The organism is Streptococcus toyakuensis (genome assembly GCF_024346585.1).
Taxonomy (GTDB): domain Bacteria; phylum Bacillota; class Bacilli; order Lactobacillales; family Streptococcaceae; genus Streptococcus; species Streptococcus toyakuensis.
Map to the genome: position 1 here is coordinate 770,083 of NZ_AP024523.1, position 57,671 is coordinate 827,753.

Genomic DNA, 57,671 nt, shown 5'->3' on the forward strand with positions numbered 1-57,671 from the left:
TGTGATATCTGCTACATCATATTTGATCTTTGACGACCAAACTTTTATTGATTCTTTTGAAACCTCAGTTAAGCAAAATAAAAAAGACACACTTGAGAGTATGTCTGCTTTTATAAGTAATAAGTTTTCAGAGCAAAAATTGGAATGGTTTGCTTCTGCTATTATAGAAACAATCTGTAATGATGAAACAATTGATATTTCGGAACGATTTAAGATTTCTGTTAATAATACTGTATCTAAGTCAGAATTATTAAGTATTACAACAGTAGAAATTGAGCCATTCTTGTTAGATGTGATGAGATATATATTTGTAAATAAAATTGATAATACACTCGGTAAAGAAACATTTGAGGAATGGTATTCTCAAAATGGAGAAAATACGCCATGGAAATTCAGAAACTCAGAACTGGGAAAGTCTTTGCCTAATTTAGAAATAACTCGTTATAACCCAAGTGTGGAAGAGTTGAATGAACAAACTGCTGGAATAGTGGAACAAGAGCATGTTGAAGAATCAGATACTGAGAACGAAGAAGAGAAAAAATTTAATACTGAAGGTGAAGAATCTATGAAACAACAAGTATTGAATAATCCAAAAATCATAACTCAGTATGCTAACAAAATTTATAACATAGAACATGTAGAAAATTTAAATTAAGGAGAATACATTGACAAACTCACTAAAAAGGCAGGATAATTTGCCCTCAGAATTTCCCCAACAACCACTACAACAAAATGCGGACAGAATTTATAATATTGAGCAAGCAAACAGTGTAAATCATATCGTTAATGTTACACCTATACGGCAGATACTCTCTTCCAATGAATATTATAACCTATTTATAATTTACAATGAGAAGTATGAAGAGAACTCGTTTAGTTTAAACAATGATAGGGTTTTTCAATACACAAATTCAGCAATTAGTCAAAAGTTCAATCAATTCACTTTAGAAGATATTGATGAAATAATGAGTTTGCCAGCTTTATTCCTTCCAGAATATAGTGAGGCGAAACAAGAGATAAAAACTGGATTTTTTGGAAAATTAGTAGATATAGATAAAAGAGCTGGATATATAAAATTTGATTTTCAGAAAGAATGTGAAATTGATTTAAATCTGATCGAACTTCATCAATCAGAATTAAAAATAGAAGATTGGGAATTAAGTAGGACTCACTGGGCAATTAAAAGAGCCAATTTAAAGAACATTTTAAAAGGCTTTGGTAATGGCAACGAAACAGAGTAAAGAAGTAAAAATTCAACGTGAAGTTGAAGAGTGGCAACGTCTTACGGCATGGAGTTTGTGACACAAAATGAAAGTGTCAATCCAAAGATTGACAAAGCCTTATCAAAAGCTAGAACGAACTTATAAGATGTCAATAATGCGGTAGGACGTTATGAAGAGGTCGTCAATCTCGTCAAATTTGGTAAAGACGAAATGAAATTAGATGGATTATTTATTGAGGTAATAGCGATACCTGCATTTAACATCATAGAAGCGTGTGTGTGGCGGAATAAGTGAAAACTATAGTCTGGTAGTCCTAAAGCAGATAGACGCTTTTTAAGAGTTGCTCTTTCATTTCTATCGCACATATAATTCCCGTATATGGTTGGGAATATGAGTGAAGATTTTCTGTTTCGTTCGCTTTTTTGTCTAATCTATCGATTTTAAAAATTTATAATAAAGAATTACTGAAATCAAAATCTTTTTGTCCCAGTCTCTTATGTTGTTTAATAGAGTTGCTATTGCATCAATTATATCTGTTTTTTGTGGTTCTGGTATTTGTTCAAGTTGAGTGATAATATAGCGAATTGAATTTCGAGAGTTTTTACTCAGTTAATTTTTCTTGACTTAAAATTTAAAAATGATATACTATGTTTATGGAGAGATAACAATTTATAAAATGTACTACTCTATTCTACTAGATAATGCTTGAATAAAACTTTTTATAACAACGGCTAGCAAAGTTATAGTTTTATATCTATTAGAAAATAAATATGTAAGGAAATTTATATGAAAAAAGAACAGTATTATCATTAACTACAGCTGCGGTTATATTAGCAGCATATGTCCCTAATGAACCAATTCTAGCAAATACACCTAGTTCGGAAGTGATCAAAGAGACTAAAGTTGGAAGTATTATTAAACAAAATAATATCAAATATAAGGTTCTAACTGTAGAAGGCAACATAGGAACTGTTCAAGTGGGTAATGGAGTGACTCCTGTACAGTTTGAAGCTGGTCAAGATGGAAAATCATTCACGATTCCTACAAAAATCACAGTAGGTGATAAAGTATTTACCGTTACTGAAGTAGCTAGTGAAGCTTTTAGTTATTATCCAGATGAAACAGGTAGAATTATCTACTATCCTAGCTCTATTACTATTCCATCAAGCATAAAAAAAATACAAAAAAACGGCTTCCTTGGAAGTAAAGCTAAAACTATTATTTTTGAGAATGGCAGTCAGCTGGAGAAAATTGAAGATAAAGCTTTTAATTTTTCTGAATTAGAAGAGATTGAATTGCCTGCATCTCTAGAATATATTGGGACAAGTGCATTTTCTTTTAGTCAAAAATTGAAAAAGCTAACCTTTTCCTCAAGTTCAAAATTAGAATTAATATCACATGAGGCTTTTGCTAATTTATCAAATTTAGAGAAACTAACATTACCAAAATCGGTTAAAACATTAGGAAGTAATCTATTTAAAAATACTACTAGCTTAAAACATGTTGATGTTGAAGAAGGAAATGAATCGTTTGCCTCAATTGATGGTGTTTTGTTTTCAAAAGATAAAACCAAATTAATTTGTTATCCAAGTAAAAAAAATGACGAAAGTTATAAAACACCTAAGGAGACAAAAGAACTTACATCATATTCGTTTGATAAAAATTCTTATTTGAAAAGACTCGAATTGAACGATGGTTTAGAAAAAATCGGTACTTTTGCATTTGAAGATGCGATTAAACTTGAAGAAATTAGCTTACCAAATAGTTTAGAAACTATTGAACGTTTAGCATTTTATCGTAATTTAGAATTAAAAGAACTTATATTACCAGATAATGTTAAAAATTTTGGTAAACATGTCATGAACGGTTTACCAAAATTAAAAAGATTAACAATTGGTAATAATATCAACTCATTGCCGTCCTTCTTCCTAAGTGGCAGCTTAGATTCATTAAAGGAAATTCATATTAAGAATAAAAGTACAGAGTTTTCTGTGAAAAAAGATACATTTGCAATTCCTGAAACTGTTAAGTTCTATGTAACATCAGAACATATAAAAGATGTTCTTAAATCAAATTTATCTACTAGTAATGATATCATCGTTGAAAAAGTAGATAATATAAAACAAGAAACTAACGTAGATAAACCTAAAGAAGGAACAGGTAAAACTGAAACTGACGTAGCTAAACCTAAAGAAGGAACAGGTAAAACTGAAACTGATGTAGCTAAACCTAAAGAAGGAACAGGTAAAACTGAAACTGATGTAGCTAAACCTAAAGAAGGGACAGATAAAACTGAAACTGACGTAGCTAAACCTAAAGAAGGGACAGGTAAAACTGAAACTGACGTAGCTAAACCTAAAGAAGGAACAGATAAAACTGAAACTGACGTAGCTAAACCTAAAGAAGGGACAGGTAAAACTGAAACTGATGTAGCTAAACCTAAAGAAGGAACAGGTAAAACTGAAACTGATGTAGCTAAACCTAAAAAGAATTCTAATCAGGGAGTAGTTGGTTGGGTTAAAGACAAAGGCTTATGGTATTATTTAAACGAATCAGGTTCAATGGCTACTGGTTGGGTTAAAGATAAAGGCTTATGGTATTACTTAAACGAATCAGGTTCAATGGCTACTGGTTGGGTTAAAGATAAAGGCTTATGGTATTACTTAAACGAATCAGGTTCAATGGCTACTGGTTGGGTTAAAGATAAAGGATTATGGTATTACTTAAACGAATCAGGTTCAATGGCTACTGGTTGGGTTAAAGACAAAGGCTTATGGTATTACTTAAACGAATCAGGTTCAATGGCTACTGGTTGGGTTAAAGACAAAGGATCATGGTATTATCTTGATACTGCTGGAGCTATGAAGACAGGTTGGTTTACAGTTTCTGGTAAATGGTACTATACCTATAATTCAGGAGATTTATTAGTAAACACCACTACACCCGATGGCTATCGAGTCAATGCTAACGGTGAGTGGGTAGGATAGGTATCCATTAGCTAAATCTAATCATTCTGAACTAAAAAATCTTCTTACATATGTAGGAAGATTTTTTAGATTCTCAAAACTAGTTTAAAAGACTACGCTATTTAAACCAATTTTGAGAATGGATATATAAGGATATTCAGAAATCTAGTTGGTCAACTTTTGTATTTTGAATATACCTTAGATGGTGACGATGTCTTGGTATATCTGATACTCACTTACATATTCTAACTTATTTTAACTAAGATAAAACTGTAGTGGTGAATTTGCTACAAATAGTGTAGAGGCGTTATTTGAAAAATATACAAAAAAGGAACTCCAATTTACATTTGAGTTCCTCTTACTTTTAATTGTCCGAATCAATATTCTTATTTCAAAAAAAGGTAGTGATTCGGCTGATTTTTATTGCAATGTAGTGAAATTTGAAATTTCAAGAATCGCTTTAAATCAAGGTTTCTACCGTATATTGACGTGTAGTGAATCCCTATTTCACTTCTGTAAAACTAAATAAGGGAAACTTTTGATATTCTGGTTCGATTTTTGCTTATTTTTTATGAAAGTTTACCTTATTTTGATGAAATTGATTAAAATTAGTTGAAATTTTATGTTTTGAAAACTTATGAAAACGTTGATTTTAAAGCACTTTGAAATTAGATGAAATAAGTGGTGCCCCAACCAGATTTTAAGAAAGCTCGTAAAGCATCACAATTAGTAAACGTTAATTCGAAAGAATTACTATATTTTAAAAGAGCACATTTTCAAAGAATTTTTTCTTTTGGATTCAATTCCTAATTAATCAATGAACTTAATACTAGGTCTCGAAAAGAATTATGCTTCCTCTTTCTGTCTGAGTTCAAAGAGGTCTTCTACTTTCAGATTAAAAACTTGAGCAATTTTAAGAGCCATTTCCAGCGAAGGGTTGTAACGATTATTTTCCAAGTGCAGAATTGTCTCGCGTCGCATGCCGATGAGGTCGGCTAACTCCTGCTGGGTCATGCCTGTGGACTCACGAACAGATTTGAGATTAGTAATAATCTTGCTTTCTTTGGCCATGCTTATCCTCTCCGTTCCAAGATAAAATAGACAACCGCAAAGATGCAAATCAAGACAGCTATGCTAAAAAATATCTGTCCCATGTAAAGAGTGAGAGACCCCATATACCCAATGATAACTGCTAGGATCATCAGTGCACCTAGTATAAAAACAAACATCAAGCTAGCTGCCTTTGCTAAATTAGCATAAAAGCGTTCGTCCGGAGTTTCCTTGACATTTTTCAAACAGAAAAAACCAAATACAATCACTTCAATAACGATGCCAATTCCCAAAATCCATTCTTTAATACCAGAACTTTCGCTAGGGGTCGCAACCCAAATTCCTACTGTATAAAAAATGCTTGCTGCAAACACAAGTATCGTGTAAAGCTTAGCAGACAAGTCAAAAATAATCTTTCCCTTACCTTTCTGACTCTTATGTAGCCAGCTCCAAATAGCTACAATTTGACCTGACACTGAAATACCAGTAATAACTAACTTGGGTTCCCAACTAAGATTAGAACCAAATAAAACAATAAAATCAATAAAGAGAGCTACGGCAATCATTGCAATGAGGCCACGCATTTTTTGACTTTTTTTCATGATAGCCTCCTTTTTTGTGTTATAAATATATAACACTTAAATTTTATGTTATAAATATATCACATTTAAATTTAGAAAGCAAGAATTTATGTGCCAAGGTGGCAATTATTTGAAAAATTTTTTTAATAAAAGCCCTCGATAGTCAAACAACTAAAGAATTCTTTGAAGCAATGCATCGGATTTGGTTTGGATAGTTTCGTTAATAATATTTGATGATAAAGAATTTTTGAAAAACCTAGATACTGTATGAATCTCTACTTTTTTTCTTAGACTGTTATAAAGTCTGTCAGAATAAGCTTTGTAGGTGTAGAAGTTAATTTTTACAGAACTAAATTATTCCCCTATTTAGAATCTATTAATTCATATTTTATAAATTAATTAGTAGATATCATTCTTAAAATCCTTGATATTTCGTTTGGGAACGGGCTTGGAATTTAGAAGCCAAGCATCCAAATCACGTTCAGGAGAGATGAAGGGTTTGAGTTGATGGTCTTTATAAAATGTTTCTAATACTCTTCGAAAATCAAATTCAAACTACGTCAGCTTTGCCTTGCCGTACTCCAGTACAGCCTGCGGCTAGCTTCCTAGTTTGCTCTTTGATTTTCATTGAGTATAAAATAGTATTCACGGCTAGCTTCTTTCAAACATTTATTTCCTACTTCTAACAAATTTCTAAATGGTTTAAAAATTTTATAGTCTGTCAAGTTTTTTTCTTGACACCTGCTAGAAATCTGCTATAATAGAACATGTGCTAAATAGCTCAGCTATTTCACCGAAATAAAAAAATAAGAAAAGAGAATTTAAAAATGGCAGTTAAAATCCGTTTGACTCGTATGGGTTCTAAGAAAAAACCTTTCTACCGTATCAACGTAGCAGATTCACGTTCACCACGTGACGGACGTTTCATCGAAACAGTTGGAACTTACAACCCACTTGTTGCTGAAAACCAAGTAACTTTGAAAGAAGACCGCGTTCTTGCATGGTTGGCTGATGGAGCTCAACCTTCAGATACAGTTCGCAACATCCTTTCAAAAGAAGGTGTATTGAAGAAATTCCACGATTCTAAATTCTCAAAATAAGTTTAAAGTAGGTTGACAGATGGATACGATTGAAAATCTCATTATTGCGATTGTGAAACCCTTGATTTCACAACCAGATGCCTTAACTATCAAGATTGAAGATACACCAGAGTTTTTGGAATATCATTTGGATCTTGATCAAAGTGATGTGGGTCGTGTAATCGGTCGTAAGGGTCGCACTATTTCTGCGATAAGAACGATTGTCTACTCTGTCCCAACTGAAGACAAAAAAGTAAGAATCGTTATTGACGAAAAATAAGAAGAGCGGGACGAATGTCTCGCTTTTTTTGTGTGGAGAAGTGTAAAATAGCATCCATCAAGTAACAGCATAATCGGGATTTGAAGGATTTTTGAAGGAGGACATCTAAGACGATAAGAAATCAATTTTTTACTAATAAAGAAGATATTAGTAAATATAAGAAAGATAAAGCAAGGAAACTGGCAGTTTATATTATCAAAGTAAGGAATCTCCAAGAGGCAGACAAGTTAGAACTTGTGAGACAAGAACGAGAAAGGCAGACTAGACTCGTAGAGTCCTTTTTAGTTAATGAACTAGATAAAGGGTGATAGCAGGTATAAAATACTAATCCTAGAAATAGCATCTAGAATTCTACTATGCTACAATGGAAAGATAGTCTCAAAGAATTCTAGTTGATCTATCTTGAGAATAGCTACTTTTAAAGGGAGTAACAATCTATGAAAGAGAAAACAAAAGCTTACCTAGCAGCCTTATCCTTTTCAGCAATCATTGGATTTTCTTTTTTATTTACTAAGATTGCTTTAGGCTATGCCAGTCCTCTTACAAACTTAGCGCATCGCTATACAATCGCATCTTTAGTAATGGTCGTTCTTCATCAAACCAAACTTATCAAAGTGAGTTTAAGTAGAAAAGATATTCTTTCTATTCTTCCTATGAGTCTTTTCTATCCGCTTTTCTTTTTTATTTTTCAATCCTTTGCTTTACAGTATATATCGTCTTCTGAAGCTGGAATTTTACAGGCTCTTGTCCCGATTTTTACGCTCCTTTTAGCATCGGCCTTTCTCAAGGAAAAGACAAGCTTGCTTCAAAAGTTCTTTTTATTTTTATCCGTAGCAGGAGTAGTTTTCATCTTCCTTAGTAAAGGAGCTAACTTTGGTACTGAGACTGCTAGCTTGGGCTTTCTCTTGATGTTGGGATCTGTTCTCGCCAATGCAATAAACAATATACTCAGCAAGTCCAAAGGAGGACGCTATCGGGCTATGGATATGACAGCTGTTGTGATATTTGTTGGCTTCGTCGCCTTTAATACGCTGAGTCTGACCTCGCACTATCTAGAGGGGAACATATTAGCTTACTTTGCACCGCTCGGACAGCTTCCTTATCTGCTTTCAATTCTCTATTTGGGAATTTTAGCCTCTATCGTTACTGGTAGTCTCTCTATCTATGCTATTGTTTGACTTGGAGCATCAACCGTCAGTGTCTTTGGTAATCTTGGAACAGTTTTGACTATTCTAGCCGGAGCCCTTATCCTCCGCGAACCAATTTATAGCTACCATGTAATCGGAGCAACTTTGATTATTGCTGGAATTTTAGGCATGAATCTGATGAGAAAAAAAGTAAAGATTGCTTAGCAGTCTTTTTCTTAATCCAAATGATACAGAAAATTCAAAATTTTTAATGGACTTAAGTTTAGAAAATGATGATTTTAATATGGCATGATAAAATAGATAAAAAGAATAATACTAGGATAAAGAAGAGAGAGTGTAGTAATGAAGCAAAATGATGTAGCTGAAGCTATTGCTTTTTATAACAGAAAACCTGAGACTTTGGTACGTCACATTATACCAGTCTTAGATTGTGATTTGGTTGTTTATCATCGTCCTAGCAACACAAATAAAGGCCACATTATTTTTTATCATGGAGCTTGTGGACGTAGTCAGATGTGGGCCTACCAGTATGATGCCTTTGAAGGATTTGACCTCTACTTTGTCAATGTTAGAGGACAGGGTGAATCACCTATGAAAGTTGGCTTACCCGACTTAGAAGGCGCTGTTCAAGATGTAGATGCTATTTTGTCCTATTTCCAGTTGGATAAGGTGATATTGGTCGGACATTCTTGGGGAGGAAATCCACTTCAAGAGTACACCTATCGCCATCCAGAAAGAGTTCTAGCCTTGGTCATGGTAGATAGTTGGGGACAGCATCGTTATCTATCAGATAAAGAGAGAAATCGCATAAAATATAGTTCTCTTATGTATAAAGCGATTCCTTGGAAGGTGATTGCAGATAAGAACTCAAAAATGTGTACAGACAATCCTATCACAAGAGAATTAGTCAAGACGGCCATTATAGAAACTGGGCGAGATGTTTTTTTGAACCTTGGAATCACAGGTTTTTTGGCTGTCCATGAGATAGAAGGTTATCATGGAAATCCTCCTATGCTATTAATAAGGGGCGAAAACGATTTTCCCAAACACCTAAAAATGATCTACGATGGTATCATTGCCTTAAATCCCAATGCGCGTCAAGTAACGATTTCAGATAGCAAACACCAACCTATGAATGACCATCCTGAAGAGTTTAATCAGATAATTGGTGAATTCTTTGAAGAAGTAGTAGCTCTGTAAGATGAGATTTCTCCAACTTGAGAAAATCCTTGGAACGTGATAAAATAAAGGATAAGGATTTTTTATAATTCATTATACAGAATGAGTGGATTTCTTTATGAAGAGGATTGAAGTATCTACAGAAATTGGTTGTCTCTCTGTTACTTATCAAAAGCAAAAGAAAATGCTAGTTTGTTTAAGTGGTGCAGGTTTGCTACCAAGTTATGAAAATTTTTCACTTATACTCGAAAAACTTCCTCCCACAATTGGTTATTTGACAATTGATTTTCCAAACACAGGTAGAAGTCCGATTCATGACCAAGCTGGAAAAAATCTGGATAATCTTGCAGATGCGGTTTATGAAGTACTTGAAGAATTGGCGATTTCTGAATATATACTTTGTGCACATAGTTTGAGTGGAATTTTAGCTTGCAAGTTGCTCAAGAAACCAATTAAGTGTCAGGCTTTAGTAGCAATTGAACCGACAACTAAAAACGTCATGTTTGCTGATTTTTCAGAAAATCCTTATCCAGAAATGGAAGAGCAGATGAGGCTGATTGAGGAGTGTGGTCCTGAACTTTATTTTAAGAACTTAACTCAAGCCACATTTAGCCCTGAAATTAATAAAGAAATTTGGGAAATAATGCAAGAAAAAGGCTTAGAGTTGGAAAATCAAGATCCAGAATTTCAGATATCTGGAGAGATTACTGAGGAAGATTTTGAGAATGTCTCGATAGAATCTCAAGTCCCTGTATTTATTTTTTGTCAGCCTTATAGAGAAAAAGAGTACAGAGAATCAGAATATTGGACTTCCAATACTAAACTCATTTTAGGAGGGAATCACCATTATTTACAATGGTCAGAATCAGAAAAAATTGTGACTATTATTCGAGAATTGTCCGAATAAGATGGAAAGAAATAGACTACAGGAGACAAGATGAACTACTTTAATGTTGGGAAAATCGTCAATACGCAGGGGTTACAGGGTGAGATGCGAGTTTTGTCTGTGACGGATTTTGCAGAAGAACGGTTTAAAAAAGGGGCTGAGCTGGCCTTGTTTGATGAAAAAGATCAGTTTGTTCAAACAGTGATCATCGCTAGCCACCGTAAACAGAAGAACTTTGACATTATTAAATTCAAAGATATGTACCATATCAACGCTATCGAAAAGTACAAAGGATACAGTCTCAAGGTTGCTGAGGAAGATTTGGACGATCTAGATGATGGTGAATTCTACTATCACGAGATTATCGGTTTGGAAGTCTACGAGGGTGATAACTTGGTCGGAACCATCAAGGAAATCCTGCAACCAGGCGCCAACGATGTCTGGGTGGTCAAGCGAAAAGGCAAACGTGATTTGCTTTTACCATATATCCCACCAGTGGTTCTCAATGTTGATATTCCAAATAACCGCGTCGATGTGGAAGTCTTAGAAGGGTTAGACGATGAAGATTGATATTTTAACCCTCTTTCCAGAGATGTTCTCTCCACTGGAGCACTCAATTGTTGGAAAGGCTCGTGAAAAAGGGCTCTTGGATATCCAGTATCATAATTTTCGAGAATATGCTGAAAAGGCCCGTCACGTCGATGATGAACCATATGGAGGCGGTCAGGGGATGCTGCTCCGAGCCCAACCCATTTTCGATGCCTTTGATGCTATTGAAAAGAAAAATCCGCGCGTGATTCTCCTTGATCCAGCTGGAAAGCAGTTTGATCAGGCTTATGCTGAGGATTTGGCTCAAGAGGAAGAGTTAATCTTTATCTGTGGCCACTATGAGGGTTATGATGAGCGGATTAAGACCTTGGTGACAGATGAGATTTCTCTAGGTGATTATGTCTTAACTGGAGGAGAATTGGCGGCCATGACTATGATTGATGCTACAGTACGCCTGATTCCAGAAGTGATTGGCAAGGAGTCTAGCCACCAAGATGATAGTTTTTCTTCTGGCCTTCTTGAATATCCTCAGTACACACGTCCCTATGATTATCGAGGCATGGTTGTCCCAGATGTTCTGATGAGCGGGCACCATGAAAAGATTCGTCAGTGGCGCCTGTATGAGAGTTTAAAGAAAACCTACGAGCGCAGACCGGATTTGCTTGAACATTATCAACTGACAGCAGAAGAAGAAAAAATTCTGGCAGAAATCAAAGAAAACAAAGAATAAAGGAGAAACCTATGCAAGTAATCAAACGTGATGGAGAAATTGCTGAATTTAATCCAGATAAGATTTACCAAGCTATCTTAAAGGCAGCCCAGACTGTCTATGTATTGACAGATGATTTGCGTCAAAACCTTGCAAAAGTCACTAAGAAAGTTGTTTTGGATTTGGAAGAAGCAAAAGTAGAACGTGCTACCATCAGCATGATTCAGTCTATGGTTGAGCATCGTTTACTGGGTGCAGGTTACATTACTATTGCAGAACACTACATTTCCTATCGTTTACAACGTGACTTGGAAAGAAGTGGTTATGGGGATCATATCGCGGTTCATTTACATTTTGAACAAATTCGCTAAGAAAAAAGAGTGGGATGAAGCAACTACATCTCACTCTTTCTTAAATCTATTTTTTTGGGCTGTTTGGACGGTTGAAGGGACAAATCGCAGGCGTTGAATATCGCTTATACGGATAATACGGGTCACATTTTTGGCAAAATTTTTCACGATAATTTGCTGGCGTTGCTGATCGTATTTGATGATGTCACCTGTAAAGCTTGTCTCAGACAAGATAAGGTGAACAGCGGTTTGTTTCTGGATAGCCTCTTCAATAGTGGCTGTAAGGGAGTTGCTTTCAGTCTGGTCAGGTTGGTCATGTCCATTTAAAAAGTCATGTATTTTATCTAAAACTTGCTGGAATTTATGTCTCATATTGGCCTCCCTTCTTTTATATCAATATTATATAAAATTTTCCTAAAATCTACAAGATTTTACGAATAAACTAATGAAAGCTAAAAAAGGAGAAGAAAATGGCAGAATTTACATTTGAAATCGAAGAGCACTTGTTGACTCTTTCTGAAAACGAAAAAGGTTGGACCAAGGAAATCAACCGTGTGAGCTTTAATGGTGCTCCTGCAAAGTTTGATATTCGTGCTTGGAGCCCAGATCATACTAAAATGGGCAAAGGAATTACTCTCTCAAATGAAGAATTTCAAACAATGGTGGATGCCTTAAAAATCAACTAAGTTTTCAAAATGAAAGAAAAGGATACTGAGTCATGACAACTCGATATCCTTTTTTAGTTAGCAAAGTAAGACTGATTTTTAAGGCGTTGAAGTAGCGGACGGCTAATAAAACTAATAGCCAGAAGTTTACCAAGGTCTGGAATGATAAAGGGAATGACCCCCACAACAAGAGCTTTTTCAAATGCCATTCCAGCAAGAAAATGTAAACTGAGAATCCCACCGACAAAAACAAGGGCATCACCCAAGAGGTTTGCAAGAAAAATATTGACAATCCCACTCTTGCTGTTGGTTAGAGAGGAAGTAAGTCCAGAGTAAACGAGATAAAACCAAAGATAGCCTGCAGTGGGGCCAACTAAAGCCTGAAAACCAGCTCCACCTCCTGCAAAGACAGGAAGACCGATAGCACCTAGAAGAAGATAGAGTCCGACAGAAAGTACAGCCTCTCTCGGTCTAAAGACAGTAGCAATCAAGCCGATTGCAAAGTTCTGCAGAGTGAAGGGGACAGGCCCAATTGGAAGGCTGATTTGTGCCAATACCGCAATAAGAGCAGCCCCAATAGCAGGGATAGCATAAACGTGAGCTTTTTTCAAAATAGTTAACCTCTTTTCTAATGTATAGTAACAATTATACTCGTAGGAGAAATATTGTCAACCGATTTTTAAGAACAAGGTAACAAATACTGTAACAGCCGATTTGATTGACAAGAGAAATTTGATAATTGTTTTTTATCGATTTGTAAATCAGTTTTATATATAGATAATCCCATTTTATACATAAAAAATATACTATAAATACTTGACAAACTAAAAAATAAGTGCTACATTAATAAATGTAAACGGATACATTTATATGTGTTCAATTTTAAAAGGAGGGGTAGTTATGAGATATTTTAACGACTCTAGATACCATAACGGTGATTAAAAACCTAAATATAATCAATTCATATTAAAGTAATATGGATGGACTAAAAAGGGGACTGTTGCTTATTCTTTATCAAATATTTTAATTAAAGGAGAAGTAAAATGAAAAAAAGAATTAACAAGAAAGCATCTGTTTTTCTAGTCGCAAGTGTTTTAAGTTTTAGCTTTGCTACTGTAGCTAGTATTGTTAGTGCAACTACAGCACACCCTGCTCCAAGTCCCATTATTGATGTATGGGAATATGGTGTAAATGATAACTCTGGTTATTCGAATTACTTTGTTAGTTCTCCAGATAATATTGGTTCAAAATCTTCAGTAACGAATTTTTGGGGAACAGTTAAAGCTCAGGATAAACAAGATTATGGATGGGCATATTCAAGTGCTACAAAATCTTGGAGCGATGTTCGATTAAATGCATATTGGGATTATTATAGATTTTAAAAATAATTTATGAAAACAAGAGACCCAATTATAAAATAGGGTCTCTTGTAATATGGTAATTGCTTATGAAATTAAAATTATGTATCATTGGATTCTTCTTCTGTTTGATTGCTGCAATTGGTTGGGTCACTATTAGCGATACAGAAATGCCCATACCTTTACCAATTGATGGTGCTTTTTCTATTCAAGGAAAAAGCAATCTTTCAAATAACGAAATATACGAAATGGTTCGTGATTTATCAAAATCGGAAAAGGTTACCATTTACAAGCCCATCGTTCAGAGTTCGGGTCAGTTGAGGTATGTAAATTTTGATGATGTAAATAATGAACAATTAAAGTCAACACCAATAATAGGGATGTATTACACCCTTGGGAAAATGGATATAGATAGTTTGAAACCACTTACGATGACGGGGTTGCAAACAGTATATATGGCTTATCCTTGGTATATAGGAGGAATCTTACAATTTACTGGAACTTTAAGAATACTGTTAATGGGTTCAATTTACTTAACTTTATTAGTTGTGTTATTTGTTGTTAGAACGAAGCAGATTAAAGAAGGAGTGATACGACGTTCTTTGGGATTGCCTGTATACGATCTAAGAAGAGATTATGGTATTTCTCTTATTTTTGAACTGATTATGATGGCTTTATTGATGATTTCTTACAGTTCTTTTTTGGGTAATGGTTTCTTCACCTATAGTTCTAAGTTATTTTTCTCTCTGATTTTAACGAATTTTATACTATTTCAAATCATTGATCTCATCACCTTTGTTTTATTTTGGTTGACGATTCAGGTTGAAAAGCCTATTGAAATTATTAAAAACAAGGCAAAAAATAAACTTATTTTTGTCGTATGGCTTGCCATTATTTCGATTATTATCCTTATCTCAGGAGTTTTTTTACAAGAAACAAAGAGTAGTCAATCCAGTATTAACATTCAGATACAGAATTTAGTACCATGGGACACAGTAAAAGACTGGAGAAGGATTGAGTTCCTTGGAATTGAAAGTAACTCTACTAAAAATGGAGAAGTTAATGATTCGGATGGTCAGTATCTACAGATAGCTGCTTCCTTAAAAAACTTAGATTATTTATATATAGATCGATCCTCAGCATATGTTCCAGATTTCATGAAAACTTCACATGTTATGGAAAATTTTTCTAAACAATTAGAAAATGACGGAATAACGAATCCAGAAATAAATAAAGAGTTGATTTATATCAATCAAACAGGTGCTAACCTACAAAATAAAGTGAATGGAACAAACTATCATCTTTTAGATAATAAGATAGCAACCATTTATATTCCTGAGAAACGGAAAGAAAATCAGAAATCTATTGAGAATACAGTTGTAGCAGAACAATTTATTGGAACAAACTATACAAAAGAAGAAATTGCAGTACAAATAATTCCTGATGGTGATAAAATTTTTTATTTCAATGAAGATGCTGATGATAATCATAAAATGAAAGAGCTTTTACCAATGGCAAGTGTAGCAGATAGCACAGATAACATTGTTGTTGTGTTAGATACGGACAAAATGATTGAAAACAACAAGTTTTCTTTGGCTAGTAATATAACAACTAAGTCTCTTTTTAGTCCTGAGGCGGTAAATAAAATAAATGAAATGGCTACCCAGTTGAATGTTTCAATGAATCCAGTAGATGTTTACCAAATTGTGAAATTAAAGATCCAGTCCTTAGAGCACCAAATTCTACTTTCACAAATTTTGCAGAAGATAATTTACAGTATTGTCTTTATACTCATTTATCAATATGTCCAACTTTATATTACCCTAAAACAGAATGAATATGTGAAGAAAATCATTTTAGGTCTGTCAAAAACATATATAGCAATTTCAAGTCTCAAGTATTTTATGATGACTATTACAATCGTTATCCTATTTACATTTCTTATGACAGGTCAAATAGAGTTGCTATATATTGGTCTTGCTTCTCTGCTCGTTTTGATGTTGTCAATAATCATGAGTTTTAGAAAATTATCTGAAAGCTACACTAAAATTTTAAAAGGAGATGAAACATGACAATTGACCTTTTGAACGTTTCAAAAAGTTTCGGCTCAAAAAAGATCTTTACAGACTTAAATTTAAAATTTGAATCTGGAAAAAGTTATGCATTGATTGGAGGTTCTGGCTCTGGTAAAAGTACCCTTCTTAATATTATAGGAAGATTAGAAAAAATTGACAGTGGGAATGTTTTAGTTGATAAACAAGATATTTGGAAGATAAAAGAAAGAACTTTTTTTAAAAATACTGTTGGATATGTATTTCAGAATTATTCTTTAATAGATAACAAAACAGTATATGATAATTTGAAACTTATCACTAAAGACAAAAAAACAATAACTGATGTACTTGAAAAAGTAGGACTGTCAAGTGACTATTTACATCAAAAAATATATGAATTGTCTGGAGGGCAGGCTCAACGTGTAGCTATTGCCAGAATGTTAATGAAACCACGTAAAATTATCTTAGCAGATGAGCCTACAGGAGCTTTAGATGGTGAGATTGGAAAAGAAATTATTCGTTTATTATTGAATGAAAGAGATGAAGATAAATATGTCATTATAGCGACGCATGATCCAGCTGTCTATAACGAAGTTGATGTGATCATTGATATGAAAGATATAGGGGATAATGTATGAAAAAGATAATTTATATTGCTTTGATCTTTGTAGCTGGAATGCTTGCCATTTTCTTCTTTGGAAAACAAATGATTACAAAAGAAAATACCAATAAACCAACACTGGAGTTAATAGTCTATACGCTTTCTTCTAGTGATACAGAAAAATGGAATAAAGTGAGACAAGTAGAAACGGAAGAAGCTATATACTTCATAACTGTGAAAGAATTAGCATCTTCAGAAGAAGTATTTTCAAACATCATTGCAAATGGAGCTGCTGCGGGGGTCGGAGTTCGTGAAGAAGAAGTGAAGAAATTCAATAATGGTTTAGGAGACACTATAGAGGACTCTAAGCATAATAAACTCATTGGAATAGAATTTTTTACTTTTTCTAATGCTGACGAGGGATTTGTAGTAGCAAATTTTGACTACGGTAACGAAGAGTTGAATTCTAAGAAAAAAGAGATAAAAGACTTATATAAAAAAATATATGAATCTTTTAAAGAAAAGAATAAGTGATTGTATTATAATCCTTGTATTTTGCTATGGTTTGTTAATTGATTTTTGCATATCTTATTTCAACATACTATAAAATAAAACATAAGAAAACGAGTATCTCCAACTACGGCAATACTCGCTTTTTGATATTTAGAAGTGTTTTTTGCTCTGCTTCTTTTGTTTTGATTAACGCATGGTTACAAATTCTTCAGATGCAGTTGGGTGAATTGCCACAGTTGCATCAAAGTCTGCCTTGGTTGCTCCCATTTTGATAGCAACGGCAAATCCTTGAATCATTTCATCAACGCCGTAACCAATTCCATGAAGTCCGACAACTTTTTCTTCTGAACCAGCTGTGATCAATTTGAAACGTGTTTCTTGACGGTTGCAAGTGCAAGCAGAGTACATAGACGTAAAGCTTGATTTATAAACCTTGATTTGGTCTTGGCCGTATTCTTTAATAGCTTGCTCTTCTGTCAGCCCAACAGTTCCGATAGCAGGGTGTGAAAAGACAACAGTTGGAATAGTTGAGTAGTCCATTTTTGCAGTAGTTTTTTCGTTAAAGAGGCGTTCAGATAGGGTACGTCCTGCCTTGATAGCAACTGGAGTTAGTTCTTTTTCACCTGTTACATCACCTAGAGCATAGATTCCCTCAACAACCGTATTTTGGTATTCATCTACTTGGATAAAGCCACGTTCGTTCAGAGTAACACCAGCTTTTTCAAGTTGCAAGCCCTTAACGTTTGGACGGCGACCTGTAGCCCAGATAACTTGGCTAGCTGTGTGACTAGTACCATCTTCGAAATGAATGGTAATGCCTTCAGCAGTTTTTTCTAACTTGGCAGGAACTTTGTGAGTATGAAGCGGCAAGTTTGTTCTTTCCATTTCCTTGACTAAACCTTCAACGATGTAAGAATCAAAACCACGTAAAGGACGATCGCGACGAACAAAGAGGTCTGTCTTGACACCAAAAGTGTGGAGTACTCCAGCCAATTCAACGGCAATATAACCAGCACCTAGAATGGCAACTGACTCTGGCAATTCTTCCCAAGCAAATACATCATCAGAAGAGCCACCTAGTTCTGCACCAGGAATATTAGGAATACTTGGATGGGCACCAGTAGCAATCACGATATGTTTAGCACGAATGAGTTCACCATTTACGCTGACAGTATGAGAATCTACAAATTCAGCATGTCCTTCAATCAAGTCTACACCGTTGCGTTTAAAACTGCCATCATAAGAAGAACGAGCGCGATCAATGTAAGCTTCACGATTGCGACGTAGGGTTGCAAAGTCAAAGTTAAGATCAGTAGTTTTAAAACCGTAGTCTTCTCCAAATTGATGGAAAGTCTCAGCAATTTGTGCTCCGTACCACATGATTTTCTTAGGAACACAACCGACGTTGACACAGGTTCCACCTAATTTCTTTTCCTCAATAACGGCAGCTTTGGCTCCATGTTCACCAGCACGATTCATGGTAGCAATTCCTCCGCTACCTCCACCGATAGCAATGATATCATATTCTCTCATTGAAAACTCCTTTGTACTCTTTTAAATAGTAGAGTGTCATTTTTTGATAGTCATATTCTATCTTTTTTTTGATGTGATTGCAAAAATCTGCTACGTTCAAAAAAATTTAAAGAAAAGGCTTGCAAAAAGGAAAAATAAAGTGTATTATATAACTAGTACAATGACAAAAAATAAAATCCGAACAATAATTAAATCCTGAAATGTCATTATTTCGTTCTGAACTGTTATTGTTTTAAATTGATAATTTTTGTATAATATTGTTAAGAACTTTAAATCAAAAAGGAGTTTCATTATGAAGAAGAATGGTAAAGCTAAAAAGTGGCAATTGTATGCAGCAATCGGTGCTGCCAGTGTAGTTGTATTAGGTGCTGGGGGGATTTTGCTCTTTAGACAACCATCTCAGACCGCGGTAAAAGATGAGCCTACTCATCTTGTTGTTGCCAAGGAAGGAAGCGTGGCGTCCTCTGTTTTATTATCAGGGACAGTAACAGCAAAAAATGAACAATATGTTTATTTTGATGCTAGTAAGGGAGATTTAGATGAAATCCTTGTTTCTGTGGGTGATAAGGTTAGTGAAGGACAGGCTTTAGTCAAGTACAGTAGTTCAGAAGCCCAGGCGGCCTATGATTCAGCTAGCCGAGCAGTAGCTAAGGCAGATCGTCATATCAATGAACTCAATCAAGCACGAAATGAAGCCGCTTCAGCTCCGGCTCCACAGTTACCAGCACCAGCAGGAGGCGAAGGAGCTGCAGGGCAAACTCCAGCTCCAGTCTCAGGAAATGCAGTTTCCTCTATTGATGCTCAATTGGGTGATGCCCGTGATGCTCGTGCAGATGCAGAAGCGCAATTAAGTAAGGCTCAAAGTCAGTTGGATGCCACGACGGTTCTCAGTACCCTGGAGGGAACTGTGGTTGAAGTCAACCACAATGTTTCTAAATCTCCAACAGGAGCTAGTCAAGTAGTCGTTCATGTCGTAAGTAATGAAAACTTGCAAGTTAAGGGTGAACTATCTGAATATAACCTTGCCAACCTCTCTGTAGGACAAGAAGTAACCTTTACTTCTAAAGTTTACCAAGATAAGAGCTGGACAGGTAAGATTAGCTATATCTCTGACTATCCTAAAACTAGTGGTGAAGCGGCAAGTGCAGCTACTGCCGCAACAGGTGGTAATTCTGGTTCTAAATATCCATATACCATCGATGTTACAAGTGAAATCGGTGATTTGAAACAAGGATTCTCAGTAAGTGTTGAGGTTAAGAATAAGAGTAAAGCCATTTTGGTTCCTCTAACAAGTGTTGTGACTGAAAATGATAAGAACTATGTCTGGGTGCTTGACGAGCAGAAAAAGGCCAAGAAAGTGGAAGTTGGTTTGGGCAATGCTGATGCAGACAACCAAGAAATCACTTCAGGTCTGACAAATGGAGTCAAGGTCATCAGTAATCCAACGTCTTCTCTAGAGGAAGGAAAAGAGGTGAAGGCTGATGAAGCAACTAATTAGTCTAAAAAATATCTGCAGAAGTTACCGTAACGGTGACCAAGAACTGCAGGTTCTCAAAAATATCAACCTAGAAGTGAATGAGGGTGAGTTTGTTGCCATTATGGGACCATCCGGTTCTGGTAAGTCTACTCTCATGAATACGATTGGGATGTTGGATACACCAAGTAGTGGAGAGTATTATCTTGAAGGTCAAGAAGTGGCTGGATTGGGTGAAAAACAACTAGCTAAGGTTCGCAACCAACAAATCGGTTTTGTCTTTCAGCAGTTCTTTCTTCTATCCAAACTCAATGCTCTGCAAAATGTAGAATTGCCCTTGATTTACGCAGGAGTTTCGGCTTCAAAACGTCGCAAGTTGGCTGAGGAGTATTTAGACAAGGTTGAATTGACTGAGCGTAGTCACCATTTGCCTTCGGAATTATCTGGTGGTCAAAAACAACGTGTGGCTATTGCGCGTGCCTTGGTAAACAATCCTTCTATTATCCTAGCAGACGAACCGACAGGAGCCTTGGATACCAAAACAGGGAATCAAATTATGCAACTATTGGTTGACTTGAACAAAGAAGGAAAAACCATTATCATGGTAACGCATGAGCCTGAAATAGCTGCTTATGCCAAACGCCAGATTGTCATTCGAGATGGAGTTATTTCATCTGATAGTGCGCAGTTAGAAAAGGAGGAAAACTAAGATGCAGAATCTGAAATTTGCCTTTTCATCTATCATGGCACATAAGATGCGCTCTTTTCTTACTATGATTGGGATTATCATTGGTGTTTCATCAGTTGTTGTGATTATGGCTCTGGGGGATTCCATGTCTCGTCAGGTCAATAAAAACATGACCAAGTCACAGAAGAATATTCATGTCTTTTTCTCGCCTATTAAAAGTAAAGACGGTTCTTTTACCCAAAAACAATCGGCTTTGACAGTTTCTGGGAAAGAAGAGGAAGTTCCTGTTGAACCACCAAAACCACAAGAGTCTTGGGTCAGGGAGGCGGCTAAACTGAAGGGGGTAGATAGTTACTATGTAACCAACTCAACGAATACCACCTTATCTTATAAAGATAAAAAAGTGGAGCGCGCTAGCTTGACGGGTGGGAATATTACCTATATGAAGGCGGTTGAAAATGAAATTGTTGCAGGCCGAAGTCTTATAGCTCAGGATTATAAAGATGTGGCCAGTGTCATTTTACTAGACCAAGAACTTGCTAATAGTCTGTTTGGATCTGCTCAAGAAGCTGTTAACCAGGTTATAGATGTTGGTGGCTTTAGCTATCGTGTCATTGGTGTCTATACCAGCGATGAGGCCAAGACTGCCAAGACTTTTGGTATTGGTGGACTTCCGATTACGACTAATATTTCTCTTGCCAACAACTTCAATATGGATGAGATTTCTGATATTGTCTTCCGGGTTAATGATACCAGTTTGACACCAACTGTGGGACCAGAATTAGCTAGAAAATTGACCGAAATTGCTGGTCTTCAGCAAGGGGAGTATCAGGTGGCAGATGCGACTGCAGCCTTCCAAGAAGTACAACAATTGTTCGGCTTTATAACTACGATTATTAGTGCCATTGCAGGTATTTCCCTCTTTGTTGGAGGGACTGGTGTTATGAATATCATGCTGGTTTCGGTGACAGAGCGTACCCGTGAGATTGGTCTCCGTAAGGCTTTGGGTGCAACTCGTGCCAATATTTTAATCCAGTTTTTGATTGAATCCATGATTTTGACCTTGCTTGGTGGAGTTATTGGTCTAACCATTGCGACAGGCTTAACCGCTATAGCTGGTCTACTTTTACAAGGTTTGATTGCGGGTATAGAAGTTGGAGTATCAATCCCAGTTGCCCTATTTAGTCTTGCAGTTTCGGCTAGTGTGGGTATGATTTTTGGAGTCTTGCCAGCCAACAAGGCATCGAAACTTGATCCAATTGAAGCCCTTCGTTATGAATAAGATTAACAAGATGGACGCTTGTCTATCTTGTTTTTGTATGGATTTCCCTATCGAAAATCCTTAAAAATGTGATATAATGAAGTGTTAGAAAAACAGGTTTCATTTGCCTGGAAAGGAAAAATTATGTCTGAAAAGAATTTTTATATTACAACGCCGATTTACTATCCATCTGGGAAACTTCATATCGGATCTGCCTACACAACCATTGCTTGTGATGTCCTAGCACGTTACAAACGCCTGATGGGCTACGATGTCTTTTATTTGACAGGTCTTGATGAGCATGGTCAAAAGATTCAACAAAAAGCAGAAGAAGCTGGAATCACCCCTCAAGCCTATGTTGATGGGATGGCAGTTGGAGTCAAAGAACTCTGGCAATTACTAGATATCTCATACGATAAATTTATCCGTACAACGGATAACTACCATGAAAAAGTAGTGGCTCAAGTCTTTGAGCGCTTGCTTGCTCAAGATGATATTTACTTGGGTGAATACTCTGGTTGGTATTCAGTTTCAGATGAGGAATTCTTTACAGAAAGCCAGCTTGCGGAAGTGTTCCGTGATGAAGCTGGAAATGTGACTGGCGGTATTGCTCCATCAGGTCACGAGGTTGAATGGGTATCTGAAGAATCATATTTCCTTCGCCTTAGCAAATACCAAGATCGTTTGGTCGAATTTTTCAAGTCCCATCCTGAATTTATCACTCCAGATGGTCGTCTGAATGAAATGCTTCGCAACTTCATCGAGCCAGGTTTGGAAGATTTGGCTGTTTCTCGTACAACCTTTACATGGGGTGTGCCAGTGCCATCTAATCCAAAACACGTTGTCTATGTTTGGATTGATGCCCTTCTTAACTATGCGACAGCTCTTGGCTACGGTCAAGATGAACATGGTAACTTTGACAAATTCTGGAATGGAACAGTCTTCCACATGGTAGGAAAAGACATCCTTCGTTTCCACTCAATCTACTGGCCAATCCTTCTTATGATGTTGGATATCAAATTGCCAGATCGTTTGATTGCTCACGGTTGGTTCGTCATGAAAGACGGCAAAATGTCTAAATCTAAAGGGAATGTCGTTTACCCTGAAATGTTGGTAGAACGTTATGGTCTAGATCCACTTCGTTACTACCTCATGCGTAGCCTTCCAGTTGGTTCAGACGGAACCTTCACTCCTGAAGACTATGTAGGCCGTATCAACTACGAATTGGCCAATGACCTTGGAAACCTCCTCAACCGTACGGTTTCTATGATTAATAAGTACTTTGACGGGCAAGTCCCTGCCTATGTAGAAGGTGTAACAGAGTTTGACCATGCTCTTGCTGACGTTGCAGAACAATCAATCGCTGACTACCACACCTACATGGAAGCAGTTGACTACCCACGTGCACTTGAAGCAGTCTGGACCCTTATCTCTCGTACTAACAAATACATAGACGAGACAGCTCCATGGGTATTGGCAAAGGATGAAGCACTACGCGATCAATTGGCAAGTGTTATGAGTCACTTGGCAGCTAGCCTTCGTGTCGTAGCTCACTTGATTGAACCATTTATGATGGAAACCAGTCGTGCAGTTTTGACTCAACTTGGTTTAGCAGAAGTTGCTAGCCTTGAGAACTTGAACTTGGCTGACTTCCCAGCAGATGTGACTGTAGTTGCCAAAGGAACACCAATCTTCCCACGTCTGGATATGGAAGAAGAAATCGCCTATATCAAGGAACAAATGGAAGGCAATAAACCAGCAGTCGAAAAAGAGTGGAATCCAGACGAAGTTGAACTCAAACTAAACAAGGAAGAAATCAAGTTTGAAGACTTTGACAAGGTCGAAATCCGTGTCGCAGAAGTCAAAGAAGTGTCTAAAGTAGAAGGTTCAGATAAGTTGCTTCAATTCCGCTTGGATGCTGGTGATGGTGAAGATCGTCAAATCCTCTCAGGAATTGCAAAATACTATCCAAACGAACAAGAATTGGTCGGCAAGAAAGTTCAAATCGTTGCCAACCTCAAACCACGCAAGATGATGAAGAAATATGTCAGCCAAGGGATGATTCTCTCAGCTGAACATGATGGACAATTAACCCTTCTTACAGTTGATCCAGCTGTACCAAACGGTAGTGTGATTGGATAAAAAGAGACAGAACTAGTTCAGGCTAGTTCTGTTTTTTTATTTAACTATTATGCTTTACAAACTAGTGTGGAAGTGGTATATTATAGATGAAGCTACTAGTAGGTATTACAAAATAGATAGAAGGGGGAAAGGATGAAGGAAACTCAACTATTAAAAGGTGTTCTTGAAGGTTGTGTCTTGGATATGATTGGTCAAAAAGAGCGATATGGTTATGAGTTGGTTCAGACTTTACGAGAGGCTGGATTTGACACTATCGTTCCAGGAACTATTTATCCTTTGTTGCAAAAGTTAGAAAAAAATCAATGGATTAGAGGCGACATGCGTCCGTCGCCAGATGGTCCAGATCGGAAGTATTTTTCGTTAACCAAAGAAGGAGAAGAGCGTGTCTCGGTCTTTTGGCAACAATGGGACGATTTGAGTCAAAAAGTAGAAGGGATTAAGAATGGGGGTTAAACCATGAAGAAAATGAAGTATTATGAAGAAACAAGCGCTTTGCTACATGAGTTTTCTGAGGAGAATCAGCAGTATTTTGAGGAACTGTGGGATAGTTTTAATCTTGCTGGATTTCTCTATGATGAGGACTATCTCAGAGAGCAGATTTATTTGATGATGTTAGATTTCTCAGAAGCAGAACGAGATGGCATGAGTGCAGAAGATTATCTAGGTAAGAATCCTAAAAAAATAATGAAAGAGATGCTTAAGGAAGCACCACACAGTTCTATCAAGGAGTCCCTTTTGACGCCAATTCTTGTCCTAGCGGTATTACGTTATTATCAACTACTAAGTGATTTTTCTAAAGGTCCTCTCTTAACAGTCAATTTGCTTACTTTTTTAGGGCAACTTCTTCTTTTTCTGATTGGATTTGTTCTTGTGGCCACAATCTTACGTTGGGACTTAGTCCAAGATTCTCCTAAAATGAAAATTGGCACCTATATTGTTGTTGGGATTCTTGTTCTGCTAGTTGTTCTGGGATATGTAGGAATAGGAAGTTTTGTACAAGAAGGAGCATTTTATCTTCCTGCTCCCTGGGATAGTTTGTCTGTCTTTACGATTTCCCTGATCATCAGTATTTGGAATTGGAAAGAACCGATTTTTCGTCCCTTTAACAGTATGATTATTGCCCATTTTATTGTAGGTTCTCTGCTCCGTTACTATGAGTGGATGGGCATTTCAAATGTTTTTCTTACAAAAGCTATTCCTTTAGCTGTCCTCTTTATTGGAATCTTTGTCTTGTTCCGTGGGTTTAAGAAGATAAAATGGAATGAAATATAGTCAAAAAGCCGTTGAAAAGCGGTTTTTTGTTATAATTAAATGAAGAATGTAGAATCAAAGGAGAAAAATTTGATGAGATACATAACTCTTGGTCAAGATGACAAAGAATTATCAGAAATTGTTCTCGGAATGATGAGAATAAAAGATAAGTCTGTAAAAGAAGTTGAAGAGCTTGTAGAAACAGCACTTTCTGTTGGAATCAATGCTTTTGACTTGGCTGATATTTATGGTCGTGGTCGTTGTGAAGAACTGTTAGGTCTTATCCTAAAAAATCGTCCAGATTTAAGAGAAAAGATGTGGATTCAGTCCAAATGTGGCATTCGCATTGAAGAATTTACCTATTTTGATTTTTCTAAGGACTATATTATAAAATCAGTAGACGGAATTTTGCAAAGATTGAAGATTGATCATCTAGATAGCTTGCTTCTTCATCGACCAGATGCTTTGATGGAATCTGACCAAGTAGCAGAAGCCTTTGATCTCCTTTATAAACAAGGTAAAGTTCGAGATTTTGGAGTTTCTAATCAAAATCCTATGATGATGGAGTTGCTTAAAAAAGATGTCAAGCAGCCGTTAGCTGTTAATCAGCTACAATTGAGTGCGGCTTTTACTCCAGGATTCGAATCAGGTTTTCATGTTAATATGGAAGATAGTCAAGCAGCTATGCGAGATGGCAGCATTTTTGAATATTGCAAATTACATGATGTGGTCATTCAAGCATGGTCTGTCTTACAATTCGGGTATTTTAAAGGGAACTTTGTTGGAAATGAGAAATTTCTAGCTTTGAACCAAGTACTTGATCGTTTAGCTTTTAAATATGGAGTAACCTCTTCAACTATTGCCATTTCTTGGGTATTGCGTTATCCAGCAAAAATGCAGGCAGTTGTAGGTACCACAAATCCTAATCACTTGAGAGAAGTTAGCCAAGCGACAAACTTTAGCTTAACAAGAAAAGAATGGTATGAAATTTATCTTGCAGCAGGGAATAATTTACCGTAAGTAGAAGCAGATGTAAATAAATCACAGTCAAAAAGCCGTTTCAAAGCGGTTTTTTTGTTATAATGAAGGGGAGAATTATTGATATTAAAGGAGAAAAGCATGACATTTGAAGAAATTCTACCTGGGTTAAAGGCTAAGAAAAAATATGTACGAACTGGTTGGGGAGGTGCTGAAAACTATGTCCAACTTTTTGACACCATTGAACAAAACGGGGTTGCACTTGAAGTGACACCTTATTTCCTGATCAACGTTTCCGGGGAGGGAGAAGGTTTTTCCATGTGGAGCCCGACACCTTGTGATGTTTTGGCGACGGATTGGGTAGAAGTGCATGACTAAACGTGTACTCATTACAGGAGTGAGTTCAGGAATTGGCCTGGCTCAGGCTCGTCTTTTTTTAGAGAAGGATTATCAAGTTTATGGAGTTGACCAAGGTGAAGATCCACTCTTAGAGGGTGATTTCCACTTTTTACAGAGAGATTTGACCTTGGACTTAGAGCCTATTTTTGACTGGTGTCCTCAGGTGGATGTTTTGTGCAATACTGCGGGAATTTTGGACGATTATAAACCACTTTTGGAACAGACAGCGCAGGACATTCAAGAGATTTTTGAAATTAACTACGTGACTCCTGTTGAGTTGACTCGCTATTATTTGACTCAAATGTTGGAGAATAAAAAAGGGATTATTACCAACATGTGCTCTATTGCTTCGAGCCTGGCAGGTGGTGGTGGTCATGCCTATACTTCTTCGAAGCACGCCTTGGCTGGATTTACCAAGCAGTTGGCTCTAGACTATGCTGGAGCTGGGATTCAGATCTTTGGTATCGCTCCAGGAGCAGTCAAGACAGCTATGACTGCTGCGGACTTTGAGCCAGGTGGTTTAGCGGACTGGGTGGCTAGTGAAACACCAATCAAGCGCTGGATCGAACCAGAGGAAATAGCAGAGATTAGCCTTTTCTTAGCAAGTGGAAAAGCAAGCGTCATGCAAGGACAAATCTTGACAATAGATGGTGGCTGGTCTTTGAAGTAGGAGGAGTTGGATGGATATTCAAGAGATCACAGAAGAAAATGCATCGCCACTAGTCTTGAAGGTCAAAGCAGAGTTATTAGTATTTCCAGAACTGGGCAATACTTTTTACATGAATTGGAAGGTGAATGATGAGAAACCAACTAGCTCTTAGTGGCGAAAAAATTATTGAAAAAGTTTATCCTCAAGTATTTCACCACATTGGAATGATTCGTGGGGAATATTTGTTGAGAGAGCTTAATCAAAACATCATATTAGCAAGTTGTCAGCAATTTGTAAAAGATTATCTAGACACCATTTGCTCCTTGTATTCAGATGAAGAAGTCTGGTATCGTTTTTCAGAATTAACGAATACAGAAGCCAATTGTCTAAAGGGGACTAAAGAGTATTTTGATGAAAATCATCCCTTATTTGGATATAGAGGAACTAGGCGTTTGCTGGCGTGTCCGGATGAATTTCAGGCTGAAGCACATGTCGTTACAGAAGTTTATCAAAACAATCCCAATCTATCTGCTATCTTTCCTTTTGTCAATGATGCTGAGCAGTTAAAGCAAGCTATCACAGTATTGCGTCAGCAGGGTTTCACTGGAAAAATTGGAACGATGATTGAATTACCGTCAGCGTATTTTGACTTATCTAGTATACTGGAAACGGGCATTTCAAAGATTGTAGTTGGAATGAATGATTTGACTTCTTTTATTTTTGCCACTGTGAGAAACAGTCAATGGCATGATATGGAAAATCCAATAATGTTAGATATGCTAAGACAGATGCAGGATAAAGCAAGGATGAAAAAGATTGACTTTGCTGTAGCAGGCTATCTGAATGATTCTTTCATACAAAAAATGAATCAGTTGAGTATCAAGTGCATTATTCACTACAGTTCTATTCTAGAGATTTTTGATTTAGAAATTGACCATCCAGATCATCTTAAACACATAAAAGAAGAAAGTAAAAAATTACAAAGGAGCACCCATGACACCGCAAGAAATGTGGAATGACTACAAGAAAATTAACCCCTCTATAGGAGATGAAATCGATGCTTGGGCTTTTGGAGTGGAACCAGATCTTTTAGCAGATTTGGTTTTAAAAGGCGAAAAGACTGCAACAGCCTCAACCTACGACCTCTATGCACTAGAAGCCGAGTCTCTTCCTCAAGAAGGGACCTTTGATGTCATTTTAGACAGTCAAAATCAGGCTGTCTGTATTGTCAAAATTATAAAGGTTTCTGTCCAGCCCTACAATCAAGTTTCTGCTGACCATGCCTTTAAGGAAGGGGAAGGTGACAAATCCCTAGCCTATTGGCGTCAGGTTCATGAGGATTGTTTCGCCGAGTGGCTGAGAGAAGCAGGACTGATTTTTACACCTGAAAGCAAGGTTGTTCTAGAAGAATTTCACAAGGTCTACCCACTGTAGACTGTTAGACGGAAGAAAGTTTTGGAAATCACCGTCCAATCCTTTTTTCTCAAGCAAAACATGATATAATAAGTTTGTTTGAAGAAGAGCTCTAGCTCTTAAACTTAGATAGGAGAAAACTATGCAAGCAGTTGAACATTTTATTAAGCAATTTGTTCCTGAACATTATGATTTATTTTTAGATTTGAGTCGTGAGACTAAGACGTTTTCAGGGAAAGTGACCATCACTGGTCAAGCACAGAGTGACCGTATTTCCCTCCACCAAAAAGACTTGGAAATCGCCACTGTAGAAGTTGCAGGTCAAGCTCGCCCATTTACAGTTGACCATGACAATGAAGCCCTTCATATTGAACTTGCTGAAGCAGGTCAAGTTGAAGTGGTTATCGCTTTCTCAGGAAGAATTACAGACAACATGACAGGGATTTACCCATCTTACTACACAGTTGATGGAGTCAAGAAGGAAGTATTGTCTACTCAGTTCGAGAGCCATTTTGCGCGCGAAGCCTTCCCATGTGTGGATGAGCCAGAAGCCAAAGCAACTTTTGACCTCTCTCTACGTTTTGACCAAGCAGAAGGTGAATTGGCCTTGTCTAATATGCCAGAAATCGAAGTTGAAAACCGTAAGGAAACAGGTATCTGGAAGTTTGAGACAACACCTCGCATGTCTTCTTACTTGTTAGCCTTTGTTGCGGGTGATTTGCAAGGTGTGACGGCTAAAACTAAAAACGGTACTCTCGTAGGTGTCTACTCAACCAAAGCTCATCCACTATCTAACCTTGATTTCTCACTCGACATCGCCGTTCGCTCAATCGAGTTTTATGAAGATTACTACGGAGTTAAGTACCCAATTCCTCAATCTCTCCACATCGCCCTTCCTGACTTCTCAGCTGGAGCTATGGAAAACTGGGGTCTTGTGACCTACCGTGAAGTTTACTTGGTTGTGGATGAGAACTCTACCTTTGCCAGCCGTCAACAAGTTGCCCTTGTTGTGGCCCATGAATTGGCTCACCAATGGTTTGGTAACCTCGTAACTATGAAATGGTGGGATGACCTTTGGCTCAATGAAAGCTTTGCTAACATGATGGAGTACGTCTGTGTGGATGCTATTGAACCAAGCTGGAATATCTTTGAAGATTTCCAAACAGGTGGTGTTCCGTCTGCCTTGAAACGTGATGCGACTGATGGTGTTCAGTCTGTTCACGTCGAAGTGAAACATCCAGATGAAATCAATACGCTCTTTGACGGAGCTATCGTCTATGCCAAAGGAAGTCGCCTCATGCATATGCTTCGCCGTTGGCTAGGTGATGCCGATTTTGCCAAAGGTTTACATGCCTACTTTGAAAAACATCAATACAGCAATACAATTGGTCGTGACCTTTGGGATGCTCTTGGTCAAGCGTCTGGACGTGATGTCGCAGCCTTCATGGATTCTTGGTTGGAACAACCTGGTTATCCAGTTCTCACTGTCAAAGTTGAAAATGATGTCTTGAAGATTTCACAAAAACAATTCTTCATCGGTGAGCACGAAGATAAGAATCGCCTCTGGGTTGTACCACTCAACAGCAACTGGAAAGGCTTGCCAGATACACTTGAAACTGAAAGTATCGAAATCCCTGGCTACGCAGCTCTTCTTGCTGAAAACAAAGGAGCTCTTCGTCTCAACACTGAAAATACAGCCCACTACATTACCGACTATCAAGGAGACTTGTTGGATGCAGTTCTTGCTGACCTAGTTGAGCTTGATAACACAAGCAAACTGCAAATCGTCCAAGAACGTCGCTTGCTTGCTGAAGCAGGGCACATTTCTTATGCTGACTTGCTCCCAGTCCTTGATAAACTTGCTAAGGAAGAGTCTTACCTTGTGGTTTCAGCTGTTTCTCAAGTGATTTCTGCCCTTGAGCGCTTTATCGACGAAGAAACAGAAGCTGAAAAAGCATTCAAAGCACTAGTTGCTAAATTGGCTCGTCACAACTATGATCGTCTTGGTTTCGAAGCTAAAGAAGGGGAATCAGATGAGGATGAATTGGTTCGTCAGTTGGCCGTTTCTATGATGATTCGCTCAAATGATGCAGCAGCTAGTCAAGTCGCTAGCCAAATCTTCGCAGCTCACAAGGAGAATCTTGCAGGACTTCCAGCAGCCATTCGTTCACAAGTTCTGATCAATGAGATGAAACATCATGAAACTAAAGACTTGTTAGCAGTTTATCTTGATACTTATACGCACGCAACAGATGCGGTCTTTAAACGTCAGTTGGCAGCAGCTCTTGCATACAGTACAGATGCGGATAATATCCAAAACTTGATTACTTCTTGGAAGGACAAATTTGTAGTTAAACCACAGGATTTGTCTGCTTGGTACTTCCAGTTCTTAAGCCATCAGGCAACTCAGGAAACAGCATGGTCTTGGGCTCGTGAAAATTGGGCTTGGATTAAGGCAGCTCTTGGTGGAGATATGAGCTTTGATAGCTTTGTTATCCTTCCTGCTCACGTGTTTAAGACTCAGCAACTCTTGGCAGAGTACAAGGAATTCTTTGAACCGCAACTTTCTGACCTTGCTCTTAGCCGTAACATCGGTATGGGAATCAAGGAAATTGCAGCGCGTGTTGACTTGATTAACCGTGAAAAAGCTGCAGTGGAAGCAGTTGTTCTTCAGTATGGAACTAAATAATCAAGACTAAATAAAAGAAAACTCAGCTATCTCATGTAAAATGCAGAGAGTTGAGTTTTTTTAAGGCAAATTTGGTATAATGGTTTTAATAAGGAGGAGTTTCTCATGATAAAAATCTTATTAGTTGAGGATGACCTAGGCCTGTCAAATTCAGTATTTGACTTTTTAGACGATTTTGCGGATGTCATGCAGGTATTTGATGGAGAAGAAGGTCTCTACGAAGCTGAGAGTGGCGTCTATGACTTGATTTTGCTCGATTTGATGTTGCCAGAAAAAAATGGTTTCCAAGTCTTGAAAGAATTGCGTGAAAAGGGAATTACGACCCCGGTTCTGATCATGACTGCCAAGGAAAGTTTGGATGACAAGGGACATGGATTTGAACTAGGAGCGGATGATTATCTGACCAAACCTTTCTACCTAGAAGAACTCAAAATGCGGATTCAGGCCCTTCTCAAACGTTCAGGTAAGTTTAATGAGAACACCTTAACTTATGGAAATATTGTGGTTAATCTGTCTACAAATACCGTTAAAGTCGAAGATACTCCTGTCGAATTGCTGGGGAAAGAATTTGATTTACTAGTTTATTTCCTTCAAAATCAAAATGTTATTTTGCCGAAGACTCAGATTTTTGATCGTTTATGGGGATTTGATAGTGATACAACGATTTCGGTTGTTGAAGTCTATGTTTCAAAAGTCCGTAAGAAATTAAAAGGAACCACTTTTGCAGAGAATTTGCAAACCTTGCGCAGTGTTGGGTATATTTTAAAAGATGTTCAGTAAACTAAAAAAAACATGGTATGCGGATGACTTTAGTTACTTTATCCGCAACTTTGGTGTCTTTACCCTGATTTTCTCTACCATGACCTTGATTATTTTGCAGGTCATGCACTCGAGCCTTTATACTTCGGTGGATGATACACTCCATGGCTTGAGTAACAATCCTCAGGCAGTTATTCAGCTTGCGGTAAATAGGGCAACAGAAGAGATTAAAGATTTAGAGAATGCCGCTACAGATGCTAGCAAGACGGAGATAAAACCCAATGTTAGTTCAAATACAGAGGTCATTCTCTTTGATAAGAATTTTACCCAACTCCTTTCTGGAAACCGATTTTTGGGCTTGGATAAGATTAAGTTAGAGAAAAAAGAACTAGGCCATATCTATCAGATTCAGGTTTTTAATAGCTATGGACAGGAAGAAATCTATCGCATGATCTTGATGGAAACGAATATTAGTTCGGTTTCAACCAATATCAAGTATGCGGCTGTCTTGATTAATACCAGTCAGTTGGAGCAGGCCAGTCAAAAGCATGAGCAATTGATTGTGATTGTGATGGCAAGTTTCTGGATTTTGTCTTTACTTGCCAGTCTCTATCTAGCTAGGGTCAGTGTTAGGCCCCTGCTTGAGAGCATGCAGAAACAACAGTCCTTTGTGGAAAATGCTAGTCATGAGTTACGAACTCCACTTGCTGTTTTACAAAATCGTTTAGAGACCCTTTTCCGTAAGCCAGAAGCTACCATTATGGATGTGAGTGAAAGCATTGCATCGAGTTTGGAAGAGGTTCGAAATATGCGGTTTTTGACGACAAACTTGCTGAACTTAGCTCGGAGAGATGATGGTATTAAGCCGGAATTTGCTGAAGTTCCTACTAGCTTTTTTAACACGACTTTCACAAACTATGAGATGATTGCTTCTGAAAATGACCGTGTCTTCCGTTTTGAAAATCGCATCCATCGAACGATTGTCACAGATCAGCTTCTCTTGAAACAATTGATGACCATCCTATTTGATAATGCTATCAAATACACTGAGGAGGATGGTGAAATTGATTTTATGATTTCAGCGACTGATCGTAATCTTTATTTGCTAGTTTCCGATAATGGAGTCGGTATCTCAGCAGAAGATAAGAAGAAAATTTTTGATCGTTTTTATCGAGTGGATAAGGCTAGAACCCGTCAAAAAGGTGGTTTTGGTTTAGGATTATCCCTAGCCAAGCAAATTGTAGATGCCCTAAAAGGAACCATTACTGTTAAAGATAATAAACCAAAGGGAACAATTTTTGAAGTGAAGATTGCCATCCACACACCATCTAAAAAGAAAAAATAAAAATATCGCTCCGGATGGGGCGATATTTTGGATTTATCTTCTACGTTTTCGTTTGATAATAGACCGTTGAATTTTTAAAACAAGTAAGCTGGATCCGATTGCTGCGGCAAAGGCAAAAGCAGTTGATAATTTTAATGCTAAAAATATAAAACTAAAGATAGCAATACAGATACAAAAAACAGCGATATTAACAAAAAATAGGATTTCCTTGAGATTGGCATCAGATTGCGCTTCAGGTGTATAATCTTGATATCGAGGAACCTGTTGGCTTAATTCTTCTTGATAGTCTACCTCATAGGACTGTAATTTTCTTACGGGCATTATTCTCTCCTTAACAGTACATACCTATTTTATCATTTTTTCAGCAGAGAATTATTACAGAAAGGTTACAATAAGAATAAAGTCCCTTTTCATTTTTAAAGAATGGCTGATTTTCCAGAAATGTGGTATAATTTTTCTTATGGAAAAGATTATCATTACAGCAACTGCTGAAAGTATTGAACAAGTTAAACAACTGCTCGAAGCTGGCGTAGACCGTATCTATGTCGGTGAGAAAGATTTTGGCCTTCGTCTGCCGACAACCTTTAGTCATGACCAATTGCGTGAAATTGCTAAGCTGGTTCATGATGATGGTAAAGAATTGATCGTTGCGGTTAACGCCCTCATGCACCAAGATATGATGGATCGTATCAAGCCTTTCTTAGACTTTTTGGAAGAAATCAAGACAGACTACATTACGATTGGGGATGCAGGTGTCTTTTACGTAGTCAACCGCGATGGTTATTCCTTTAAGACCATCTACGATGCTTCAACCATGGTAACTAGCAGTCGCCAGATTAACTTCTGGGGACAAAAGGCTGGCGCATCTGAGGCTGTTTTGGCGCGTGAAATTCCATCTGCTGAACTCTTCAAAATGCCAGAGATTTTGGAAATTCCTGCTGAAGTTTTGGTTTACGGAGCTAGCGTTATTCACCATTCTAAGCGTCCTCTCTTACAAAACTATTATAACTTTACACATATCGATGACGAAAAGACTCGCAAGCGTGACCTCTTCTTGGCTGAGCCAAGTGACCCAGAGAGCCACTATTCCATTTTTGAAGACAATCATGGTACCCATATCTTTGCCAATAACGACCTTGATTTGATGACAAAATTGACAGAATTGGTAGAGCATGGTTTCACTCACTGGAAACTAGAAGGGCTCTACACTCCTGGTCAGAACTTTGTTGAGATTGCAAAACTCTTTATTCAAGCGCGTAGCTTGATTCAAGAGGGTAACTTTAGCCATGACCAAGCCTTCTTGCTGGATGAAGAAGTGCGTAAACTTCACCCTAAAAACCGTTTCCTTGATACAGGATTTTATGACTACGATCCTGACATGGTTAAATAAAGTAAATGGATAGTTGAGAGAAGGAAGATGCAAACATTTCTTCTCTCAATTTTTCTTATTTCTTCACTATTTTCAAAAAATTAGCAGGCTGGGATAATCTATTTGCTGGGATTTTTAAGAAAAGTGACCTTCTTGTGTTTGAAAATTATCCCATGTTTGCAGGTGCCAAATGGCCCTTTTTTTGGTATAATTTTTTATAATGAAAACGATTGGTAATCGCTATGTTGTGGTGGATTTAGAGGCAACTAGCACAGGTAGTAAGGCTAAAATTATCCAAGTGGGAATTGTTGTGATTGAGGATGGAAAAATCGTCGATCACTATACGACGGATGTCAATCCACATGAACCCTTGGATGCTCATATAAAAGAACTGACAGGATTGACAGACCAACGTCTGGCGCAAGCACCTGATTTTTCGCAAGTTGCTAGAAAAATCTTTGACTTGGTGGAGGATGGGATTTTTGTAGCCCATAATGTTCAGTTTGATGCCAATCTCTTGGCGGAAAATTTATTTTTTGAAGGCTATGAACTAAGAAATCCTCGTGTTGACACGGTCGAATTGGCTCAGGTCTTTTTCCCAGAACTGGAAAAATATAGTTTGCCGATATTGTGTCGAGAATTAGGAATTCCTCTTAAGCACGCTCACACAGCCCTTTCAGATGCACACGCTACCGCGGAATTACTCTTATTTCTACGGAAAAAGATGGCCCAGCTTCCTAAAGGACTCTTGGAACGCTTGCTGGAAATGGCTGACGCCCTCTTATATGAGTCCTACCTGGTTATTGAAGAAATTTATCGCGGCCAATCTATCCTTAGTTCTCCAGACTTGGTCGAAGTTCAAGGACTGTATTTCAAGAAAACTGGAGCTCCCCTGGAGCCACGAAAACTATCCCAAGATTTTTCTAAAAACATTTCTCTATTGAACCTTGAAGTGAGGGAGGAACAAGAAAGTTTTGCTAAAGAGGTTGGCTTGCTATTGAAAGATGAGCCTGTCTCTCTGATTCAAGCACCGACAGGGATTGGGAAAACCTATGGATATCTCTTACCTGCTTTGTCCCAAGTGGAAAATCGTCAGATTGTCCTTAGCGTTCCGACAAAGATTCTTCAAAATCAAATCATGGAAGAAGAAGGTAAACGTCTCAAGGAAGTGTTCCATATAGATATTCATAGTTTAAAGGGACCACAAAATTATCTGAAGCTGGATGCCTTTTATCGTTCCTTACAGGAAAATGGTGAAAATCGCTTATTTAGACGCTTTAAGATGCAACTCTTGGTCTGGCTGACAGAGACAGAAACAGGAGATCTGGATGAAATCGGGCAACTTTACCGTTACCAACATTTTCTAAGAGACCTTCGTCATGATGGGAATTTATCATCCCAGAGCTTATTTGTGACGGAAGATTTCTGGAAACGTAGTCAAGAAAGAGCACAAACATGCAAGCTTTTAGTGACCAATCATGCCTATCTTGTAACCAGACTTGAAGATAATCCTGAATTTGTCAGTGACCGTTTACTGATTATTGATGAAGTCCAAAAAGTTTTGTTGGCCCTAGAAAATCTGCTTCAAGAGACCCATGATATCCAGTCTATTATCGATTTGCTTGATAAGGCTTTACTGGACGAGCAAAATAAGGTCCAGCAACGAATACTAGAAAGTATTCGCTTTGAGTGTCTCTACTTGATCGAACAATTTCAGTCTGGAAAATCTAGGAAAAATATCTTAGATTCTCTTGCCAATCTATACCAGTATTTTTCAGAATTAGAAGTAGGAGGCTTTGGAGAGCTGGTTCGCTATTTTACAGCTGAAGGTGATTATTGGCTTGAAGCAACTGAAACGAGTCAAAAGAAAATTCAGATTTCTTCTACGAAATCTGGCCGTATTCTTCTGTCCTCTTTAATACCTGAGAGTTGCCAAGTCTTGGGAGTATCGGCTACTCTTGAGATTAGTCAGAGAGTTTCTTTGGCCGACCTTTTAGGCTATCCTGAAGCCAAATTTGTCAAGATTGAAGCTCGTAGAAAACAGGACCAAGAAGTGGTTTTGGTCAAAGATTTCCCTCTGGTGACAGAAACTTCCTTAGAAGTCTATGCCATAGAAGTAGCTGATTTACTAGTGGAAATTCAAGCTTTCCAGCAACCGATTTTGGTTCTCTTTACTGCTAAAGACATGCTTCTAGCAGTATCTGATTTACTTCCAGTTAGTCATTTGGCTCAGTATAAAAATGGGGATGTTCATCAGCTTAAGAAGCGCTTCGAAAAAGGTGAACAAAAAATCCTGCTTGGTGCAGCAAGTTTCTGGGAGGGAGTGGATTTTTCAAGCCATCCTTTTGTAATTCAAGTTGTACCAAAGCTTCCTTTCCAAAATCCTCAAGAGCCCTTGACGAAAAAGATTAATCAAGAACTGAATCAAGAAGGAAAAAATGCCTTTTATGATTATCAGTTGCCAATGGCTATTATTCGTTTAAAACAGGCTTTGGGAAGAAGTATGAGACGCGAACACCAACGTTCCTTAACTCTTATTTTGGATAGGAGAATTGTCGGAAAGAGATATGGCAAACAAATAGTTGCATCTCTAGCAAAAGAAGCTACTGTTAAAACCCTCTCTCGGTCTGAAGTTAATGAAGCTATTGATAAATTTTTAAATGAGCTTTGATAAATAGTATAGTATGAAAGTATAAGGTTAGTATATATGAAACGTTCTCTCGACTCTAGAGTCGATTATAGTTTGCTCTTGCCAGTATTTTTTCTACTGGTTATTGGCGTGGTGGCTATCTATATAGCTGTTAGTCATGATTATCCAAACAATATTCTGCCCATTTTAGGGCAGCAGGTCGCCTGGATCGCCTTGGGGCTTGTGATTGGTTTTATCGTCATGCTCTTTAATACAGAATTTCTTTGGAAAATGACCCCCTTTCTATATATTTTAGGCTTGGGACTTATGGTTTTGCCGATTGTCTTTTATAATCCAAGTTTAGTTGCATCCACGGGTGCCAAAAACTGGGTATCGGTAAATGGTATCACCTTGTTCCAGCCGTCAGAATTTATGAAGATATCCTATATCCTCATGTTGGCCCGTGTCATTGTCCAGTTCACAAAAAAACATAAGGAATGGAGACGCACAGTTCCACTGGACTTTTTATTAATTTTTTGGATGATTCTCTTTACCATTCCAGTCCTAGTTCTTTTGGCACTTCAAAGTGACTTGGGGACTGCCTTGGTTTTTGTGGCTATTTTCTCAGGAATCGTTTTATTATCAGGGGTTTCTTGGAAAATTATTATCCCAGTATTTGTGACTGCTGTAACAGGAATTGCTGGTTTTCTAGCCATCTTTATCAGTAAGGACGGTCGTGCTTTTCTTCATCAACTGGGAATGCCGACCTATCAAATCAACCGTATTTTGGCTTGGCTTAATCCATTTGACTTTGCCCAAACAACCACTTACCAGCAGGCTCAAGGGCAAATCGCGATTGGGAGTGGTGGCTTATTTGGTCAAGGGTTTAATGCTTCTAATTTGCTTATTCCAGTTAGAGAGTCGGATATGATTTTCACGGTCATTGCAGAAGATTTTGGCTTTATTGGCTCTGTTCTTGTTATTGCCCTTTATCTCATGCTGATTTACCGTATGTTGAAGATTACTCTTAAATCAAATAACCAGTTCTATACCTATATTTCCACAGGTTTGATTATGATGTTGCTCTTCCATATCTTTGAGAATATCGGTGCTGTTACTGGCTTGCTTCCCTTGACTGGGATTCCTTTGCCTTTCATTTCCCAAGGGGGATCAGCTATTATCAGTAATCTAATTGGTGTAGGCTTGCTTTTATCGATGAGTTACCAGACCAATCTAGCTGAAGAAAAGAGTGGAAAAGTCCGATTCAAGCGGAAAAAGGTTGTATTAAAACGAATCAAATAAGGAGAAAATCATGATTAAAGTAGCAGTTATATTGGCTCAGGGCTTTGAAGAAATTGAAGCTTTGACAGTTGTAGATGTCTTACGTCGTGCTAATATCACTTGTGATATGGTTGGTTTTGAAGAGCAAGTGACGGGTTCGCATGCTATCCAAGTAAGAGCAGATCGTGTCTTTGATGGTGATTTATCAGACTATGATATGATTGTCCTTCCTGGCGGGATGCCTGGTTCTGCACATTTGCGCGATAATCAGGCCTTGATTCAAGAGTTGCAAAGTTTCGAGCAAGAAGGGAAGAAATTAGCAGCCATTTGTGCGGCACCAATTGCCCTCAATCAAGCAGGAGTTCTGAAAAATAAGCAGTACACTTGCTATGATGGCGTTCAAGAGCAAATCCTTGATGGTCAATATGTCAAGGAAACAGTAGTGGTAGATGGACATTTGACAACCAGTCGAGGCCCCTCAACAGCCCTTGCCTTTGCCTACGAATTGGTGGAGCAATTAGGAGGAGACGCAGAGACTTTACGAACAGGAATGCTCTATCGAGATGTCTTTGGTAACAATCAGTAAAACGGGAGTCAAACTCTCGTTTTTTTATGTGGAAAACTCAGGGAAATCATCGCTTTTTTAAGGAAAAAATGGTATAATGAAAGCTATGAAATATCACGATTATATCTGGGATTTAGGTGGAACTTTACTAGATAATTATGAAACTTCAACAGCTGCCTTTGTTGAAACTTTGGCACTGTATGGTATCACACAAGACCATGACAGTGTCTATCAAGCTTTAAAGGTTTCTACTCCTTTTGCGATTGAGACATTCGCTCCCAACTTAGAGCATTTTTTAGAAAAGTACAAGGAAAATGAAGCCAGAGAGCTTGAACACCCGATTTTGTTTGAAGGAGTTTCTGACCTATTGGAAGACATTTCAAAACAAGGTGGACGTCATTTTTTGGTCTCTTATCGAAATAATCAGGTCTTAGAAATTTTAGAAAAAACTTCTATAGCAACCTATTTTACGGAAGTAGTGACTTCTAGCTCAGGTTTTAAGAGAAAGCCAAATCCTGAGTCCATGATTTATTTAAGAGAAAAGTATCAGATTAGCTCTGGTCTTGTAATTGGTGATCGTCCTATTGACATCGAAGCAGGTCAAGCTGCAGGACTAGCTACCCACTTGTTTACCAGTATCGTGAATTTAAGACAAGTATTAGACATATAAGAAAAAGGAATAAGATGACAGAAGAAATCAAAAATCTGCAGGCACAGGATTATGATGCCAGTCAAATTCAAGTTTTAGAGGGCTTAGAGGCTGTTCGGATGCGTCCAGGGATGTATATCGGATCAACCTCAAAAGAAGGTCTTCACCATCTAGTCTGGGAAATTGTTGATAACTCAATTGACGAGGCCTTGGCAGGATTTGCCAGCCATATTCAAGTCTTTATTGAGCCAGATGATTCGATTACTGTTGTCGATGATGGACGTGGGATCCCAGTCGATATTCAGGAAAAAACAGGTCGACCTGCCGTTGAGACTGTCTTTACTGTCCTTCACGCTGGAGGAAAATTTGGCGGTGGCGGATACAAGGTTTCAGGTGGTCTTCACGGAGTAGGGTCATCAGTAGTTAATGCCCTTTCCACTCAATTAGACGTTCATGTCCACAAAAACGGAAAAATTCATTACCAAGAATACCGTCGTGGTCATGTTGTTGCAGACCTTGAGGTGGTTGGGGATACAGATAGAACTGGAACAACGGTTCATTTTACTCCGGATCCAGAAATCTTCACTGAAACAACAACTTTTGATTTTGATAAATTAAATAAACGGATTCAAGAGTTGGCCTTTCTAAATCGCGGCCTTCAAATTTCAATTACAGATAAGCGCCAAGGTTTGGAACAAACCAAGCATTACCATTATGAGGGTGGGATTGCTAGTTATGTTGAATATATCAACGAGAACAAGGATGTAATCTTTGATACACCAATCTACACAGATGGTGAGATGGATGATATCACAGTTGAGGTAGCCATGCAGTACACAACAGGTTACCATGAAAATGTCATGAGTTTCGCCAATAATATTCATACCCATGAAGGTGGAACGCATGAACAAGGTTTCCGTACAGCCTTAACACGTGTCATCAACGATTATGCTCGTAAGAATAAGTTACTAAAAGACAATGAAGACAACCTAACAGGGGAAGATGTTCGTGAAGGATTAACTGCAGTTATCTCAGTTAAACACCCAAATCCACAGTTTGAAGGACAAACTAAGACCAAACTGGGGAATAGCGAAGTGGTCAAGATTACCAATCGCCTCTTCAGTGATGCCTTCTCCGATTTCCTCATGGAAAATCCACAGATTGCCAAACGTATCGTGGAAAAAGGGATTTTGGCTGCCAAGGCTCGTGTGGCTGCCAAGCGTGCGCGTGAAGTCACTCGTAAAAAATCTGGTTTGGAAATTTCCAACCTTCCAGGGAAACTAGCAGACTGTTCTTCTAACAATCCTGCTGAAACAGAACTCTTCATCGTCGAAGGAGACTCAGCTGGTGGATCAGCTAAATCTGGTCGTAATCGTGAGTTTCAGGCAATTCTTCCAATCCGCGGTAAGATTTTGAATGTTGAAAAAGCCAGCATGGATAAGATTCTAGCTAACGAAGAAATTCGTAGTCTTTTCACAGCCATGGGAACAGGATTTGGCGCAGAATTTGATGTTTCGAAAGCCCGTTACCAAAAACTCGTTTTGATGACTGATGCCGATGTCGATGGAGCCCACATTCGTACCCTTCTTTTGACCTTGATTTATCGTTATATGAAACCAATCCTAGAAGCTGGTTATGTTTATATTGCCCAACCACCAATCTATGGTGTCAAGGTTGGAAGCGAGATTAAAGAATATATTCAGCCAGGAGCAGATCAAGAAATTAAACTCCAAGAAGCCTTGGCTCGCCATAGTGAAGGACGTGCCAAACCAACCATTCAGCGTTATAAAGGTCTGGGTGAAATGGATGATCACCAATTATGGGAAACAACCATGGATCCCGAACATCGCTTGATGGCCAGAGTTTCTGTGGACGATGCGGCTGAAGCAGATAAAATCTTTGATATGTTGATGGGGGATCGAGTAGAACCTCGTCGTGAGTTTATCGAGGAAAATGCCGTTTATAGTACACTTGATGTCTAAAAAATCGGGAGAAGTAGTTCCCTTGGTCTAAAAAATATGATATAATCATTACGATTGTTTCAAGTAAAAAAGGAGTTTGATATGTCTAATGGACAACTAATTTATTTAATGGTTGCAATTGCAGTCATTTTAGTTCTGGCTTATGTAGTGGCAATCTTTCTACGTAAGCGAAACGAGGGAAGATTAGAAGCGCTAGAAGAAAGAAAAGAAGAACTATACAATCTTCCAGTAAATGATGAAGTAGAAGCTGTAAAAAATATGCACTTGATTGGACAAAGTCAAGTGGCTTTCCGTGAATGGAATCAAAAATGGGTCGATTTATCTCTCAACTCTTTTGCCGATATTGAAAATAATCTTTTTGAAGCAGAAGGCTATAACCATTCATTTCGTTTTCTCAAGGCCAGTCATCAAATTGACCAAATTGAGAGTCAAATTACTTTGATTGAAGAAGATATTGCTGAAATTCGCAATGCTTTGGCAGACTTAGAGAAGCAAGAATCTAAAAATAGTGGTCGTGTTCTTCATGCTTTGGATTTATTTGAGGAACTTCAGCATAGAGTTGCTGAAAATTCAGAACAGTATGGTCAAGCCTTGGATGAAATTGAAAAACAATTAGAAAATATCCAATCTGAATTTTCACAATTTGTAACCTTGAATTCATCGGGTGACCCGGTAGAAGCTGCTGTGATTTTGGATAATGCTGAAAATCATATCTTGGCTTTGACACATATTGTTGATCGTATACCAGCAATTGTAACAACATTATCTAAAGAGCTACCAGATCAACTAGAAGATTTAGAAGATGGTTATCGTAAACTAATTGATGCTAATTATCATTTTGTTGAAACGGATATTGAAGCACGTTTCCACTTGCTTTATGAAGCATTCAAGAAAAACCAAGAGAATATTCGCCAGTTGGAATTGGATAATGCCGAATATGAGAATGGACAGGCACAAGAGGAAATCAATGCCTTGTATGATATTTTTACTCGAGAAATTGCTGCTCAGAAAGTAGTGGAAAATTTACTTGCAACTCTTCCAACTTACCTTCAACATATGAAAGAGAATAATACTTTATTGGGAGAAGATATTGCACGTTTGAGCAAGACCTATTTACTTCCTGAGACAGCTGCAAGCCATGTTCGTCGTATTCAGACAGAATTAGAGAGTTTTGAGGCAGCTATTGCTGAGGTAACTTCAAATCAAGAAGAACCAACCCAAGCTTATTCAGTTCTTGAAGAAAATCTTGAGGATTTACAAACTCAACTAAAAGATATTGAAGATGAGCAAATTTCAGTTAGTGAGCGCCTGACACAGATTGAGAAAGATGATATCAATGCACGTCAAAAGGCCAATGTTTATGTCAATCGTCTCCATACTATCAAGCGATACATGGAAAAACGCAATCTGCCAGGTATTCCACAAGCTTTCTTGAAGTTATTCTTTACGGCAAGCAATAATACCGAGGATTTAATGGTTGAGTTAGAACAAAAAATGATTAACATTGAATCTGTTACCAGAGTTCTTGAAATTGCAACGAATGATATGGAAGCTTTAGAAACGGAAACTTATAATATTGTGCAGTATGCAACCTTGACAGAGCAACTATTGCAATATTCTAACCGCTACCGCTCATTTGATGAACGTATTCAAGAAGCATTTAACGAAGCTTTAGATATTTTTGAAAAAGAATTTGATTATCACGCTTCATTTGACAAGATTTCTCAAGCATTGGAAGTGGCAGAGCCTGGTGTAACCAACCGCTTTGTTACCTCATATGAAAAAACACGTGAAACGATTCGTTTCTAAAATAATAAAAAAGATTTGATTGTGTGAGAAGCAGAATCAAATCTTTTTTATTATTTGTCTATAAAATCTTGTATGATGAGATCTCAAGATAAAAAATTGGAGACGATTTAAAAAGCAAGTCAGAACCTATGTTTGGTCTAGAAGGTTCAATAGCTTTCTAATCTCTCCAAAATTTTATTTGATTGGAATCGAAATTCCAATCAATTTCTCTGAGTAGAGTGTCTTGATATTGGCTTCATCAATAGAGTCCTTATCAATTTTACGTTTCAAGAAAAATTCTTGAATGGTTTCGATTTCAGGCTCACGAATAGCACGGTGTTTGTTTGAGATGAGGATTTCATAGTGAAGCGGCGCTTGGGTAAAAATAACATCTGTATTCCCCGCAGAATAAACCTCAACAAGGGTTGCATCGGTACTTTCTAGCTGACTTTTTACAAGTTGCGAGTGTGAGTTTGTCGTATTGATAAGCTTCATAATATTTCCTCCGATTTTCTAATTCTATTATAGCACTTTTTGAATAAAGTCGCTTGATTTATACTCAATGAAAATCAAAGAGCAAACTAGGAAGCTAGCCGCAGGTTGCTCAAAACACAGTTTTGAGGTTGTAGATAAGACTGACAAAGTCAGTGACCATATCTACGGTAAGGCGATGCTGACGTGGTTTGAATTTTATTTTCGAAGAGTATTAGTCAATCTTATGCTGCTTTTTCCAAGATTGGATGGCCCATTTATGGCTACCACGTTTGAGATTTTCAATAGCTTCATCAATAGGGAACCAGGCAATATGATTAAAGTCTTCTAGTGGCTTTTGCACTTCTTTGAAAGAAGTTGCTTCATAGAGGTAGGCAGGATTGTAGTAGTAGGTGTCACGATGACGAGAGTAGAAATATTCGTCAGCTTGTCCGTAATAGGCACCAATTTCAGCTGTGAAGCCAAGCTCTTCAATCAATTCACGTTTTAGGGCTTCCTGATGGTTCTCACCAGCTTCAATTTCGCCACCTGGTAGGAACCAAGCGCCATTGGGTGCTTGAACAAGAACAATTTGTTTTTGTTCAGCATCAGGTATAACTGCATATACGCCATAGCGTGAAACATAGTCTGTATTCGCTTTTTTTTCTCCGAAAGTTGGGTTTGCCATTGCATTTTCCTCATTATCTATTATCTTTATTATTATCTTAATGGACAAAGGCCTAGCTGTCAAGAATTTATAGTTATTTTAGTAAAAAGGAGCAGAAAATTTTCATTTTCTACTCCTTTTCTATAGGATTTATACTTCTTTTTCAGAAGTCTTTACTTCAGCTTTTTTGGCAGATTTGATTTGAATGTTACCCTTGCTGGTCATCACTGCCTTGAGGTCTTTTTCGATTGGATTTTCAAGGTAGTAGTCAGTGATTGCGTCCTCAATATAGTCTTGAATAGTACGACGAAGTGGGCGTGCTCCCATTTTTGGATCATAACCAAGGTCAACCAATTTTTCCTTGACCTTGTCGGTTACATCCAAATGAATGTTGTTGCTAGAAAGACGTTTGTTAACATCTGCAAGCATAAGCTCGACAATCTGAAGGAGGTTATCTTTGCTGAGAGCCTTAAATTCGATAATACCATCAAAACGGTTCATAAACTCTGGGCTAAAGAAGTTACCGAGTTCACCAAGAACAGAGTTGGTACGTCCTTCTCTAGCAGCACCAAATCCAACGCTAGCTTCTGCCTTACCTGTACCTGCATTTGAAGTCATGATGATGATGGCGTCCTTGAAGCTAACGGTACGTCCTTGTCCATCTGTTAAACGACCATCGTCCAAGACCTGGAGGAACATATGCATGACATCTGGATGGGCTTTCTCTACTTCATCCAAGAGAATAAGAGAGTAGGGATTGCGGCGGACTTTTTCAGTTAATTGCCCAGCCTCGTCATAGCCGACATAACCTGGAGGGGCACCGACTAATTTCGCCACACTGTGTTTTTCCATATATTCACTCATATCAAAGCGAATCATGCTGTCAGCAGAACCAAAAAGTTCAATGGCTAGTTGTTTGGAAAGTTCTGTCTTACCGACACCAGTTGGTCCGACAAAGAGGAAGCTTCCAATTGGGCGGTTAGGGGTACCAAGTCCGACACGATTCCGGCGAATAGCCTTGGCAATCTTATCGACTGCATCATCCTGCCCAATAACATGAGACTTGAGATCTTCGGCTAGATGGATGAGTTGAGATTGTTCTTTCTCTTTCAAATCGCCAACAGGGATATTGGTTTTCTGCTCGATAATGTGCTCAATGGTTTTCTCACTGATGATAGGAGTATCCTGGTCTGTGACCTTTTTCTTTTGCATTTCCTTATATTTGGCAATCTGGTCGCGGAAGTAGGCAGCCTTTTCAAAATCTTCTTCTCGTGTAGCTTGAGACTTGAGATTTTCAGCCTCAATCAAGCGTTGATCAATCACTTTAGGATCGACAAAATTCAAGGTCAAGTTCATCTTAGAACCAGCTTCATCTAGGAGGTCAATGGCCTTGTCAGGCAAGAAGCGATCTTGGATGTAGCGATTGGAAAGAGTTGCAGCTGCTTCAATTGCAGCATCGGTATACTGAACGTGGTGGTAGTCTTCGTATTTCTTTTGAATCCCTTTGAGGATAGTGATTGTTTCTTCTACTGTTGGTTCATCGACCTTAACTGGTTGCATACGGCGCTCTAGGGCAGCATCTTTTTCAATGATACGGTATTCATTGAGGGTAGTGGCACCGACCAGTTGCAGTTCCCCACGAGCAAGGGCTGGCTTGAGGATATTTCCTGCATCCATATTGCCATCGCCCGCAGAACCAGCACCGACAATTTCATGGATTTCATCGATAAAGAGGATGATGTCCTCACGTTTGCGAATTTCTTCCATGAGTTTTTGCATGCGTTCTTCAAATTGTCCACGGATACCCGTTCCTTGAACTAGGCTAACCACATCCAGACGGATGACTTGTTTTCCTTGTAGTTTATGGGGAACATCTCCATCAACTATTTTCTGAGCTAGACCTTCGACAACGGCAGTTTTTCCGACACCTGGTTCACCGATAAGAACAGGATTATTCTTGGTTCTGCGATTGAGAATTTCTATGACACGGATAATCTCATCGTCGCGCCCAATAACGGGGTCAATATCTCCACGACGGGCAATTTCAGTTACGTTGATACCAAATTCTTCCAGTAGGCCTTTTTCTTGGCTTGGTGGAGGAGTTTGAGCAGGTCCACGATTTTGGGAACCATAGCCGCCATTTCCACCGTAACCTCCACCTGATTGGGTTGGGGGAGTCGGAGGAGTATTGTTAGAAGGCCTGAAATTGTTTAGGTCATTGAAGAAATCACCAAAGGGATCAAAGTCACGATTGTTCAGATCCGTAATACCTTTAAAGAGGGTATTGTTAGGATCTGTCTTGATAATCTTATAGCAGTTTTGACAGAGGTCAATTTGTTTTTGTTTTCCATTGAGATTGGTGTAAAGATGAATTGTTGAGTCATTGATTTTACAGTTTTGACAAAGCATACATCTACCTCATTTCTTTCTTTAGCCTGACCTGTTTAAAGGTCAAAAATAGTCAAATTTCTATACTCTCATTATAACAGGATTGGGGTGTAAAGCAAGTAAAAAGATTGCAGCTTTGAGAAGTTGTTACAATGAAAATTTTTGAGATTTTAGGGAATAAAAAAATCCTATTTGCGAGACAAAAAGGATTTTGGTTAGACATGCAGGGTGTAATCCCAGCTTGTTTTGTATTAGTAAAGGAGTTCGTAAATCTCCATTGCAATCAAGTCAATGCTGTCAAACGTATAAGTTTCGCGAGCTTCGACATCACGAAGGGTAAAGATTGAGCCGTTTTCTTCGTCGTGGCTGTATGCAACTTCTGCAACAACAACTCCTTCGCGTTCAAAATTACGTTTTAAATTTCCGCCGTCTTTTGCCATTGCTTCAAGGCGGTTGATGATTCTAACCAAATGTGATTCCATTTTGATTCTCCTTCATTTCTTATCGTTACTATTTTACCATAAAGGAGGGCAACTTGACTAGAAAAAACTAAGATTTCTCGCTAATTCTACCATCTTAAAGATTTTTTGAATAAATTAGACAAAAGATTTGAATTTTAATTCAGTGCATGTTATAATCATACAGTATTCTATTTTAGAAAGCAGTGTGACTATGAATTTTTCTTTTTTACCAAAGTATTTACCTTATTTTAACTACGGGGCTGTCGTGACGGTTCTCATTTCTATCTGTGTGGTCTTTTTAGGAACCATTCTGGGTGTTGTCTTGGCTTTTGGGCAACGTTCAAAGTTTAAACCGTTTGTTTGGCTCGCCAACTTGTACGTTTGGATTTTCCGTGGGACACCGATGATGGTTCAGATTATGATTGCCTTTGCCCTTATGCACATCAATGCTCCGACTATTCAGGTTGGAATTTTAGGTGTTGACCTTTCTCGTCTGATTCCAGGGATTTTGATTATCTCTATGAACAGTGGTGCTTATGTTTCTGAGACTGTTCGTGCCGGAATTAATGCGGTTCCTAAGGGTCAGTTAGAGGCGGCCTATTCTTTAGGGATTCGTCCTAAAAATGCGATGCGCTATGTGATTTTGCCACAAGCTATCAAAAATATTTTGCCAGCATTGGGAAACGAATTTATCACTATTATCAAGGATAGTTCCCTCTTATCAGCTATCGGTGTCATGGAGTTGTGGAATGGGGCTACAACAGTTTCTACAACAACCTATCTACCTTTAACACCACTTTTATTTGCAGCCTTTTATTACTTGATTATGACTTCTATTTTGACAGTAGCCTTGAAAGCTTTTGAAAAACGTATGGGACAAGGAGATAAAAAATAATGACAGAAACCTTGATAAAAATTGAAAATTTACATAAATCCTTTGGAAAGAATGAAGTATTGAAGGGCATCAACCTCGAGATTAAAAGAGGAGAGGTTGTCGTCATCATCGGTCCTTCAGGAAGCGGGAAATCTACCTTGCTTCGTTCTATGAATTTGTTAGAAGAAGCGACCAAGGGGAAGGTTATCTTTGAAGGAGTCGATATTACGGACAAGAAGAATGATCTGTTTGCTATGCGTGAGAAGATGGGGATGGTTTTCCAACAATTTAATCTCTTTCCTAATATGACTGTGATGGAAAATATCACTTTGTCTCCTATCAAGACCAAAGGTGAAAGTAAGGAAGTTGCAGAGAAGAGAGCTCAGGAACTTTTGGAAAAAGTTGGTTTACCAGATAAGGCAACTGCTTATCCACAGAGTTTGTCAGGTGGTCAGCAACAACGGATTGCCATTGCGCGTGGTTTGGCAATGGAACCAGATGTTTTACTCTTTGACGAGCCAACTTCAGCCTTGGACCCTGAAATGGTTGGTGAGGTTCTAGGTGTTATGCAAGATCTAGCCAAGTCAGGAATGACTATGGTTATCGTAACACATGAGATGGGATTTGCTCGTGAGGTGGCAGACCGTGTCATCTTTATGGCAGACGGTGTGGTTGTTGAAGACGGAACACCTGAACAGATTTTTGAACAAACTCAAGAACAACGGACTAAAGACTTCTTGAGTAAGGTTTTATAAGTTAGCTTTGTTTAGCTATTTGTAGCCAACTTTACATATAAAATATAGATTAATGAAAAGCTCGAACCGAGCTTTTTCTTATAGTTTGAAACTATAAGATAGCCTAGGAAAGAAGTGTTAGAGGGGATTAGCAGTTTTTGGTATAATGGAAGATATTTGAAAGAAAAGAGAAGTGATATGACACAGATTATTGATGGGAAGGCTCTGGCAGCTAAGTTACAAGGACAGTTGGCTGAAAAGACTGAAAAATTAAAGGAAGAGACAGGTTTAGTACCTGGTTTGGTAGTGATTTTGGTTGGGGATAATCCAGCAAGCCAAGTCTATGTTCGTAACAAGGAGAGGTCAGCCCTTGCGGCTGGTTTCCGTAGTGAAGTTGTGCGAGTTCCAGATACCATTACTCAAGAGGAATTGTTAGACTTGATTGCCAAATACAATCAAGATCCAGCTTGGCATGGAATTTTGGTCCAGTTACCATTACCAAAACATATTGATGAAGAGGCGGTTCTATTGGCCATTGATCCAGAAAAGGATGTGGATGGTTTCCATCCCCTAAACATGGGACGTCTCTGGTCTGGTCATCCAGTCATGATTCCTTCTACACCTGCAGGAATTATGGAAATGTTTCATGAATATGGGATTGAATTAGAAGGTAAAAATGCGGTCGTCATCGGTCGTTCTAATATCGTTGGAAAACCTATGGCCCAGCTTCTTTTGGCAAAGAATGCTACAGTGACTTTGACCCACTCACGGACTCATAATCTTGCCAAGGTGGCTGCTAAAGCAGATATTCTGGTTGTTGCAATCGGTCGTGCCAAGTTTGTGACTGCTGACTTTGTCAAACCAGGTGCGGTAGTCATTGACGTTGGGATGAATCGTGATGAAAACGGAAAGCTCTGTGGGGATGTGGATTATGAGGCAGTTGCCCCACTTGCTAGCCATATTACGCCAGTTCCTGGAGGTGTGGGTCCTATGACCATTACTATGCTGATGGAGCAAACTTATCAAGCAGCACTCCGGACATTGGATAGAAAATTTTAAAAGTAAGATTACAAAAGGAGGTATGCGCCTCCTTTTTGTTGTATAATGGAGTGAGGTGATTAGATGATTTTAAAAATTTATAATGGAGAATATAGTTTACAATGGGATGGAATATACTACTTAGCACTAATTGATTATCCAAATATTCAAGAGTGGGAATTAGAAAAAATTGCTAAATTTATAGCTTACGAAAAACTTCATAAACGTCAAACAAGTATTGAGTGTGCTGATTCTTGTTTAAAAAAAGAAATTTTAGATTACATCTGTCAGCATCCCTTTCTGCCACCATTTACCCCTACAGATAAAAGAGTAGCCTCGACTTATGATCTACATAAGAGGTTAGTGACTTCAGACTACTGTAGTCATACTACGACTATAGATGCAGCGATTTCTATCTTTAAAACAGGTCAGCTCTTATCTGCTGTGAAAGCCTTTGGGCGAGATGCTGAGGAGTTGGTTTTGGATATTAGAAATGCTGCATCGGATCCGATAGATTATTTTGACTATGTCATGTTAGGGTGGTCAAATACAAGTTCTGGTTATCGATTAGCGATGGAGCGTTTATTAGGTCGAGCTCCTTCAGAGAAAGAATTACAAGACAAGTTTATTCCTGGAGTGAGTTTTCATTTTATCTATACAGATTTGATTAAAGTTACTGGTTATATTTTTGATGGCTGCCATGTTGCAAAAATTAAGGACATGTTGAATTTATTTAGTGAGTTGTATATTTGTATTATTCCAACTCATAATAAGAGCCAATTTGAAAATATTATTCCAACTAAAATACAAGATAGGGTGCATTATCTTGACTATGCTGGAGAAGACTTAGAAGAGTGGACTAAGAAAGTCTATCAAGTTGTTTTAAAACAATCAAATAAAGGATAGTTGAGGAAAAACGATGAGAGTGATTGAGCAAACCTTACTAGAAAAAGTCATTATTGAACGTTCTCGTACCAGTCATAAAGGAGACTATGGCCGTCTGCTGTTGCTTGGTGGGACTTATCCTTATGGTGGTGCTATCATCATGGCTGCTTTGGCAGCTGTTAAAAGTGGAGCTGGTTTGGTGACTGTTGGAACAGATAGGGAAAATATCCCGGCTTTGCACAGTCATTTACCTGAGGCTATGGCCTTTTCTCTTCAAGACCAGCAATTGTTAAAAGAGCAATTGGAGAAGGCAGAAGTGGTCTTAGTGGGGCCTGGTTTACGAGACGATGCTTTTGGAGAAGAACTAGTCAAACAGGTCTTTGCTAATTTAAGCCAAAATCAGATTTTGATTGTAGATGGAGGTGCCTTGACTATTCTTGCTAGAATAAGTTTGTCATTTCCGTCTAACCAGTTTATCTTAACTCCCCACCAAAAAGAATGGGAAAAGATGTCTGGTATTGCTATTGAAAAGCAAAAGGAAGCTGCAACGGCTAGTGCCCTGACTTTCTTTCCTCAAGGAACAATTTTGGTGGAGAAAGGTCCAGCTACTCGTATTTGGCAAGTTGGCCAATCTGATTATTACCAGTTACAGGTTGGCGGTCCCTATCAGGCGACTGGGGGAATGGGAGATACTCTTGCTGGAATGATTGCAGGATTTGCAGGCCAATTTCGACAGGCCAGTCTCTACGAACGTGTGGCAGTAGCGACTCATCTTCATTCAGCCATAGCCCAAGAACTATCTCAAGAACATTATGTGGTCTTGCCGACGGAAATCAGCTCTTATCTGCCCGAAATAATGAAAAAAATATCTCAAAAAGGCACCTGATAGTTTCAGGCGCCTTTATATTTTTAGAAAAATCCTTTAATCTTTCCAACGAGGCCATCTAGACCTTCAGAACCAGAAATCAACTGCTGAGCTTGAGAGAAGTATTCTCCAAGCTGTTCTTGATTTTCTGCAACAAATGTTTTTGCAGCTTCGAAATCTTTTGTTTCGATTAACTCTTTTACTTGATTAAACAAATCTAATGGGTTCATCTTATTTCTCCTTTTCTGTACTTAACTATTTAATCATCTTTATGATAAAAAATCAACTGTTGCTGCTTTTGGATAGGACCTGTTTTTATCTACAAGTTCTCATAACTAAGATTCTAACTACCAAAACAAGGTGGACATAAAAATAAAAATGTTCGGGTTTTTCTAGTGTATCCATGAAATAAAAACGGATACATGTTATAATAGAAATAGCTCTTTAATGGAGGTGTTTGAGTGGAAAATCTGAAGAAAATGGCAGGTATCAAGGCTGCTGAGTTTGTCAAGGATGGCATGGTAGTCGGACTTGGAACGGGGTCTACTGCCTATTATTTCGTAGAAGAAATCGGTCGTCGGATCAAGGAAGAAGGGTTACAGATTACAGCTGTAACGACTTCTAGTGTGACTAGTAAACAGGCTGAAGGTCTTAATATCCCGCTCAAGTCTATTGACCAAGTAGATGTTGTCGATGTGACAGTCGACGGGGCGGACGAAGTGGATAGTCAGTTTAATGGAATCAAAGGTGGTGGTGGTGCCCTTCTGATGGAGAAGGTTGTCGCAACGCCCTCAAAAGAATATATTTGGGTGGTGGATGAAAGCAAGCTGGTAGACAAACTAGGTGCTTTTAAATTGCCTGTGGAAGTGGTTCGGTATGGCGCAGAACAGGTTTTCCGTCGTTTTGAGCGAGCTGGCTACAAACCAAGTTTCCGTGAAAAAGACGGCCACCGTTTTGTGACGGATATGCAGAATTTTATCATTGACCTTGCCTTGGATGTCATTGAAGATCCAATTACTTTCGGACAAGAATTGGACCATGTCGTTGGTGTTGTAGAGCACGGCTTATTCAACAAAATGGTGGATAAGGTCATCGTTGCTGGACGAGACGGAGTTCAGATTTTAACTTCAACAAAAGCAAGATAACTAAAATAATAAGGAGATACACTATGTCAAAATTTAATCGTATTCACTTGGTGGTATTAGATTCTGTAGGAATCGGTGCTGCACCAGATGCTAATAACTTTGTCAATGCAGGGGTTCCAGATGGAGCTTCTGACACACTGGGACACATTTCTAAAACAGTTGGTTTGAATGTGCCAAACATGGCTAAAATTGGTCTGGGAAATATTCCTCGTGAAACTCCTCTTAAGACTGTTCCAGCTGAAAGCAATCCAACAGGATATGCAACAAAATTAGAGGAAGTATCTCTTGGTAAGGATACTATGACTGGACACTGGGAAATCATGGGACTCAACATTACTGAGCCTTTCGATACTTTCTGGAATGGATTCCCAGAAGAAATCTTGACAAAAATCGAAGAATTCTCAGGGCGCAAGGTTATTCGTGAAGCTAACAAACCTTACTCAGGAACAGCCGTTATCGATGACTTTGGACCACGTCAGATGGAAACTGGAGAGTTGATTATCTATACTTCAGCTGACCCTGTTTTGCAGATTGCTGCCCACGAAGATATTATTCCTTTGGACGAATTGTACCGTATCTGTGAATACGCTCGTTCGATTACCCTTGAGCGCCCTGCCCTTCTAGGTCGCATCATTGCCCGTCCATATGTCGGTGAGCCAGGTAACTTCACTCGTACAGCAAATCGTCGTGACTTGGCCGTATCTCCATTTGCACCAACTGTTCTCGATAAACTCAATGAAGCTGGTATCGATACTTACGCTGTTGGTAAAATCAATGATATCTTTAACGGTGCGGGTATCAACCATGATATGGGTCATAACAAGTCAAACAGCCATGGAATTGATACACTATTGAAGACCATGGGCCTTGCTGAATTTGAAAAAGGCTTCTCATTCACAAACTTGGTTGACTTTGATGCTCTTTACGGTCACCGCCGTAATGCTCATGGTTACCGTGATTGCTTGCATGAGTTTGATGAACGCTTGCCTGAAATTATCGCAGCCATGAGAGAGAATGATCTTCTTTTGATTACTGCGGACCATGGAAATGATCCAACCTATGCAGGAACAGACCACACTCGCGAATATATTCCATTGTTGGCTTACAGTCCTGCCTTTAAAGGAAATGGTGTCATTCCAGTAGGACATTTTGCAGATATTTCAGCGACTGTTGCTGATAACTTTGGTGTTGAAACTGCCATGATTGGGGAAAGTTTCTTAGATAAATTGGTATAAGATGACACGCTATGCTTCGCTAGTGAGAGGTATCAATGTTGGGGGCAAGAATAAGGTCGTCATGGCGGAGCTTCGTCAAGAATTGACCGAGTTGGGAATGGAAAAGGTTGAAACTTACATCAACAGTGGTAATATTTTCTTTACTTCGACAGCTCCCAAAGCCCAATTGGTTGAAAAGTTAGAGGCCTTCTTTGGAGTCCATTATCCATTTATTCAGAGCTTTTCCCTACTGAGTCAAGAAGACTATGAAGCAGAAGTGGAAAATCTACCAGATTGGTGGAACGAAGACTTGGCACGAAAAGACGTCCTCTTTTACACTGAGGGCTTGGATGTGGACCAAGTCATCGCGACAGTTGAGAGTTTAGAGCTGAAAGATGAAGTTCTACATTTTGGAAAACGTGGGATTTTCTGGGGGAAATTCTCTGAAGAATCCTATTCTAAGACTGCCTATCATAAGTACTTACTTAAGATGCCATTCTATCGCTACATTACCATTCGCAATGCAAAAACCTTTGACAAAATCGGTCAAATGCTTAAAAAATAATAAAGGAGACACACAATGACATTTTTAGATAAAATCAATGAAACAGCTGCTTTCCTGAAAGACAAGGGAATCCAAGCGCCTGAGTTTGGTCTAATCCTTGGATCAGGACTTGGAGAACTGGCAGAAGAAATCGAAAATCCAGTTGTAGTAGACTATGCTGATATTCCAAACTGGGGCCGCTCTACAGTAGTTGGTCACGCTGGTAAATTGGTATATGGTGAACTTGCAGGGCGCAAGGTCTTGGCTCTTCAAGGTCGCTTCCATTTCTATGAAGGAAATCCTCTGGAAGTTGTGACCTTCCCAGTTCGTGTGATGAAAGTCCTCGGATGTGAAGGTGTCATTGTAACCAATGCAGCTGGTGGTATTGGTTATGGGCCTGGCACTTTGATGGCTATCTCAGACCATATCAATATGACGGGGCAAAACCCATTGATGGGTGAAAACTTAGATGAATTTGGTCCTCGTTTCCCAGATATGTCTAAGGCCTACACACCAGAATACCGTGCTACTGCCCATGAAGTGGCTAAAAAACTTGGTATCAAACTTGATGAAGGTGTCTATATCGGTGTTACTGGTCCGACTTATGAAACACCAGCAGAAATTCGTGCCTATAAGACACTGGGAGCTGATGCAGTCGGTATGTCTACTGTTCCTGAAGTTATTGTAGCAACCCACTCAGGTTTGAAAGTTCTAGGAATTTCATGTATTACTAACTTTGCAGCTGGATTCCAAGAAGAACTCAACCACGAAGAAGTTGTAGAAGTGACTGAACGTGTTAAAGGTGATTTCAAAGGTTTGCTTAAAGCAATTCTTGCTGAATTGTAATCATGTTAATTGAATTGAGGAGTATTTTTCGAAAAATCCCTTATAATTTTAGATTATTCATAGCAGTAATTCTTCAAGGAATAGTTTCGGGTTTATCTGGTATAGTTCTCCATTATCTTTTAGAGATGGTGGAGGAGCTAGTTTTTGTTCAGTCAGAGCATCATAGTGGATTTTTGACAGATGGAGTTTCCTCCTCACGGATAGGACTAAGTTTAATAATCGTGGGTCTTAGCTCATCCTTGATCTGGTATTTCTTGCAAAAAGGGTCGAAGATTTATTCCATCAAAGCTCAGATGAAGGATGAGACTTCACAATACAAGCTTCATTTTCTAAAACAGCTATTTCATTCAATTTGGCAGATTATTGCAGTTGGAGGGGGAGCGCCTATTGGCAAAGAAGCTGCACCACGAGAGATTGGGACTCTATTTGCAGGAAAAATTGGAAAAATATGTATACTGTCTATGAAGGATCGTATCTTTCTCCTTGCTTGTGGTGCTGGTGCTGGTTTAGCGGCTGTTTATCAGGTTCCATTAACAAGTGTCTTCTTTGTTTTTGAAACCCTAGGAATTGCTCTATCTATTAAACGATTTGTCTTAGTCGGTTTGACTACCTATGTCTCAACCTATATAGCAGGCTGGGTTATTTCAGATCAGGCTCTCTACCAGATTCCAGCTATCACATGGTCATTAAAGGAAATATGGATTATTCCCTTATTACTTCTTTTCTTAACTCCACTAGCTTGTCTTTTTGGTCGCTTAAGTAAGGCAGCGTCTTCAAACAGAATAAAAGATAAACGAATACTTCTAACATTGCCCTCAGCTTTTCTTTTTCTTGTTGGTCTTGCAAGTTCCTTTCCACATCTACTTGGAAATGGACGGATGATGGCTCAGGAAATTTTAAATGGTAGCAGTGGTCAAACAGTGCTTCTCATGTTTTTCCTAAAAGCAGTGGTCGTTCTTATTATCCTTTGGGCAGGGGCCTATGGTGGTACTCTTACACCATCTTTTGCCTTGGGGATAGCTGGAGCTGCCCTCTTGGGCATGATTCTAGGTTTGGACAGTCAGCCAACCGTTTTACTTTTGGGATCGGTTTGCTTTTTGTCTGTGACCTTGAGGGCGCCCATTTCTGCAACAGGATTAGTTATAGGTTTCACTGGGCTAGGTATAGATTCTCTTCCGTATCTCTTAGTAACAGCTGTTTTAGCCTATGAATTTGCAAAAATGTTAGACCACTTTCCTTGGGCTAGCATACTGAGTCAGAAGTCAAAGAATAAAGTAATTAGGTAGGAAATTCCCATTTCTTCTAGTCAATGATTTGATTTAAAAGATTAAAAAAACTCTCAATTTATTTATAACTGTTTTAAATAAAAATGAAGTAGGCCTATTGGAATCTTGATTGAATCCGATTTTTCCTAGTTATGAAATATAAAAATAAAAAAAAGAAAGGTAGAGCGTGTGTTCTGATTTGAACACGAGCGAAAAACTTTTCTAAAAACTCAGAAGAG

58 protein-coding genes and 2 pseudogenes (1 of these 60 running past the window's edge) are annotated in these 57,671 nt (G+C 38.3%); 48 read left to right on the forward strand and 12 right to left on the reverse strand.

From position 1 onward, the window contains the following. Together STYK_RS04010 and STYK_RS04015 are read left to right on the forward strand one after the other, a co-directional pair. Positions 1-655, forward strand: partial view of a hypothetical protein gene (locus tag STYK_RS04010; RefSeq protein WP_000097855.1) — the 3' portion only. It extends 236 nt beyond the left edge of the window; only the last 655 of its 891 coding nucleotides appear in the window; the start codon falls outside the window, past its left edge; the stop codon is at positions 653-655. Between the two features lie 10 nt (positions 656-665). Continuing rightward, entirely contained in the window at positions 666-1,241 is a 576-nt protein-coding gene (locus STYK_RS04015; RefSeq protein ID WP_049539246.1) for a hypothetical protein, read from the forward strand. Positions 1,242-1,390: 149 nt separating this feature from the next. Here STYK_RS04015 and STYK_RS04020 read toward each other — a convergent pair whose 3' ends face one another. Beyond that, complete coding sequence (locus STYK_RS04020; protein ID WP_371642489.1) at positions 1,391-1,654, reverse strand: tyrosine-type recombinase/integrase; 264 nt, start codon at positions 1,652-1,654, stop codon at positions 1,391-1,393. Between the two features lie 396 nt (positions 1,655-2,050). Between STYK_RS04020 and STYK_RS04025 the strand changes: the two genes are divergently transcribed. Next, a complete protein-coding gene (locus STYK_RS04025; protein ID WP_390625149.1) occupies positions 2,051-4,210 on the forward strand; it encodes a leucine-rich repeat protein in 2,160 nt (719 codons plus the stop codon). A gap of 825 nt (positions 4,211-5,035) precedes the next feature. On the opposite strand, the gene STYK_RS04030 is transcribed toward STYK_RS04025, so the two are convergent. Beyond that, positions 5,036-5,260 (reverse strand): helix-turn-helix transcriptional regulator, encoded by a 225-nt coding sequence (locus STYK_RS04030; protein WP_001041097.1) that lies wholly within the window; start codon positions 5,258-5,260, stop codon positions 5,036-5,038. 2 nt (positions 5,261-5,262) lie between these two features. Beyond that, positions 5,263-5,841: a hypothetical protein gene (locus STYK_RS04035; protein ID WP_261805288.1), complete on the reverse strand. Its 579-nt coding sequence runs from the start codon at positions 5,839-5,841 to the stop codon at positions 5,263-5,265. 806 nt (positions 5,842-6,647) lie between these two features. Between STYK_RS04035 and rpsP the strand changes: the two genes are divergently transcribed. From rpsP to STYK_RS04080, 8 genes and pseudogenes are all read left to right on the forward strand, one after another. Continuing rightward, positions 6,648-6,920: a 30S ribosomal protein S16 gene (rpsP, locus tag STYK_RS04040; RefSeq protein WP_000268760.1), complete on the forward strand. Its 273-nt coding sequence runs from the start codon at positions 6,648-6,650 to the stop codon at positions 6,918-6,920. 19 nt (positions 6,921-6,939) lie between these two features. After that, positions 6,940-7,179 carry an RNA-binding protein KphA gene (gene kphA, locus STYK_RS04045; RefSeq protein WP_000379617.1) on the forward strand — a complete coding sequence of 80 codons (240 nt, stop codon included), beginning with the start codon at positions 6,940-6,942 and terminating at the stop codon, positions 7,177-7,179. Positions 7,180-7,616: 437 nt separating this feature from the next. Continuing rightward, positions 7,617-8,531, forward strand: a pseudogene (locus STYK_RS04050) (DMT family transporter). A gap of 138 nt (positions 8,532-8,669) precedes the next feature. Next, on the forward strand, positions 8,670-9,527 hold the full coding sequence (locus STYK_RS04060) for an alpha/beta fold hydrolase (protein ID WP_247952882.1): 858 nt from the start codon (positions 8,670-8,672) through the stop codon (positions 9,525-9,527). A gap of 97 nt (positions 9,528-9,624) precedes the next feature. Continuing rightward, positions 9,625-10,413, forward strand: a complete 789-nt coding sequence (locus tag STYK_RS04065) for an alpha/beta fold hydrolase (protein ID WP_261805290.1) — start codon at positions 9,625-9,627, stop codon at positions 10,411-10,413. A 30-nt stretch (positions 10,414-10,443) separates the two neighbouring features. Further along, on the forward strand, positions 10,444-10,962 hold the full coding sequence (gene rimM, locus STYK_RS04070) for a ribosome maturation factor RimM (RefSeq protein WP_261805291.1): 519 nt from the start codon (positions 10,444-10,446) through the stop codon (positions 10,960-10,962). Beyond that, positions 10,952-11,671: a tRNA (guanosine(37)-N1)-methyltransferase TrmD gene (gene trmD, locus STYK_RS04075; RefSeq protein WP_153210071.1), complete on the forward strand. Its 720-nt coding sequence runs from the start codon at positions 10,952-10,954 to the stop codon at positions 11,669-11,671. The genes rimM and trmD overlap by 11 nt, the downstream gene beginning before the upstream one ends. A gap of 11 nt (positions 11,672-11,682) precedes the next feature. Then, positions 11,683-12,021 carry an ATP cone domain-containing protein gene (locus STYK_RS04080; protein WP_261805292.1) on the forward strand — a complete coding sequence of 113 codons (339 nt, stop codon included), beginning with the start codon at positions 11,683-11,685 and terminating at the stop codon, positions 12,019-12,021. A gap of 30 nt (positions 12,022-12,051) precedes the next feature. Here STYK_RS04080 and STYK_RS04085 read toward each other — a convergent pair whose 3' ends face one another. Next, positions 12,052-12,372: a hypothetical protein gene (locus tag STYK_RS04085; protein ID WP_001216096.1), complete on the reverse strand. Its 321-nt coding sequence runs from the start codon at positions 12,370-12,372 to the stop codon at positions 12,052-12,054. Positions 12,373-12,470: 98 nt separating this feature from the next. On the opposite strand from STYK_RS04085, the gene STYK_RS04090 reads away from it, so the two are divergent. Further along, on the forward strand, positions 12,471-12,686 hold the full coding sequence (locus tag STYK_RS04090) for a YdbC family protein (protein WP_261805293.1): 216 nt from the start codon (positions 12,471-12,473) through the stop codon (positions 12,684-12,686). A 53-nt stretch (positions 12,687-12,739) separates the two neighbouring features. Here STYK_RS04090 and STYK_RS04095 read toward each other — a convergent pair whose 3' ends face one another. Further along, a complete protein-coding gene (locus STYK_RS04095; protein ID WP_261805294.1) occupies positions 12,740-13,276 on the reverse strand; it encodes a biotin transporter BioY in 537 nt (178 codons plus the stop codon). A 432-nt stretch (positions 13,277-13,708) separates the two neighbouring features. Here STYK_RS04095 and STYK_RS04100 point away from each other — a divergent pair, with 432 nt between their 5' ends. The 4 genes from STYK_RS04100 to STYK_RS04115 all read left to right on the forward strand — a co-directional run bounded on the left by STYK_RS04100 (position 13,709) and on the right by STYK_RS04115 (position 17,212). Beyond that, complete coding sequence (locus STYK_RS04100) at positions 13,709-14,047, forward strand: hypothetical protein (protein WP_000746106.1); 339 nt, start codon at positions 13,709-13,711, stop codon at positions 14,045-14,047. Positions 14,048-14,112: 65 nt separating this feature from the next. Then, the gene (locus STYK_RS04105; protein ID WP_261805295.1) at positions 14,113-16,095 is read left to right on the forward strand and encodes an ABC transporter permease; all 1,983 of its coding nucleotides are present in this window, start codon (positions 14,113-14,115) and stop codon (positions 16,093-16,095) included. After that, positions 16,092-16,715, forward strand: coding sequence for an ATP-binding cassette domain-containing protein (locus STYK_RS04110; protein WP_000151033.1), 624 nt, complete (start codon positions 16,092-16,094; stop codon positions 16,713-16,715). The genes STYK_RS04105 and STYK_RS04110 overlap by 4 nt, the downstream gene beginning before the upstream one ends. Then, positions 16,712-17,212 carry a hypothetical protein gene (locus tag STYK_RS04115; protein WP_261805296.1) on the forward strand — a complete coding sequence of 167 codons (501 nt, stop codon included), beginning with the start codon at positions 16,712-16,714 and terminating at the stop codon, positions 17,210-17,212. Before STYK_RS04110 ends, STYK_RS04115 begins: the two co-directional genes overlap by 4 nt. Positions 17,213-17,377: 165 nt before the next feature. On the opposite strand, the gene gor is transcribed toward STYK_RS04115, so the two are convergent. Next, a complete protein-coding gene (gene gor, locus STYK_RS04120; RefSeq protein WP_261008825.1) occupies positions 17,378-18,724 on the reverse strand; it encodes a glutathione-disulfide reductase in 1,347 nt (448 codons plus the stop codon). 289 nt (positions 18,725-19,013) lie between these two features. Between gor and STYK_RS04125 the strand changes: the two genes are divergently transcribed. From STYK_RS04125 to ciaH, 15 genes and pseudogenes are all read left to right on the forward strand, one after another. Further along, positions 19,014-20,222: an efflux RND transporter periplasmic adaptor subunit gene (locus STYK_RS04125; protein WP_261805379.1), complete on the forward strand. Its 1,209-nt coding sequence runs from the start codon at positions 19,014-19,016 to the stop codon at positions 20,220-20,222. After that, positions 20,206-20,907, forward strand: a complete 702-nt coding sequence (locus STYK_RS04130) for an ABC transporter ATP-binding protein (RefSeq protein WP_000811469.1) — start codon at positions 20,206-20,208, stop codon at positions 20,905-20,907. The genes STYK_RS04125 and STYK_RS04130 overlap by 17 nt, the downstream gene beginning before the upstream one ends. A 1-nt stretch (position 20,908) precedes the next feature. Further along, positions 20,909-22,168 carry an ABC transporter permease gene (locus tag STYK_RS04135; protein WP_070527192.1) on the forward strand — a complete coding sequence of 420 codons (1,260 nt, stop codon included), beginning with the start codon at positions 20,909-20,911 and terminating at the stop codon, positions 22,166-22,168. A gap of 123 nt (positions 22,169-22,291) precedes the next feature. Next, positions 22,292-24,289, forward strand: a complete 1,998-nt coding sequence (gene metG, locus STYK_RS04140; RefSeq protein ID WP_153199900.1) for a methionine--tRNA ligase — start codon at positions 22,292-22,294, stop codon at positions 24,287-24,289. A gap of 132 nt (positions 24,290-24,421) precedes the next feature. Next, on the forward strand, positions 24,422-24,742 hold the full coding sequence (locus STYK_RS04145) for a PadR family transcriptional regulator (RefSeq protein ID WP_000665422.1): 321 nt from the start codon (positions 24,422-24,424) through the stop codon (positions 24,740-24,742). A 3-nt stretch (positions 24,743-24,745) separates the two neighbouring features. Then, a complete protein-coding gene (locus tag STYK_RS04150; RefSeq protein WP_261805297.1) occupies positions 24,746-25,561 on the forward strand; it encodes a hypothetical protein in 816 nt (271 codons plus the stop codon). A 72-nt stretch (positions 25,562-25,633) separates the two neighbouring features. After that, positions 25,634-26,560, forward strand: coding sequence for an aldo/keto reductase (locus STYK_RS04155; protein WP_261805298.1), 927 nt, complete (start codon positions 25,634-25,636; stop codon positions 26,558-26,560). Between the two features lie 99 nt (positions 26,561-26,659). Continuing rightward, positions 26,660-26,896 (forward strand): DUF2829 domain-containing protein, encoded by a 237-nt coding sequence (locus STYK_RS04160; protein ID WP_000141913.1) that lies wholly within the window; start codon positions 26,660-26,662, stop codon positions 26,894-26,896. Then, positions 26,889-27,587: a 3-oxoacyl-ACP reductase gene (locus STYK_RS04165; RefSeq protein ID WP_261805299.1), complete on the forward strand. Its 699-nt coding sequence runs from the start codon at positions 26,889-26,891 to the stop codon at positions 27,585-27,587. The genes STYK_RS04160 and STYK_RS04165 overlap by 8 nt, the downstream gene beginning before the upstream one ends. 7 nt (positions 27,588-27,594) lie before the next feature. Continuing rightward, positions 27,595-27,738 (forward strand): annotated as a pseudogene (locus tag STYK_RS04170) (NUDIX hydrolase); the annotation flags it as partial. Next, a complete protein-coding gene (locus tag STYK_RS04175; RefSeq protein ID WP_261805300.1) occupies positions 27,716-28,585 on the forward strand; it encodes a putative PEP-binding protein in 870 nt (289 codons plus the stop codon). The pseudogene STYK_RS04170 and the gene STYK_RS04175, both read left to right, overlap by 23 nt. Beyond that, positions 28,560-29,000 (forward strand): ASCH domain-containing protein, encoded by a 441-nt coding sequence (locus tag STYK_RS04180; RefSeq protein ID WP_203180577.1) that lies wholly within the window; start codon positions 28,560-28,562, stop codon positions 28,998-29,000. The genes STYK_RS04175 and STYK_RS04180 overlap by 26 nt, the downstream gene beginning before the upstream one ends. Positions 29,001-29,121: 121 nt before the next feature. Next, positions 29,122-31,668, forward strand: a complete 2,547-nt coding sequence (locus STYK_RS04185) for a M1 family metallopeptidase (protein ID WP_261805301.1) — start codon at positions 29,122-29,124, stop codon at positions 31,666-31,668. A gap of 105 nt (positions 31,669-31,773) precedes the next feature. Then, positions 31,774-32,448, forward strand: a complete 675-nt coding sequence (gene ciaR / locus STYK_RS04190; RefSeq protein ID WP_000590639.1) for a two-component system response regulator CiaR — start codon at positions 31,774-31,776, stop codon at positions 32,446-32,448. Next, positions 32,438-33,772, forward strand: coding sequence for a two-component system sensor histidine kinase CiaH (gene ciaH, locus STYK_RS04195; protein WP_078238304.1), 1,335 nt, complete (start codon positions 32,438-32,440; stop codon positions 33,770-33,772). The genes ciaR and ciaH overlap by 11 nt, the downstream gene beginning before the upstream one ends. A gap of 33 nt (positions 33,773-33,805) precedes the next feature. On the opposite strand, the gene STYK_RS04200 is transcribed toward ciaH, so the two are convergent. After that, positions 33,806-34,093, reverse strand: a complete 288-nt coding sequence (locus STYK_RS04200) for a DUF3270 domain-containing protein (RefSeq protein WP_261017588.1) — start codon at positions 34,091-34,093, stop codon at positions 33,806-33,808. Positions 34,094-34,232: 139 nt separating this feature from the next. Between STYK_RS04200 and STYK_RS04205 the strand changes: the two genes are divergently transcribed. From STYK_RS04205 to ezrA, 7 genes are all read left to right on the forward strand, one after another. Then, positions 34,233-35,162 (forward strand): peptidase U32 family protein, encoded by a 930-nt coding sequence (locus STYK_RS04205; RefSeq protein WP_049550878.1) that lies wholly within the window; start codon positions 34,233-34,235, stop codon positions 35,160-35,162. A 199-nt stretch (positions 35,163-35,361) separates the two neighbouring features. Next, a complete protein-coding gene (locus tag STYK_RS04210; RefSeq protein WP_261805302.1) occupies positions 35,362-37,812 on the forward strand; it encodes a bifunctional DnaQ family exonuclease/ATP-dependent helicase in 2,451 nt (816 codons plus the stop codon). Positions 37,813-37,848: 36 nt separating this feature from the next. Further along, positions 37,849-39,072, forward strand: coding sequence for an FtsW/RodA/SpoVE family cell cycle protein (locus STYK_RS04215; protein WP_261042535.1), 1,224 nt, complete (start codon positions 37,849-37,851; stop codon positions 39,070-39,072). 10 nt (positions 39,073-39,082) lie between these two features. Beyond that, complete coding sequence (locus STYK_RS04220) at positions 39,083-39,637, forward strand: DJ-1 family glyoxalase III (protein ID WP_261042538.1); 555 nt, start codon at positions 39,083-39,085, stop codon at positions 39,635-39,637. Positions 39,638-39,722: 85 nt separating this feature from the next. Continuing rightward, complete coding sequence (locus STYK_RS04225) at positions 39,723-40,286, forward strand: HAD family hydrolase (RefSeq protein ID WP_261805380.1); 564 nt, start codon at positions 39,723-39,725, stop codon at positions 40,284-40,286. Between the two features lie 14 nt (positions 40,287-40,300). Continuing rightward, complete coding sequence (gene gyrB / locus STYK_RS04230) at positions 40,301-42,247, forward strand: DNA topoisomerase (ATP-hydrolyzing) subunit B (protein WP_050242423.1); 1,947 nt, start codon at positions 40,301-40,303, stop codon at positions 42,245-42,247. A gap of 81 nt (positions 42,248-42,328) precedes the next feature. After that, a complete protein-coding gene (gene ezrA, locus STYK_RS04235) occupies positions 42,329-44,056 on the forward strand; it encodes a septation ring formation regulator EzrA (RefSeq protein WP_061654061.1) in 1,728 nt (575 codons plus the stop codon). Positions 44,057-44,230: 174 nt separating this feature from the next. Here the strand turns inward: ezrA and STYK_RS04240 are convergent, their stop codons facing one another. From STYK_RS04240 to STYK_RS04255, 4 genes are all read right to left on the reverse strand, one after another. After that, entirely contained in the window at positions 44,231-44,530 is a 300-nt protein-coding gene (locus STYK_RS04240; RefSeq protein WP_000767194.1) for a DUF1827 family protein, read from the reverse strand. 211 nt (positions 44,531-44,741) lie between these two features. Further along, on the reverse strand, positions 44,742-45,194 hold the full coding sequence (locus tag STYK_RS04245) for an NUDIX hydrolase (RefSeq protein WP_020902950.1): 453 nt from the start codon (positions 45,192-45,194) through the stop codon (positions 44,742-44,744). A gap of 129 nt (positions 45,195-45,323) precedes the next feature. Further along, a complete protein-coding gene (locus STYK_RS04250; protein WP_261805303.1) occupies positions 45,324-47,582 on the reverse strand; it encodes an ATP-dependent Clp protease ATP-binding subunit in 2,259 nt (752 codons plus the stop codon). A gap of 230 nt (positions 47,583-47,812) precedes the next feature. Then, the gene (locus tag STYK_RS04255) at positions 47,813-48,043 is read right to left on the reverse strand and encodes a DUF1797 family protein (protein ID WP_000443570.1); all 231 of its coding nucleotides are present in this window, start codon (positions 48,041-48,043) and stop codon (positions 47,813-47,815) included. A 190-nt stretch (positions 48,044-48,233) separates the two neighbouring features. On the opposite strand from STYK_RS04255, the gene STYK_RS04260 reads away from it, so the two are divergent. The 5 genes from STYK_RS04260 to STYK_RS04280 all read left to right on the forward strand — a co-directional run bounded on the left by STYK_RS04260 (position 48,234) and on the right by STYK_RS04280 (position 52,439). Continuing rightward, positions 48,234-48,917 (forward strand): amino acid ABC transporter permease, encoded by a 684-nt coding sequence (locus STYK_RS04260; protein WP_033686685.1) that lies wholly within the window; start codon positions 48,234-48,236, stop codon positions 48,915-48,917. Continuing rightward, positions 48,917-49,651 (forward strand): amino acid ABC transporter ATP-binding protein, encoded by a 735-nt coding sequence (locus STYK_RS04265; RefSeq protein WP_023946442.1) that lies wholly within the window; start codon positions 48,917-48,919, stop codon positions 49,649-49,651. The genes STYK_RS04260 and STYK_RS04265 overlap by 1 nt, the downstream gene beginning before the upstream one ends. A 177-nt stretch (positions 49,652-49,828) precedes the next feature. Beyond that, entirely contained in the window at positions 49,829-50,689 is an 861-nt protein-coding gene (locus tag STYK_RS04270) for a bifunctional methylenetetrahydrofolate dehydrogenase/methenyltetrahydrofolate cyclohydrolase (RefSeq protein WP_261097267.1), read from the forward strand. A 63-nt stretch (positions 50,690-50,752) separates the two neighbouring features. Then, the gene (locus STYK_RS04275; protein WP_261805304.1) at positions 50,753-51,574 is read left to right on the forward strand and encodes a phosphate ABC transporter ATPase; all 822 of its coding nucleotides are present in this window, start codon (positions 50,753-50,755) and stop codon (positions 51,572-51,574) included. A gap of 13 nt (positions 51,575-51,587) precedes the next feature. Continuing rightward, entirely contained in the window at positions 51,588-52,439 is an 852-nt protein-coding gene (locus STYK_RS04280) for an NAD(P)H-hydrate dehydratase (protein WP_261805305.1), read from the forward strand. 23 nt (positions 52,440-52,462) lie between these two features. Here STYK_RS04280 and STYK_RS04285 read toward each other — a convergent pair whose 3' ends face one another. Further along, positions 52,463-52,648 carry a hypothetical protein gene (locus tag STYK_RS04285; RefSeq protein ID WP_001068558.1) on the reverse strand — a complete coding sequence of 62 codons (186 nt, stop codon included), beginning with the start codon at positions 52,646-52,648 and terminating at the stop codon, positions 52,463-52,465. Between the two features lie 231 nt (positions 52,649-52,879). Between STYK_RS04285 and rpiA the strand changes: the two genes are divergently transcribed. From rpiA to STYK_RS04310, 5 genes are read left to right on the forward strand one after another with little or no spacing between them, the layout of a single operon-like run. After that, a complete protein-coding gene (rpiA, locus tag STYK_RS04290; RefSeq protein ID WP_261805306.1) occupies positions 52,880-53,563 on the forward strand; it encodes a ribose-5-phosphate isomerase RpiA in 684 nt (227 codons plus the stop codon). A gap of 23 nt (positions 53,564-53,586) precedes the next feature. Beyond that, a complete protein-coding gene (locus STYK_RS04295; protein WP_000033118.1) occupies positions 53,587-54,798 on the forward strand; it encodes a phosphopentomutase in 1,212 nt (403 codons plus the stop codon). Between the two features lies 1 nt (position 54,799). Continuing rightward, positions 54,800-55,342: a DUF1697 domain-containing protein gene (locus STYK_RS04300; protein WP_261027842.1), complete on the forward strand. Its 543-nt coding sequence runs from the start codon at positions 54,800-54,802 to the stop codon at positions 55,340-55,342. A 15-nt stretch (positions 55,343-55,357) separates the two neighbouring features. Further along, entirely contained in the window at positions 55,358-56,167 is an 810-nt protein-coding gene (locus STYK_RS04305; RefSeq protein ID WP_261027841.1) for a purine-nucleoside phosphorylase, read from the forward strand. A gap of 2 nt (positions 56,168-56,169) precedes the next feature. After that, on the forward strand, positions 56,170-57,453 hold the full coding sequence (locus STYK_RS04310) for a chloride channel protein (protein WP_060628513.1): 1,284 nt from the start codon (positions 56,170-56,172) through the stop codon (positions 57,451-57,453). The last annotated feature ends 218 nt before the right edge of the window (positions 57,454-57,671 follow it).

What these genes read in the sequence shown, in the direction of transcription:
- STYK_RS04030 (WP_001041097.1), bottom strand. Translation starts at nt 5,260, where the DNA reads ATGGCCAAAGAAAGCAAGATTATTACTAATCTCAAATCTGTTCGTGAG.
- STYK_RS04035 (WP_261805288.1), bottom strand. Translation starts at nt 5,841, where the DNA reads ATGAAAAAAAGTCAAAAAATGCGTGGCCTCATTGCAATGATTGCCGTA.
- rpsP (WP_000268760.1), top strand. Translation starts at nt 6,648, where the DNA reads ATGGCAGTTAAAATCCGTTTGACTCGTATGGGTTCTAAGAAAAAACCT.
- kphA (WP_000379617.1), top strand. Translation starts at nt 6,940, where the DNA reads ATGGATACGATTGAAAATCTCATTATTGCGATTGTGAAACCCTTGATT.
- STYK_RS04060 (WP_247952882.1), top strand. Translation starts at nt 8,670, where the DNA reads ATGAAGCAAAATGATGTAGCTGAAGCTATTGCTTTTTATAACAGAAAA.
- STYK_RS04065 (WP_261805290.1), top strand. Translation starts at nt 9,625, where the DNA reads ATGAAGAGGATTGAAGTATCTACAGAAATTGGTTGTCTCTCTGTTACT.
- rimM (WP_261805291.1), top strand. Translation starts at nt 10,444, where the DNA reads ATGAACTACTTTAATGTTGGGAAAATCGTCAATACGCAGGGGTTACAG.
- trmD (WP_153210071.1), top strand. Translation starts at nt 10,952, where the DNA reads ATGAAGATTGATATTTTAACCCTCTTTCCAGAGATGTTCTCTCCACTG.
- STYK_RS04080 (WP_261805292.1), top strand. Translation starts at nt 11,683, where the DNA reads ATGCAAGTAATCAAACGTGATGGAGAAATTGCTGAATTTAATCCAGAT.
- STYK_RS04085 (WP_001216096.1), bottom strand. Translation starts at nt 12,372, where the DNA reads ATGAGACATAAATTCCAGCAAGTTTTAGATAAAATACATGACTTTTTA.
- STYK_RS04090 (WP_261805293.1), top strand. Translation starts at nt 12,471, where the DNA reads ATGGCAGAATTTACATTTGAAATCGAAGAGCACTTGTTGACTCTTTCT.
- STYK_RS04100 (WP_000746106.1), top strand. Translation starts at nt 13,709, where the DNA reads ATGAAAAAAAGAATTAACAAGAAAGCATCTGTTTTTCTAGTCGCAAGT.
- STYK_RS04105 (WP_261805295.1), top strand. Translation starts at nt 14,113, where the DNA reads ATGAAATTAAAATTATGTATCATTGGATTCTTCTTCTGTTTGATTGCT.
- STYK_RS04110 (WP_000151033.1), top strand. Translation starts at nt 16,092, where the DNA reads ATGACAATTGACCTTTTGAACGTTTCAAAAAGTTTCGGCTCAAAAAAG.
- STYK_RS04115 (WP_261805296.1), top strand. Translation starts at nt 16,712, where the DNA reads ATGAAAAAGATAATTTATATTGCTTTGATCTTTGTAGCTGGAATGCTT.
- gor (WP_261008825.1), bottom strand. Translation starts at nt 18,724, where the DNA reads ATGAGAGAATATGATATCATTGCTATCGGTGGAGGTAGCGGAGGAATT.
- STYK_RS04130 (WP_000811469.1), top strand. Translation starts at nt 20,206, where the DNA reads ATGAAGCAACTAATTAGTCTAAAAAATATCTGCAGAAGTTACCGTAAC.
- STYK_RS04135 (WP_070527192.1), top strand. Translation starts at nt 20,909, where the DNA reads ATGCAGAATCTGAAATTTGCCTTTTCATCTATCATGGCACATAAGATG.
- metG (WP_153199900.1), top strand. Translation starts at nt 22,292, where the DNA reads ATGTCTGAAAAGAATTTTTATATTACAACGCCGATTTACTATCCATCT.
- STYK_RS04145 (WP_000665422.1), top strand. Translation starts at nt 24,422, where the DNA reads ATGAAGGAAACTCAACTATTAAAAGGTGTTCTTGAAGGTTGTGTCTTG.
- STYK_RS04150 (WP_261805297.1), top strand. Translation starts at nt 24,746, where the DNA reads ATGAAGAAAATGAAGTATTATGAAGAAACAAGCGCTTTGCTACATGAG.
- STYK_RS04155 (WP_261805298.1), top strand. Translation starts at nt 25,634, where the DNA reads ATGAGATACATAACTCTTGGTCAAGATGACAAAGAATTATCAGAAATT.
- STYK_RS04160 (WP_000141913.1), top strand. Translation starts at nt 26,660, where the DNA reads ATGACATTTGAAGAAATTCTACCTGGGTTAAAGGCTAAGAAAAAATAT.
- STYK_RS04165 (WP_261805299.1), top strand. Translation starts at nt 26,889, where the DNA reads ATGACTAAACGTGTACTCATTACAGGAGTGAGTTCAGGAATTGGCCTG.
- STYK_RS04175 (WP_261805300.1), top strand. Translation starts at nt 27,716, where the DNA reads ATGAGAAACCAACTAGCTCTTAGTGGCGAAAAAATTATTGAAAAAGTT.
- STYK_RS04180 (WP_203180577.1), top strand. Translation starts at nt 28,560, where the DNA reads ATGACACCGCAAGAAATGTGGAATGACTACAAGAAAATTAACCCCTCT.
- STYK_RS04185 (WP_261805301.1), top strand. Translation starts at nt 29,122, where the DNA reads ATGCAAGCAGTTGAACATTTTATTAAGCAATTTGTTCCTGAACATTAT.
- ciaR (WP_000590639.1), top strand. Translation starts at nt 31,774, where the DNA reads ATGATAAAAATCTTATTAGTTGAGGATGACCTAGGCCTGTCAAATTCA.
- ciaH (WP_078238304.1), top strand. Translation starts at nt 32,438, where the DNA reads ATGTTCAGTAAACTAAAAAAAACATGGTATGCGGATGACTTTAGTTAC.
- STYK_RS04200 (WP_261017588.1), bottom strand. Translation starts at nt 34,093, where the DNA reads ATGCCCGTAAGAAAATTACAGTCCTATGAGGTAGACTATCAAGAAGAA.
- STYK_RS04205 (WP_049550878.1), top strand. Translation starts at nt 34,233, where the DNA reads ATGGAAAAGATTATCATTACAGCAACTGCTGAAAGTATTGAACAAGTT.
- STYK_RS04210 (WP_261805302.1), top strand. Translation starts at nt 35,362, where the DNA reads ATGAAAACGATTGGTAATCGCTATGTTGTGGTGGATTTAGAGGCAACT.
- STYK_RS04215 (WP_261042535.1), top strand. Translation starts at nt 37,849, where the DNA reads ATGAAACGTTCTCTCGACTCTAGAGTCGATTATAGTTTGCTCTTGCCA.
- STYK_RS04220 (WP_261042538.1), top strand. Translation starts at nt 39,083, where the DNA reads ATGATTAAAGTAGCAGTTATATTGGCTCAGGGCTTTGAAGAAATTGAA.
- STYK_RS04225 (WP_261805380.1), top strand. Translation starts at nt 39,723, where the DNA reads ATGAAATATCACGATTATATCTGGGATTTAGGTGGAACTTTACTAGAT.
- gyrB (WP_050242423.1), top strand. Translation starts at nt 40,301, where the DNA reads ATGACAGAAGAAATCAAAAATCTGCAGGCACAGGATTATGATGCCAGT.
- ezrA (WP_061654061.1), top strand. Translation starts at nt 42,329, where the DNA reads ATGTCTAATGGACAACTAATTTATTTAATGGTTGCAATTGCAGTCATT.
- STYK_RS04240 (WP_000767194.1), bottom strand. Translation starts at nt 44,530, where the DNA reads ATGAAGCTTATCAATACGACAAACTCACACTCGCAACTTGTAAAAAGT.
- STYK_RS04245 (WP_020902950.1), bottom strand. Translation starts at nt 45,194, where the DNA reads ATGGCAAACCCAACTTTCGGAGAAAAAAAAGCGAATACAGACTATGTT.
- STYK_RS04250 (WP_261805303.1), bottom strand. Translation starts at nt 47,582, where the DNA reads ATGCTTTGTCAAAACTGTAAAATCAATGACTCAACAATTCATCTTTAC.
- STYK_RS04255 (WP_000443570.1), bottom strand. Translation starts at nt 48,043, where the DNA reads ATGGAATCACATTTGGTTAGAATCATCAACCGCCTTGAAGCAATGGCA.
- STYK_RS04260 (WP_033686685.1), top strand. Translation starts at nt 48,234, where the DNA reads ATGAATTTTTCTTTTTTACCAAAGTATTTACCTTATTTTAACTACGGG.
- STYK_RS04265 (WP_023946442.1), top strand. Translation starts at nt 48,917, where the DNA reads ATGACAGAAACCTTGATAAAAATTGAAAATTTACATAAATCCTTTGGA.
- STYK_RS04270 (WP_261097267.1), top strand. Translation starts at nt 49,829, where the DNA reads ATGACACAGATTATTGATGGGAAGGCTCTGGCAGCTAAGTTACAAGGA.
- STYK_RS04275 (WP_261805304.1), top strand. Translation starts at nt 50,753, where the DNA reads ATGATTTTAAAAATTTATAATGGAGAATATAGTTTACAATGGGATGGA.
- STYK_RS04280 (WP_261805305.1), top strand. Translation starts at nt 51,588, where the DNA reads ATGAGAGTGATTGAGCAAACCTTACTAGAAAAAGTCATTATTGAACGT.
- STYK_RS04285 (WP_001068558.1), bottom strand. Translation starts at nt 52,648, where the DNA reads ATGAACCCATTAGATTTGTTTAATCAAGTAAAAGAGTTAATCGAAACA.
- STYK_RS04295 (WP_000033118.1), top strand. Translation starts at nt 53,587, where the DNA reads ATGTCAAAATTTAATCGTATTCACTTGGTGGTATTAGATTCTGTAGGA.
- STYK_RS04300 (WP_261027842.1), top strand. Translation starts at nt 54,800, where the DNA reads ATGACACGCTATGCTTCGCTAGTGAGAGGTATCAATGTTGGGGGCAAG.
- STYK_RS04305 (WP_261027841.1), top strand. Translation starts at nt 55,358, where the DNA reads ATGACATTTTTAGATAAAATCAATGAAACAGCTGCTTTCCTGAAAGAC.
- STYK_RS04310 (WP_060628513.1), top strand. Translation starts at nt 56,170, where the DNA reads ATGTTAATTGAATTGAGGAGTATTTTTCGAAAAATCCCTTATAATTTT.